Genomic DNA, 46,494 nt, shown 5'->3' with positions numbered 1-46,494 from the left:
GGCGGAGGAGAGGCGGAGCAGGAGCATGGGTGCTCGGGAGGGGCGGAGCGGGGGCGGGAGGGGAGGGGAGGGGACCGGGCTGGGGAGCGCGGAGCGCCGGGGAGCCCGTCGGGCCCGCACGGCGCGGGCGGCGGCGGCGTCCGGACGGCACAACGAACGGCCGGTCGGGACGGCGCTAGACAACCATCGACCACCGACACCGGTTCCGCAATCCGCCGAGGGGATGACTCCCCCGGCCCGCGGCCGCCGGGACGCGCGGAGGACGCGCAGGAGACGTGTCGGCGGCGGCTCCTACACTTCCAGGATGCGCATCGCCACCTGGAACGTGAACTCCATCCGGGCCCGCACCGGCCGCGTCGTCGACTGGCTCGTGCGCGAGGACGTGGACGTCCTCGCCATGCAGGAGCTCAAGTGCAAGCCCGAGCAGTTCCCGCACGAGGCCTTCGCCGACGCCGGCTACCACGTCGAGATGGTCGGGCTCAGCCAGTGGAACGGCGTCGGCATCGCCTCGCGCCTGCCGATGGACGACGTGCAGATCGGCTTCCCGGGCATGCCCGGCTTCGCGAAGGAGGCGGCGGCCGACGGCTCCTTCCCGCTCGAGGCCCGCGCGATCGGCGCCACGGTCGATGGCGTGCGCGTCTGGAGCCTCTACGTCCCGAACGGCCGCGCGGTCGACGACCCGCACTACCTCTACAAGCTCGAGTGGCTCGCGGCCCTCGAGGCGAGCACCCGCGAGTGGCTGGCCGCCGAGCCCGACCTGCCGCTCGCCCTGGTCGGCGACTGGAACGTCGCGCCGCTCGACAGCGACGTGGGCGACCCGAGCCTCGGCCCCGGATCCACGCACGTCTCGATCCCCGAGCGCGCCGCCTTCGCCGCCTTCGAGGACGCGGGCCTGCGCGACGTCGTCCGCCCGCTCGTGCCCGAGGGCTACACCTACTGGGACTACAAGCAGCTCCGCTTCCCGCGCAACGAGGGGCTGCGGATCGACTTCGTGCTCGGCTCCCCCGCGTTCGGCGAGCTCGTCACCGGCGCCTCGATCCACCGCGACGAGCGCAAGGGCGACGCCCCGAGCGACCACGTCCCGGTGGTGGTCGATCTCGACCTGGAGACGACCCTCGACGACGACCGCCCGATGATCTTCTGAGCATGGCCTCGTCGAAGAAGAAGCGCGCGCGGGCCCAGGCCACCTCGGCCGGCGCCTCCCGCCCCGCCGCCCGACCCGCGACGGCACGCCCTGCGACGGCGCGCCCTGCGACCGCCCGTCCCGGAGCCGCGCACGACGAGTTCCGATCCGACGCCTACCGCTCGGTGGGCGAGATCATCGCCGCCGGGAAGCCGCGCCGGCGCCGCTGGGACCTCGTGCTCTCGATCCTCGGCTGCCTCGCCCTCGGCCTGCTCACGATCGTGCTCGGCTACCTCGCCGCGATCCTCTCGGTCTTCCCCGCGCAGTGCGAGGGCCAGAACTTCGCCTGCGACTTCGACCGGATCGACTGGGGCGTCTCGATCGCGCTGATCGGGCCGCCCGCGCTGACGCTGATCGCCGTGGCCGTGACGGTCGTGCGCTACCTCGTGGGCCGCCGCGCGTTCCTCGTGCCGGTCATCGGGTTCGTGCTCTGCATCGCCACCGCGTTCCTCGCCTCCTCGCTCGTGACGAGCTCGATCCCCGGGTCGGCGCTGGTCTAGCACCGACCCGGGGGCGCGTCAGCGGTCGGGCGGGCGGCGCTGGTCCAGCACCGACCCGGGGGCGCGTCAGCGGTCGGCGCGGTCAGCGCTGGTCCAGCACCGACCCGGGGCGCCGACCGCCGGCGAGGTCAGCCGCAGGCGGGCTCGTCGTTCAGCGTGACCGCGGTGGGGTTGATCATCGGGGTCACCCGCACGGTCTGGTCGCCGAAGCCGGAGGCGTCGCCGGCGCTGAACTGCACGTCGAACGTCTCGGACTGGCCGGGCGAGAGCTGCACGGCGACCTTCGAGACGGGACGGCCGAGGTCGTCGAGGCTCTCGGGTCCGTAGCCCGTGCCGTCGGCCCAGGCCGCGCTCGACACCGTGGTCCCGGGAGGGCCGTAGACGTAGATGTTGGTGACGAAGTCGCCCAGGGGGTACGCACCGCGCCCGCCGGCCGCGGCGACGTAGCCGGGCAGCGTCCGAGCGACCGCCTTCGAGATCGTGTTGGTCACGGTGACGGAGGTGGTGAAGACCGCGCCCGAGGCGGCGCACCGGCCCGCGCTCGACTGCGTGACCGCCGTGCTCAGGTAGTAGTCCATCTTCGAGCCGCCCGAGGCGTCCTGGAAGAACACTCCGGTGGTCGTGCCGTCGGTCGTCGTCTGCGGCAGGACCCCCGCGATCGGCGTGGGCGCGAGGAGCGCCTGCTCGTCGGCGTCGGAGCTGTAGGCGAGGATGCGGCTCTCGTCGACCGCCTTCACGATCGCCGGGAGCATCTTCGTCGGCTCCATCTCCCCGCCGAGGATCTTGCCCAGGACCGTCGCGCTCGCCTCCGAGAAGAACTCGTCGGTGCGCTCGGCCACGACCGACTCCGGGTAGCGGAAGTAGACCTCGTTGAGCAGGGTCGAGACGGTGTTCTCGCTCGTGAGGACCGTGCCGTCGGTGAGGGTCACGGGCCCGGTCGAGCCGAGGAGGTAGGAGAGGGCGACGGGGTCGATCGCGAGGACGCCGTCGATCCTCTGCTCGGGGAACTTTTGCGCCCAGAACTGCGAGGCGATCGAGGCGGCCGTCGGGAAGTCGGGGCGGCTGGTCGAGACGTTGAAGGTCGTCGCCATGTTCTCGCCGATGGTGTCGAGCGCGCTCTGGTCGACGGTGACGGGCGCCAGACCGCGGAAGTCGCCGCTGCCCAGCTGACGGCCGATCGATATCGCGCCGCCGTCGACGTCGAGCTGCATCACCGACGACGCGCCGCCGCCCAGAGCCTGCGACTCCGCCAGGTTCTGGAACATCACCAGGTAGTGGCGCGGACCGGACGCTCCGAGGGAGTCGGGGAGGATCGCGGTGAGCGGCTCGACCTGCTCCATCGCCGCGGTCGCGGTCGCCAGCTGCGGAGTGAAGGAGTCGAGGGCCGAGGCGACCTGCGGCACCAGCGGGCCGCGGTCGATGCCCTCGACGCGGGTCTGCGCCGCGTCGACGACCTCCTTGGCGACAGTGATCTTCTGCGACAGCTCGGTGATCGCCGCGAGGTCTACCCTGCCGTCGACGGGCTTGAGGATGTCGAGCGAGGTCGTGGAGAGCGGCGTGACGATCCGGCCGGAGACGTCGTCGGCGATCTCGGTCGCGGCGCGGACCGCGGACAGGTTCGGCCCGAGGACGGGCACCACCTCCATCACCCGCCACACCGGGTCCTCGGTCTCGTCGCGCGCCTCGCCGGTGAGGGTCGCGATCCGGCCCGCGGTCTCCTCCGCCCCGGAGGTGTCGAACGTCGTCAGCCTGTCCGTCACCTGCGACACCAGCGGGATCGCCTCGGTCAGCTTGTCGCGGACGGTCATCGCCTTGTCGTAGGTGCGCACGCCGAGGAGCACCGCGACGACGGCGCCGATCAGCAGGACCAGGAGGACGATCAGCGTGATCCAGAGGCCGCGACGGCGGCGCGGCCTGCCGCGGGCGGAGCGGTCGGCGGACGTGGTGGTGCTCATTCGAGAGAGCCTAAGCGACGGTCGGCGGAGTGCGACCGGGCCCGCGCCACCGGCCCCGTCCCAGGACGAGGGACACGCGACGCGGATGCGCGGGCCGTCCGGCGCCTCCGCCGGGCCCGAGCGGGAGCCGGGGATGCTGCTCCGCTCAGCCCAGCAGGAGGGACACCCCGATGAGCACGGGCACCGCGGCGACCGTGGTCACGAGGGCCGTGTCGCGGGCGACGGCGACGCCCCGGTCGTAGCGCGAGGCGAAGGTGAAGATGTTCTGCGCGGTCGGCAGCGCGGCGGTCACCGTCACCACGAAGAGGTGCTCGGAGTCGAGGTGGAACGCGAAGCGCCCCAGCAGCAGCGCGACCGCCGGCATCACCAGCGACTTGAGCACGGAGGCGACGACCACCTCGACCCGCGCCGGCCCCGCCTCCAGCGGCCGCTGCCCGCGCAGCGACATCCCGAAGGCGATCAGCACCAGCGGGATCGACGCGTTGCCGATGATCGAGAACGGCTGCAGCACGGGCGCGGGCAGCTCGACGCCGGTGAGGGCGACGACGAGGCCGAGGGCGGAGGCGATGATCATCGGATTCCGCAGCGGCTGCGTGAGGATCGCGCCGACCGAGGTCCGCCCGCTCGTCGAGACGTCGAGCAGCGTCAGGATCGTCGGCGCGAGGACGATCAGCTGCAGGAGGAGCGTCGGGGCCACCCACTGCGGATTGCCCAGCACGTAGATGGCGACCGGCAGCCCGATGTTGTTGGCGTTGACGTAGGAGGAGGCCGCGGTCCCGATCACCGTCTCCGGCAGCGGGCGGGGGAAGAGCAGCCGCGAGGCCAGCACGTAGAGCAGGGCGACGGTCAGCACCGTCAGGAGCGAGACGAGCAGGAACGAGGAGAAGAGGACGGAGACGTCGGCCCGCGACAGCACGGTGAACAGCAGCGCCGGCGTCGTGACGAAGAAGGCGATCCGCGACAGGATCAGCCGGCTCTCGGGCGGGACGATCCGGAACCGCGCGATCAGGTAGCCGACCGCGATGACGACCCCGATGATCGAGAAGCCGGTGAGCACGCCCTCCACGCCGCCGCCTCCCCGCCGCGGCCCGTCCGCTGTCGCGCCTCCACCCTAGGCAGTGGCCGGGCGTTGCAGCGCCGGCGGGACGCGCCTACGGTGTGCGGCATGCCGCATCTCGAGGTCCCCGGCGCGAGCCTCTACTGGGAGGCGGACGGCCACGCCTCCGCGCCCGCCCTGCTGCTCGTGCACGCGGGCATCGCCGACCTGCGGATGTGGGACCCGCTCGTCCCCGACCTCTCGCGCGACCGGCTGGTGGTCCGCTACGACGTCCGCGGCGCGGGCGGAACGAGCACGGAGGACGTGGAGTACGACCCGCGCCGGGACGCCCTGGACGTGCTCGACCACCTCGGGGTCGAGCGCGCGGTGGTCGTCGGCTGCTCGCGGGGCGGGACGCTCGCGCTCGACCTGGCGCTCGAGCATCCGGAGCGGGTGACCGGCCTGGTCGTGATCGCGCCGGGCCTGGCGGGCTTCGACTACCCCGCGCTGACGGCGGAGGAGGAGCGGCGCTTCGGGGAGGTCGAGGCGCTGGAGCTCGCGGGCGAGCGGGAGGCCGCGGCGATCGTCGAGGCGGAGCTCTGGGCCGTGGGTCCCGACCGCTCCGCGGACGACGTGGCTCCGGAGTTCCTCGCGCGGGTCCGGGAGCTCGCGCTCACGGGCGTCGGCCACGAGGCGGAGGCCCCCCGCCCGATCGATCCCTCCGGGCCGGCGGGCGAGCGGCTCGGGGAGATCGCCGTGCCGACCCTCGTCGTGGCGGGCGCGCACGACCTCTCCGAGTCGCTGCCGGTCTGCGAGCACCTCGCCGCCGAGGTGGGCGGTGCCGAGCTGCACGTGCTCGAGGACGCGGCGCACCTGCCCGGCCTCGAGCACCCCGAGGAGTTCCTCGCGGTGCTGCGGCCGTGGCTGGAGCGCCACGGGATCTGATCAGGCCACGGCGGCCAGGTCGAACGCCCAGTCCACGTAGAGCTCCGGCGGTTCGCCCTGCTCGACGAGGTCGATCCGGTCGAAGCCGGCCTCGACGCAGGTCGCGCCCGCGTCCAGGTCGCTCTCCGCCACGAAGGCGTGCACGAAGCGGGGCACGGGGAACGCCGCCGCCTCCTCGAGCAGCATCCGCACGGAGGCCGCGGTGATGCCGCGGGCGTGCGGAGCGATGCTCCACGCCGCCTCGTAGGCGACGACGCCGCGCGAGCAGCCGTACCAATAGCCGATGGAGCCGACGGAGAGTCCGTCCAGCTCGACCACGTAGAAGAACGCGTCGCCGTCCGCCCAACCGCGCAGGTAGCGGTCGTGGCGCACGAGGATCTCGCTCTCGCTCTCGAGTCCGCCGCCCGCGTGCGCGAGGGTGTCGCGCAGGACGGAGGCGTCCGCCTGCGGCCAGGGGAGCAGGCGGAGGTTCTCGGGGTGGTGGTCGATGCTGGCTGTTCTCTGGTCGCTTCCGGGTTCGGGTCCCGTCACGCGCTCCGATCCTCTCTCTCAGGATGGCTCGCCGATCGAGCGCGCCGCCAGGGTGTTCGGCGCGCCTGTCCGATCGGATGTCTCCGCACTCGGGATGCGGACACGGTGTCGCCCCATTTTCGACCCGATCAGGGGAGGGAAACGGAAGCGGTGAGGAATCTAGCCCCGGACGGGGGGTGGCACCTGCACAACACCTGGGCAGCCGCTGACCGCGGGGCCTCCGAGGGGCGGCGGAGACGTGCGCCCGCCCCCGCGAGATCGCCGCTTCGCTCCGCTGAGACGCAAGAAAAGCGCGCGCACGAGCCCATACGCTCGGAGTCGGAGCGCGTTCCGCTCCTGCAGCCCCGTATCACCAGCGTGAGGAGGATCACCATGTCGCAAGCCGTGCAGAGCACCGTCGTCGGAGAACCCGAGGTCGTCGAGGACCGCGTGGAGGAGTTCGCCGCCTGGCTCGACCTGAAGGCGGCCGCCGCCGGGCTGCAGCCGCTCCAGTCCCAGGACGGCTCGCTCGCCGATCCCGAGCGGCTCGAGGAGGCGCGCACCCTCGTCGAGCGGATCGTCGCCGGCGTCCGCACCCTCGCCCCCGCGTTCCCGCACGACGCCGCGTACCTCGACGCGCTGGTCGTCGACCTCGAGCGCTGGAGCGCCGGCGGACTCGGCCTGCCCGACTTCCTCGACTCGCTCACCGCGTTCCAGCCGCAGCTCGAGCGCGTCGACGGCCGCCGCCACCTCGTCGTCTTCCCCATGTACACCCAGAACGGCAGCCGCGACCGCCACGTCGAGGCCGTCCTCGTCGAGGTCGTCTGGCCGCGGTTCGTCGCCGAGCTGGAGGCCGGGGACTACTCCAACGCCCTCTTCGTGCCCGTGCGCTTCGTCGACTTCACCGCCGGCTACGACACCGACAGCGCTGTGCTGTTCCCCGAGACGGTCGCGATGCGCTCCGTCCCGTCCTTCACCTGGGGCGCGATCTTCGCCGACCGCGAGGCGGCCCGGTTCCGCCGCGTCGTCACGGAGGCGGCCCGGATCACCCGTCTCGAGCTCCCGGAGGACGCGCAGCGCCTGCTGGCCGACCAGCGCCTGGCGGAGGAGTCCTTCGTGATGTGGGACCTCATCCACGACCGCACCCACATGCGCGGCGACCTGCCGTTCGACCCGTTCATGATCAAGCAGCGGATGCCCTTCTTCCTCTACTCGCTGGAGGAGCTGCGGTGCGACCTCACCGCCTTCCGCGAGGCCGTCGCCATCGAGCGCCGCCTCGGCGCGCTCGACCGCCGCGACGACGAGGAGGAGGCGCTGGCCGAGCGCTCGCGCTTCGTGCAGTACGCGATCCTGTTCGACCGGCTCTTCCGCTTCCCGCTCACCGGGTCGCGGGTGCGCAACTACGACGGCCTCGGCGGCCAGCTGCTCTTCGCCTGGCTGCACCAGCACGGCGTCCTGCACTGGACCGACACCCGGCTGGCGTTCGAGTGGGACGGCGTCGCCGACGTGGTCGTCGCCCTCTCGGACGCGATCGACGAGCTCTACTGGCGATCGATCGACCGGCCGAAGACGGCGCACTGGCTGGCCGCGCACGAGCTGATCGCGGCCACTCTCGCTCCGCACCCCGCCTCCGCCTGGGCCCGCGGGCTCCCGGACGAGGTGCTGCTCGGCGCCCCGCGCGGGCTCACCGACGCGGTGCTGGACGACGAGTTCCCGCTGTCGATGTTCTACGAGGCCCTCGGGAAGAAGATGGGCGACGTCATCGCCTCGACCCGGGGCATCACCGGCCGGGACTGACGTCGCGCCCGGGAGGTGGCGGGGTGCGCTCCTCCGCCTCCCGGGGCCCCGTCCGACCGGCGTCCGTTAGCGTGGGGCGCATGCCCTCAGGTGACGGAGCCGCGGACCCGCTCGACGCGGGCTGGATCCGGCGAGCGCCGAGCCGGGCCGGATACGTGCGCGATGCGGTCACCGCGGGGATCCTGCTGGTGGCGACGATCGTCTCCGTCGCGCTGTACTCCTCGGCGGGCTTCCCGGACGCGGCGCACCCCGTCGTCAGCGCCCACTGGGCCGTCCTGATGACCCTTCCCCTCGCGCTGCGCCGCCGGTTCCCCGCGAGCGTGGCGGCCGGGCTCTCCGTCGTCTACGCGCTCGGGATCGTGCTCCAGGTGCCGGAGTCGCTCTTCGGCCAGATCTGCCTGTTCCTCGCGCTCTACACGGTCGGCGCGTGGGGCCGGAACCGGCGCACGGCGCTCGTCGTCCGAGTGGCGATCGCGGTCGGGATGCTGGGCTGGCTGCTCACCACCCTCGCCACGGGCGAGTACTTCGGCAGCTCCGTGCCGGTCGACGACTCCCCCGGCCTGCTCTCGCCCTACGCGGCGGAGTCGGCCCTCGCGGTCGTGTCGAACCTGCTCTACTTCGGCAGCGCCTACGTCTTCGGCGAGGCGTCGTGGCAGTCGGCCCGCCGGCTGGAGGCGCTCGAGACGCGCACGGCCGAGCTCGACGACGAGCGGGAGCGCTCCTCGCGGCAGGCCGTGTCCTCCGAGCGGCTGCGGATCGCGCGCGAGCTGCACGACGTGGTCGCGCACCACGTCAGCGTGATGGGCGTGCAGGCGGGAGCGGCGCGGCGGGTGCTGGCGCGGGATCCGGAGCGGGCGGCGGCATCGCTCAGCGCCATCGAGGGCGACGCGCGCTCGGCGATCGAGGAGCTGCACCGCATCCTGGTCGCGCTGCGCGCCGAGGACGCGGTCCCGAATCCGCTCACCGACGCCGCGTCCACCCGCGGGGTGGCCCAGCTCGAGGAGCTGGTCGCGGCGTCCAGCGGGTCGGGCCTGCCCACCGTCTTCCTCACCCTCGGCACGCCCCGCGAGATCCCCGCGACGGTGGGGCTCAGCCTCTACCGCATCGCGCAGGAGTCGCTCACGAACGTCCGCAAGCACGCGGGGCGCGGCGCGCACGCCGAGGTGCGCCTCCGCTACGCCCCCGACGCGGTCGAGCTCGAGATCGCCGACGACGGCGGGTCCGGCCCGCACCCGAGCGCTCCCGCCTCCTGCGGACTGGGGCACACCGGCATGAGCGAGCGCGCGGCCGCGGTCGGCGGCTGGATCGAGATGGGGCCGAGGGGCGCGGGCTACCTCGTGCACGCCCGGGTGCCGCTGTCCCCCGTCCGGGCGAGCGTGCCGGACGCCGGCGACCCGGTACCGTCGTCGGAGACGTCGCGGGGGCGTCAGGAGCGAGCGAGCGGGGGCCGCCCATGACCGAGCATGTGCGCGTGCTGCTCGTCGACGACCAGGAGCTCGTCCGCGTGGGCTTCCGCATCATCCTCGAGTCGGAGCCGGGGATCGAGGTGGTCGGCGAGGCCCGCACCGGGCTCGAGGCCCTGCAGCGCGCCTCCGAGCTGCGCCCCGACGTGATCTGCATGGACGTGCAGATGCCCGGCCTCGACGGCCTGGCCGCGACCCGCGAGATCGTGGCCGACCCGCGCCTGTGCTCGCGGGTGCTCATCCTCACCACCTTCGACCGCGACGACTACCTCTTCGAGGCGCTCTCGGCCGGCGCCAGCGGGTTCCTGCTCAAGAACGCGTCGCCGGAGGAGCTGGTCGAGGCCGTGCAGGTGGTCGCCCGCGGCGACGCGATGCTCGCCCCCGACGTCACCCGGCGCGTGATCGAGCGGTTCGCGTCCGTGCCCGAGCGCACGCCGACCGCCGCCGACCACCCCGGAGTGGCCGATCTGACGGACCGCGAGCGGGAGGTGCTCGTGCACCTGGCGCGGGGCTGGTCGAACGCCGAGATCGCGGCCGAGCTGTTCGTGGGCGAGGCGACCGTGAAGACGCACGTCTCGAAGATCCTGATGAAGCTCGGCGTGCGCGACCGGATCCAGGCGGTCGTGTTCGCCTACGAGCACGGGATCGCGGTGCCGGGGCGCCCCTGAGCGGTGGGCACCGTGGTGGACGGCTCGGAGGTGCTCGACGCCGGGGCGGTCAGCGCCGGGGCTGGCTCGAGGCCGGGCGCGGCGGGGTGCGGCGGACGAACTCCATCCGGATCTCCGGCACGATCTTCCGGTCGAGCACGACCGTCATGTAGCGGCCGTCGACGCGGGCGCCGATCGCGACCACGTCCGGATCGGTGTCCACGCGGTAGCCGCGCAGCGCCTCCCCGTCCACGATCACCGGGACGCCCCGCACGACGTCCTCGTCGCGGAGGGCGGCGGCGACCACCGGCATCCCGCCGCGGCGGCTGCGCACGCGGCCCGGGAAGGTGTTGCGGAGCACGTCGCCCATGTGGGCCGCGAGGCGGGACTCCAGGGGCCGGCTGCGCTCGGCGGGGATCGGCACGGAGGTGCGGACCGCCTCCCAGAGCACCGGGTACCGCATCCGCGTCACCTGGTCGACCATCCACGGCGGCAGGTGGTCGTTCTCGGCGCGCTCGATCGCGCGCTTCTGCTCGGGGGTCAGCGGGACGTGGTTGACGGGGTCGGCGCGGTTGCGCGGGTTCTTGTAGAACGAGTACGAGAGCGAGATCTCGACGAAGCGGCCGAGCGCCATCGTCTGCGCCGCGGCGAACTCCTCCAGCCTCGGCTGGGGCGCGAACGCGAGGACGGGATCGCCGAAGCGAGCCGCGATCTCGTCCACCCCGGGAGGGGCGGGCATGTCGCGGACAGCTCCCGTCGTGTCCATGCGCATACGTCAAGAGTGGCCTGCCTCCCAGCCGATACCAACTTCTTGACGGAGATCGGCTTTCGGGTCGTCGTCCGTTCACCTGCCCGAAACATGCGGGAGGCAGGAGGGGTGTCTCGGCGGGCGCCTCCGGGGCTCCTCCGGGCGGCGGGCTGCGAAGATGGAGGGATGAGCGCTCTGCACGATCCCGACGTCCGCGGCTTCGCCTCCGACAACTACTCCGGAGTGCACGACGAGGTCCTCGCCGCGATCGCCGCGGCCAACGGAGCGCACCAGATCGCCTACGGCGAGGACGTCTACACCGAGCGCCTGCAGGAGGCGTTCCGCCGCGAGTTCGGCGAGCAGGCCCAGGCCTTCCCCGTCTTCAACGGCACGGGCGCCAACGTCACCGGCCTGCAGTCGATGCTGCCGCGGTGGGGCGCCGTCGTCTCGGCGGGCACCGCGCACATCACCTCCGACGAGGGCGGAGCGCCGGAGAAGGTCGGCGGGATCAAGATCCTCACGGTCCCCACGCCCGACGGCAAGCTGACCCCGGCGCTGGTCGACCAGGAGGCGTGGGGCTTCGGCGACGAGCACCGCGCCCAGCCGCTCGTGGTCTCGATCACCCAGTCCTCCGAGCTCGGCACCGTCTACACCCCGGAGGAGGTGCGCGCGCTCGCCGACCACGCGCACGGCCTCGGCATGCGGCTGCACATGGACGGGGCGCGCATCGCGAACGCCGCGGCCGCCCTCGGCCTGCCCCTGCGCTCCTTCACGACCGACGCAGGCGTCGACGTGCTCTCGTTCGGCGGCACCAAGAACGGCATCCTGCTCGGCGAGGCGATCGTCGTGCTCGACCCGGCGGCCTCGACCGGGCTGACCTTCCTCCGCAAGACCAACATGCAGCTGTCCTCCAAGATGCGCTTCATCTCGGCGCAGCTGCTCGCCCTGCTCGGCGACGGCGGCGAGGAGGAGCCCCTGTGGCTCCGCTCGGCCCGGCACGCGAACGCCATGGCGGCGCGCCTGCGCTCGGGGCTCGAGGAGGCGATCGCCGCCGGCCGGATCACCGGGCTCGAGTTCACGCAGCAGACCCAGGCCAACGCGGTGTTCGCGACGCTGCCGCCCGGAGTCGCGGACCGGCTCCGCGCCGCCTACCGCTTCTACGACTGGAACCCGGCGACCGGCGAGGTCCGCTGGGTCTGCTCCTTCGACACGACGGAGGACGACATCGACGCGTTCACGGCCGCGATCGAGCGCGAGCTGGCCGCGTGAGGGCCCGCCTCCCGCGCCTGGCGACGGTCGGCGCCGCGCTCGCCGTTCTCGTCGCGCTGACGGGCTGCACGTCGGCCGAACGCTCGGACGTCGCGGCCACCCCGTCGGCGTCCGAGACCGCCGCTCCGACTCCCTCCGCGACTCCGACGCCCTCGCCCACGCCCACGGCCTCGACCCGCCTGGGCTGCGACTCCCTCCTCCCCGCCACGCGGGCGGCCTCGGCACTGGGGGTCTCCCGCAGCGCTCTCGAGGGCAGCCGCGAGGTGACGACGCGCTCCTCGGGCGAGCTGATCCGCGAGGCCGCGGAGGAGAACGGCGGAGTGCTCCGCTGCGCCTGGTACGACGAGGACGCCTCGATCACCGCGGCCGCGGTCGACGACGCCGCCGAGGCCTTCGCCGGCCGTCCGGGCCCGCGCCTCGAGACCGCCGTCGAGGCCTACGGCTCCTGCACCGACGGCAGCTGCGACCTGGACCTGCTCGCCGGCGCCACCTGGGTGACGCTGCAGCTGCGCGGCGCCCCCGCGGCCGTCGACCTCGCCGCGCTGGCGACCGGCACCGCCTCCGCCGCGCTCGGCACCCTCGACGAGCCGGTCACCGCGACGGCGCCCGTCTGCACCGAGGTCCTGACGGCCGAGCAGCTGTCCGGTGCCGCCGGTCTCGCGCAGGCGACCGCGGGGACGGGGACCGGGACGCCGACCACCGCGTCGGCCGCTGCCGCCGCCCGGGCCGGGTACGCCTCCTGCAGCTGGAGCGACGCCTCCAGCGCCGCCTACTCGGGCGTGACGGTCGACGCGCTCCCGAACGGCGACGACGGCTGGCGGAACCTCTCGCTGACCTCGGGCCTGGCGATCCCGCTCGAGCCGCTCGACGGCTTCGGCGAGAAGGCCCTCACCGGCTGCGCGGCGGGCGTCTGCGAGATCGACGCGCTCGCCGACGACGTGTGGTGGCGCGTGACCGTCACCGGCGACGCGGCGAAGGCCGAGGCCGTCGCCCGCGCCGTGCTCGCGAACGCCTGACCCGGGCACCCCGCTCCTCCTCCGCGAGCGGGTCAGCGCCAGTACTCGTACCAGGACGACTCGCGGCAGCCGAGGGACGCGTAGAGGCGGCGGGCGCCGACGTTCTCGGCGAGCACCTGGAGCCAGAAGCGCGCGACGCCCCGGCCGGACGCGTCCTCGAGGAGGGCGCGGATCACGGCGGAGGCGAGCCCGCGGCGCCGGGCGTCCGGCCGGGTCGCCAGCGCGAAGAGGCCGCCCCAGAGCTCGCCGTCCGGCGCCGTGACGAGCGCGAGGCGGCCGGTCGCGGCCGGGCCGTCCCCGTCGACGGCGAGCGCGTAGGAGGAGGGGCAGCCCGCGAGGATGCGCTCGGCGACCGCGCGCTCCTCCGCTCCACCGCGACCGTCCACCGACCACCAGAGGGCGAGCCAGTCCTCGTCGGGAGCCGGGGCGAGGCGGACGCGAGGCTGCGGCGCGGGCCTCGGCGGCACTGGCCTCGACGGCGCGGACCCCGACGTCGTGGACAGGGCGGCGAGCGCCTCCTGCACCGAACCCGTCAGCACGAGCGTCCGGTCGATCGGCGCGGCGCCCCGCTCGGCGAGCAGCCCGGTCAGACCGGCGGGGCTCGGCGGCCCGATCTGCACGAGGGGTGCGATCCCGTGCTCGCGGGCGAACGCCTCCGCCGTGTCGAGGGCCGCCTCCTGGTCGACGACGTCGCCGGACGCGAGCACCGAGTTCGCGCGCTTGGTGACCCCCGAGGAGGCGCGCAGCTCCCATGGGCCGAGGGGGCGCCGCACGAGCGCGGGCCAGGCGTCGGCGGCGAGGCGGTCGAGCAGGCGCGGATCCATCGGGCCACGGTAGCGGGAGCGGCGCCGGAGCCCTGTGGACGCCCCCGGAGACGACTCCGGCCCGCCGGATCCGCCGCGGACGAGCCGAGCGGGATCCTGCGGGCCGGAGGCCGTGGAGGGACGAGCCCTACATGTTGATCATGTGCCCCTTGAGGCCGTGGAAGCCCTCCTGCAGCGCCTCCGACAGCGTCGGGTGGGTGTGCACGTTGCGGGCCAGCTCGGTCGCGGTGAGGTCCCACTTCTGGGCGAGCGTGAGCTCGGGGAGCAGCTCCGAGACGTCCGGGCCGATCATGTGGGCGCCGAGGAGCTCGCCGTACTTCTTGCTCGCGATGAGCTTCACGAAGCCGGTGGGCTCGCCGAGGCCGTGGGCCTTGCCGTTCGCCATGAAGGGGAAGGTCGAGACGGTGATCTCGTGTCCCTCGTCCGTCGCCTGCTTCTCGGTGAGGCCGAAGGAGGCGATCTGCGGCTGGCAGAACGTCGCCCGCGGCATCATCCGGTAGTCGCCCAGGGTCTGGGTCTCGGCACCGGCGAGGGTCTCGGCGGCGACGACGCCCTGCGCCTCCGCGACGTGCGCGAGCTGCAGCTTCGCGGTGACGTCGCCGATGGCGTAGATGTGCGGCACGTTGGTGCGCATGTGGTCGTCGATCGCGATCGCGCCGCGCTCGGTGAGCTCGACGCCCGTCTTCTCGAGGCCGAAGCCCTCGGTGCGGGGGACCCAGCCGATCGACATGAGCACCTTGTCGACCTCGAGGGTCGACTGCGTGCCGTCCTTCGCGGTGTAGGTGACCGTGACGTAGCCGTCCTTGTCGACGACCGACTCGACCTTGGTCGAGGTCAGGATCTCGACGCCGAGCTTCTTGTACTGCTTCTGGATCTCCTTGGAGACGTCCGGGTCCTCGTTGGGGAGGGCGCGGTCCATGAACTCGATGATCGTCACGTCGACGCCGTAGTTCTTGAGGACGTAGGCGAACTCCATGCCGATCGCGCCCGCGCCCACGATGGCCATCGTGTCGGGGAGCTCGCGGGTCATGATCTGGGTCTCGTAGGTGACGACGTTCTCGGAGAGCTCGACGCCGGGGAGGAGGCGGACGCTCGCGCCGGTCGCGATGATCGCGTCGTCGAAGGTCAGCGACTCCGTGCCGCCCTTGCTCAGCTGCACGTCGAGGCCCTGCGGGCCGGTGAAGGAGCCGACGCCGTCGAACTCGGCGATCTTGTTCTTCTTCATCAGGAAGTGGACGCCCTTGGTGCGGCCGTCCGCGACCGAGCGGCTGCGGTCGAACGCCGCGCCGAAGTCGAACGAGACGTCGCCCGAGATGCCGAACTGCTTCGCCTGGGTGTGGAAGAGGTGGGCGAGCTCCGCGTTGCGCAGCAGCGCCTTGGACGGGATGCAGCCGACGTTGAGGCAGACACCGCCCCAGTACTGCTTCTCGACGACGGCGACGGACTTGCCGAGCTGGGCGGCGCGGATCGCGGCCACGTATCCGCCGGGGCCTGCCCCCAGGACGACGACGTCGAAGTGCTGGGCCATGGATGATCCTCCAGAGTCGTGGATGGTGGTGCGCGGGGTGACCACGCCGTCTCCCACCGTACCGTTCCGGGGCTCGGAGGCGGCCCGCTCCTCCGTGGGCGAACGCGCGTGCGGGCGCCTGCCGTGCGCGCGCGGGAATGCCCGCGGTGCGGGGACGGTTGGGCTCCACGGGCGACGGAGCCCCTCCCCCAGTCCCCCGCACGGAAGAAGCCCCGCGATGTCCGCCACCGCCTCCCGCACCGCCAGCACCAGCGCCCCGATCCTCGACGTCCTCGCGGAGCGCTGGAGCCCCCGCTCCTACGACGCGACCGCGACCGTCTCCGACGAGACCCTCGCGTCCCTCCTCGAGGCCGCGCGCTGGTCCCCGTCCGCCAGCAACTCGCAGCCGTGGCGCTTCATCGTCGCCCGCCGCGGAACCGACGGGTTCGACCGCATCGTCTCGACGCTCGCCGGCTTCAACGGCGCCTGGGCCGGCTCCGCCGCCGTCCTGGTCGTCGCGCTGGCCGAGACCGTCGACTCCGAGGGGAAGCCGCGCCCCTGGGCCGTCTACGACCTCGGCCAGTCGATCGCCCACCTCAGCGTCCAGGCGCACCACGAGGGCCTGCACGTGCACCAGATGGCCGGCTTCGACAAGGACGCCGTCCGCGCCGCGTTCGGCGTCGACGAGCGCTTCGACCCGGTGACGATCGCCGCGGTGGGAGTCGCGGCCGACGCCGACGCGCTGGCGAACGAGACCCTCCGCGAGCGCGAGACCGCGCCGCGCACCCGCCTGCCCCTCGAGGAGCTCGTGCTCGTCCAGGCGTAGCCCTCCGGCGGAAGGCCTCCCCCGTCTGCGGACCGGGGAGGCCTTCCGCGTCCCACCCCCTGTGTTACTCCCCGTGTCGGTCCCCGCTGTGCCGCCGGGAGCCTCTCCGTACGATCGGACGATCCGCCCGCCCGTCCCGCTGCCCGGAGAGACATGCCCGCCACCCCCGCCGCCCGCACGAGCCTGGCCTTCGACGCCGAGCTCGGCCAGTCGGCGTTCCCCGTGCGCTTCGAGGGGGTCGGCCGCACCTTCGCGCCCGGGTCCCCCGTGCTGACGGACGTGACGCTCGAGGCCGCCGCGGGCGAGGTCATCGCGATCCTCGGCCCGAGCGGCTGCGGCAAGTCGACGCTGCTGCGCATCGCGGCGGGCCTGGACACCGCCTCTGAGGGGTCCGTCCTCATCGACGGCGCCCCCGTCTCCGGCATCGACCCGCGCTGCGCGGTGGCGTTCCAGGAGCCGCGGCTGCTGCCCTGGCGGAGCATCGCCGACAACGTCGCGCTCGGCCTGCCGCGCGGCACCCCGCGCCCGGCCGCCCGCGCCGCCGTCGACGAGCTGCTCTCGCTGGTCGGCCTCACCGCGCACGCCCGCTCGCGGCCCCGCGAGGTGTCCGGAGGCATGGCCCAGCGCGCTTCCCTCGCCCGCGCCCTCGCCCGGAACCCCGGCGTGCTCCTCCTGGACGAGCCCTTCGGGGCGCTCGACGCGCTGACCCGCCTGCGGATGCAGGACCTGCTGCTCGACGTGCACGCGGCGGCTCCGGCGACGATCCTGCTCGTCACCCACGACGTCGACGAGGCCCTGCAGCTGGCCGACCGCATCGTGCTCCTCGGGCGCGACGAGCCCGGAGGCGTCTCGCGCATCCAGCGGATCGTCACCGTCCCCGGCGCGCGGCCCCGCGACCGCGGCTCGGCGGAGCTCGCCGAGCACCGGGCCGAGCTCCTCGCGGGGCTGGGCATCGAGCGGCACTGACCCCGGGCGGATCGACCCGCATCCCTCCACCCGGGCGGCACGGTCCGGGCGGCACGACCTCCCTCCCCAGCCGCCTCCTCCTCCCGCTCTCCACCGCACGAGCACCTCCCCGCACCGCCCCTCCCCCGCAGCGTCCACACTCGCTGTCACCGCATCCCCGAAGCCGAGGCCCCCATGTCGTTCACCAGCTCCCCGCTCACCCGCCGCACCGCTCTCGCCGGTCTGCTCACCGCCGCCGCCGTCCCGCTCCTCGCGGGCTGCGTGCAGGGCGAGGGCGGAGGAGGAGCGGCGGCCGCGACCGCCGACGCCGCCTCCGGAGGAACTCAGGGCGGCACGCTCACGCTCGACTTCGCGACGTACAACCCGCTGAGCCTGGTCATCAAGGAGAAGGGCTGGCTCGAGGCCGCCCTCGCCGAGCAGCAGGTCACCGTCGCCTGGGTGCAGTCGGCCGGCTCCAACAAGGCCAACGAGGCCCTGCGCGCCGGAGCGATCGACGTCGGCTCCACCGCCGGCTCCGCCGCGCTGCTCGCCCGCTCGAACGGCTCGCCGATCAAGACGATCGACATCTTCTCGCAGCCGGAGTGGTCGGCCCTCGTCGTCCCCGCCGGCTCGGCGATCACGTCGGTCGAGCAGCTCAAGGGCAAGCAGATCGCGGCCACCAAGGGCACCGACCCGTACTTCTTCCTGGTGCAGGCGCTCGAGGCCGCCGGGCTGGGCATCGGCGACGTGACGGTGCAGAACCTGCAGCACGCCGACGGCTGGGCGGCGCTGCAGAACGGCTCCGTCGACGCCTGGGCGGGCCTGGACCCGATCATGGCCGGCGCCGAGGCGGCCGGGGCGACCCTGCTCTACCGCAACGTCGACTTCAACTCCTACGGCCTGCTCAACGCGACCGAGAGCTTCCTCGCCGAGAAGCCGGACCTCGCGCAGACCGTCGTGAACGCGTACGAGCACGCCCGCGCCTGGGCGCTCGAGAACCAGGACGAGACGGCGAGCATCCTCGCCTCCGTCGCCGGCCTCGACGTGGCGGTGGCGACGACGGTCATCACCGAGCGCAGCAACCTCGACGTCGACAACGTCCCCGGCTCCGCGCAGACCGACGTGCTCGCCGTGATCGGCCCGATCTTCGTCGAGAACGGCGACGTCGCCTCGCAGCAGCAGGTCGACGACGCGCTCGAATCGCTGCTCGACGACACCTACGCCTCGGCGGCCGACCCGAGCGCCATCGGCGCCTGAGGGTCCGGCCCTCCGCCCCCGACCCCGTGATCCGAGGAGACCGACGATGACGATCCGCGACGACGACACCGCGACCGACGCCGATGTGCTGCGGCGGAGCGCGCTGTCCGCGCCGATGCCGGGTGAGCCCGGACTCGTGACGGCGGGCCCGTCGGTCGCGGCCTCCCAGCGCCGCCTCCGCGAGGACCGCTCCCACCCGCTCACCACGCGACGGTGGTTCGTGGTCGCGGGAGGCGCGATCCTGCCCGTGCTGCTGCTCGCCGCCTGGCAGATCGCGACGACGACCGGGATGGTCTCGGTGGCGGTCTTCCCCTCGCCCGCGATGGTCTGGGCGGCCGGCGTCGACCTCGCCCAGCGCGGCGACCTCGGCCAGGACGTCGCCATCTCGACGCAGCGGGTGCTCATCGGGTTCGCGCTCGGCTCGGCGCTCGGGCTCGTGGTCGGCGCGCTCTTCGGGCTCTCCCGCGTCTGGGAGGTCGTCCTCGGCCCGACCCTCGGCGCGATCCGGGCGGTCCCGTCGCTGGCCTGGGTCCCGCTGCTGCTGCTCTGGATGGGCATCGGCGAGGAGTCGAAGATCACGCTGATCACGATCGGCGCGTTCTTCCCCGTCTTCACCACGGTGGCCACGGCGCTCGGCCACGTCGACCGGCACCTCGTCGAGGCGGGCCGCGCCTTCGGCCTCTCGGGCGTCCGGCTCTTCACGACGGTGCAGCTGCCCGCGGTGATCCCCTCCGTGATCTCCGGGCTGCGCCTCGCGCTCGCCCAGTCGTGGCTGTTCCTGGTCGCCTCCGAGCTCATCGCCTCCTCGATGGGCCTCGGCTTCCGCCTCATCGACAGCCAGAACAACGGCCGGATCGACCGGGTGTTCCTGGCGATCGTCCTGCTGGCCGTGCTGGGCAAGCTCACCGATGCCGTCGTCGGCGTGTTCCAGCGCTACGCCGTGAGGAAGTGGGCGTGAGCGCCGGGGAGGGAGCTCCGAGCGTGAGCGGGACGATCGCCAACCTGCTCGACGAGCACCGCCGGTTCCCCCCGCCCGCAGCCTTCGCCGCGCAGGCGAACGCGGGCGCGGAGGAGTACTCGCGCGCCGCCGCCGATCCGGTCGCGTTCTGGGAGGAGGCCGCCCGCCGCCTCGAGTGGGCGGAGCCGTGGCACACCGCCCACAGCTGGGAGCCTGCCGCTCCGCTGCCCGACGGCTCGCTCTCGGTGCCGCGCACGACCTGGTTCGAGGGCGGACGGCTGAACGTGGCCGTCAACTGCGTCGACCGCCACGTGGACGCGGGACGCGGCGGGAAGACCGCCCTCCACTTCGAGGGCGAGCGCGGCGACCGGCGGTCGATCACCTACGCCGAGCTCCAGCGCGAGGTCTCCCGCGCCGCGAACGCGCTGACCGCGCTCGGGATCGGGAAGGGCGACCGCGTCGTCGTCTATCTCCCGGTGATCCCCGAGACCGTCGTCATCACGCTCGCGATCGCGCGGATCGGCGCGATCCACTCGCTCGTCTTCGGCGGCTTCTCCGCCGAGGCGGTGCGGTTCCGCGTGGAGGACACCGGCGCGAAGCTCCTGGTCACCACGGACGGGCAGTTCCGGCGCGGAGCGGCGGTGCCGGTCAAGGCGAGCGCCGACCGGGCGGTCGAGGGCGTCGCGTCGATCGAGCACGTCCTCGTCGTCCGCCGCACCGGTGAGACCGACGTCCCGTGGACCCCGGGCCGCGACGTCTGGTGGCACGAGCTGGTCGACGCGCAGAGCGACGTCCACGAGGCCGAGGCCTTCGACTCCGAGACGCCGCTGTTCATCATCTACACCTCCGGCACGACCGGGAAGCCCAAGGGACTGGTGCACACCAGCGGCGGCTACCTCACGCAGGCCTCCTGGACGCACTGGGCGGTGTTCGACGCGAAGCCGGACGACGTGCACTGGTGCACCGCCGACCTCGCCTGGGTCACCGCGCACACCTACGAGATCTACGGACCGCTCTCGAACGGGCTCACCCAGGTGATCTACGAGGGCACCCCGAGCACCCCGCACACCGCCCGGCACTTCGAGATCATCGAGCGGTACGGGGTGACCGTCTACTACACGGCGCCGACGCTGATCCGGACGCTGATGACCTGGTTCCCCGAGGGCGTGCCCGACCGGTACGACCTGTCGAGCCTGCGCCTGCTCGGCACCGTCGGCGAGTCCATCAACCCCGAGGCCTGGGTCTGGTTCCACGAGGCGATCGGCGGCGGACGCTGCCCGATCGTCGACACCTGGTGGCAGTCCGAGACCGGCGCCGCGGTGATGTGCCCGCTGCCGGGCGTCTCGACCCTCAAGCCGGGCTCGTCGCTCGGAGCCCTGCCCGGGCTCGGCGTCCTCGTGGTGGACGAGCACGGCGAGCGGGTGCCGAACGGCTCCGGCGGCTACCTCGTGGTCGACCGGACCGGGCCGGCGCTCGCCCGGACCGTGTGGGGCGACCCGGAGCGGTACCGCGACTCCTACTGGGCCCGCTACGCGTCCCAGGGGTGGTTCTTCTCCGGGGACGGCGCGAAGTACGACGCCGACGGCGACGTCTGGGTGCTCGGCCGCGTCGACGACGTCATCAACGTCTCCGGGCACCGCCTGTCCACGATCGAGATCGAGTCGGCACTCGTCGCCCATCCGGCCGTCGGCGAGGCCGGAGTCGTCGGAGTCGCCGACGCGACGACCGGCCAGGCCATCGCGGCGTTCGTCATCCCCTCCGACGAGGCCGTCGACCGCGCCGAGGAGGACCCGGCCTACTGGGCCGCGCTCGGCACGACGCTCTCGGCGCTCCTGCGCGACCACGTGGCGGTCGCGATCGGTCCGATCGCCAAGCCGCGCGACGTGGTGGTGGTGCCGGATCTGCCCAAGACCCGCTCCGGCAAGATCATGCGGCGGCTGCTCGGCGACATCCGCGACGGCCGCCCGCTCGGAGACGTGACGAGCCTCCAGGACGACACCGTCCCGGCGCGCATCGCCCGCATCGTCGCCGAGCGCGGGTAGGCGCCGCGCCAGTCGGACGCGGCGGGCGGACCCTGTTTCGGGGAGGCGTCGGGAGCCTGCGCGTCCGCGGCGAGGAGGGGCCGCCGGGGAGCATCCGGAGTAGCGTGAAGCCGTGCGCGACGTCCAACAGCAGATCATCTCCGAGCTCCACGTCTCCCCCGCCGTCGATCCGGCCGTCGAGGTCGAACGGCGCAGCGGATTCCTCGCCGACTACCTCCGCAGCACCGGCGCGAAGGGCCTCGTCCTCGGCATCAGCGGCGGCCAGGACTCGAGCCTCGCCGGGCGCCTCTGCCAGCTCGCGGTCGAGCAGGTCCGCGCGAGCGGCGGCGACGCCTCCTTCATCGCGGTCCGCCTGCCGTACAAGGTGCAGGCCGACGAGGAGGACGCCCAGCTCGCCCTCACGTTCATCCGCCCGGACCGCCAGGTCGTCTTCGACATCCACCAGGGCGTCGACGGCGTGGCCGCAGCATTCGGCGACGCGGTCGACGAGCCGATCAGCGACTTCGTGAAGGGCAACGTGAAGGCGCGGATGCGGATGATCGCGCAGTACGCGATCGCCGGCCAGGCCGGGATGCTCGTCGTCGGGACCGACCACGCAGCCGAGGCGGTCACCGGCTTCTTCACGAAGTACGGCGACGGCGGCGCCGACGTCCTCCCGCTCACCGGCCTCACCAAGCGGCAGGGGCGCTCGCTCCTCGAGCACCTGGACGCACCGGCCCGGCTCTACGAGAAGGCGCCGACCGCGGACCTGCTCGACGACAACCCCGGCCAGACCGACGAGACGAACCTCGGGCTCACCTACGCCGACCTCGACACGTACCTCGAGGGCGGCGAGGTCGACCGGGCCGTCGCCGAGGCGATCGAGGCGCGGTACGCCGCGACCGAGCACAAGCGCCAGGTGCCGCTGTCGATGTTCGACGACTGGTGGCGCTGAGCCGCCGCTGACCGCTTCCAGCGGCCGGCAGCTCAGGACCGCACGGGGCCCCGCTGAGGCGGGGCTTCCGTGCGTCCGGCGCGGAACCGATGCGAGGACCGGACCCGCCGCGGTATCAGGAGTCGGCGCGGGCGTTGTAGACGAGCACCTCGCCGGAGTCGACGGAGGCGCGGTAGGCGCGGAACACGTCGAGGGCCTCGTCGCGGAGCACGCCGTCGACGACCTCGATGCCGCGGGCCTCGAACTGCGCGGCCCAGTCCTCGCGCATCGGCCCCTCGTCGAAGGTGCTGATCTCCTCGAGCTCGGGGCCGGAGCCCGCGACGACCAGGCGGCGCACCCCCGACCACATCGTCGCTCCGTAGCACTGCACGCACGGGCGCCAGTTGACGACCAGGTCGTGCGCGGGGAGGCCCTCGCCGCCGAGGTCCCACGTGCCGAGCGCGGTCTGCGCGAGACCGAGCGCCGTCACCTCGGCGTGGCCGGACGAGACCCCGCTGCCGAGCACGACGTTCACTCCGACCGAGACGAGACGACCGGAGTCGCGCTCGACGACGATCGCCGCGAACGGGCCGCCGTTCCCCTCGCGGAAGTTGCGGTCGGCGAGCGCGTGCACGAGGGCCATCCGGTCCTCGAGGCTCGGGAGGACCTCGGGGACGTCGCGGAGGGCGTCACCGATCCAGGCGGGCAGGGCGATCTCGTAGCGGGTGGCGAGGCGGTCGATGTCCATGGGTCCTCCGGGAGACGGGGCGGGGCGGGGCGGCGGGCGGAGAGGGATGCGCGGCAGGCACGGCACAAATGACGCGCGGGCGGCGGCGGCCGTCGCCCCTCAGCCTCGCAGTGCCGAGCGCCGGAGACGGAATCGGCCCGGCGCGTCGACGCGGAGGTCAGGCGAGGAGGGCCTCGCCGAGCGCCGCGGCCTGCGCCGCCCAGAAGCGCTTCGCCACGCCGGTCCGGCGGAACAGGGCGTCGAAGCCGTGGAAGGCGCCCTCCACGATCTCGAGCCCGCACGGCACTCCGGCCGCGCGCAGGCGCTCGGCGTAGCGGACGTCCTCGTCGTGGAAGAGGTCGAGGCCGCCGACGCCGATCCAGGCCGGCGGGAGGCCCGTGAGGTCGTCGCGGCGGGCGGGGGCGGCGTAGGCCGTGACGCCGGGGCCGCCGGGCTCGCCGGCGAGGTAGGCGGTCCAGCCGAAGCGGTTGCTGCCCGGGGTCCAGACGCGGACTCCGCGCGGAGGAGGACCGGGCCGGGTGACGGTGCGGTCGTCGAGCATCGGGTAGACGAGCAGCTGGAACGCGGGCTGCGCTCCTCCGCGGTCGTGGGCGAGGAGGGTCGCACCCGCGGCGATGCCGCCGCCCGCGCTCGCGCCTCCGACGGCGATGCGCGCCGGGTCGACGCCGCGCTCCTGCGCGTGCTCGACGAGCCAGTCGAACGCGGCCAGCACGTCCTCGACGGCAGCCGGGGCCGGATGCGCGGGCGCGAGGCGGTAGTCGACGGAGACGACCGTGATGCCCAGGGTGCGGGCGAAGTCGATGCAGGACGCCTCGTCCTGGAGGTGGCTGCCGAGCACCATGCCGCCGCCGTGCACCCAGAGGAGCGCGGGAGCGGTACCGCGGAGGATGCGCGGCCGATAGCTGCGGGCCCGGACGGGAGCGGCTCCGGCGACGGGGATCTCGACGTCGTCGACCACGATGTCGGGCGGAGCCTCCCCTCCCTCGGCGGCGCGTCGCGTGGCGAGGCGCCGCAGTCGCGGGCCGAGGACGATCGGCGGGAGGAAGCGGCCGAGCGCGAGGTCGGGGTGGAAGAGGGGCGCCGTCGCGGCGGTGCGGGCTGACGCGGTCATGCGCGGGAGGCTACTCCTCACGGCCGTGCCGGCGCCCCTCCGCGGGACTACGGACGCACGAGGGTCTTGATCGCGCGGCGCTCGTCCATGGCGGCGTACGCCTCGGCGATCTCCTCGAGGGGCAGCTCGAGGTCGAAGACCAGACCGGGCTCGATCGCGCCGCTGAGCACGTCGGGCAGTAGCTCGGCCATGTAGCCGCGGACCGGCGCGACTCCGCCGTTGACGCCCACGTTCGAGCCGAACATCTGGCGGACGGGCAGCTCGGGGCCTCCATTGGGGACGCCGACGTAGCCGACCATGCCGCCGGGGCGGGCGGAGTCGAGGGCCTGCTGCATCGACTCCTTGGTGCCGACGCACTCGAGCACGCAGTCGGCGCCGATCCCGCCGGTCAGCTCGCGGACGCGCGCGACGCCCTCGTCGCCGCGGGTCTCGACGATGTGGGTCGCCCCGAAACGGCGGGCGAGGTTCTGCCGCGACTCGTGCCGCGACATCGCGATGATCGTGGTCGCGCCGAGGCGCTTGGCCGCCAGGACGGCGCAGAGGCCGACCGCGCCGTCGCCGACGACCGCGACGGTCGAGCCAGCGGTGACGCCGGCCGAGACCGCGGCGTGGTGGCCGGTCCCCATCACGTCGGCGAGGGTGAGCAGGCTGGGGATGAGCGCCGGGTCCGGATCGATGCCCACGCGGAAGAGTGTGCCGTCGGCGAGGGGCACGCGCACCTTCTCGCCCTGGGCGCCGTCCGCGAAGCCCTCCTCGCGGACCTCGGCGCCCCACCAGCCGCCGGTGAGGCACGAGGTGGAGACGCCGTTGGCGCAGTTCGCGCAGGTGCCGTCGCAGACGTAGAACGGAGCGATCACGAAGTCGCCGACCGCGACGTCGTGCACGTCGTCGCCGATCTCCTCGACGACGCCGACGAACTCGTGGCCGATGCGGTGCGCCTCCTTGGTGGGCGTGACGCCGCGGTAGGGCCACAGGTCCGAGCCGCAGACGCAGGCCGCGGTGACGCGGACGATCGCGTCGCGCCCCGTCGAGAGCTGCGGGTCGGGGACCTCCTCGAGTCGGATGTCGCGCTCGCCGTGGATGAGTGTTGCTCGCATGGGTGCTCCTGGTCGGGAGGGGGATGGGGTCGGCGTCCACGGTACGCCCGCGACCGGCCGCGGGCGCCGGAGAGGCGGGGGCTTGCACGAACGCGCGCCGACGCGGCCCAGGTGGAGAGCCGGGGCGCGGCCGGGGGCGGTCCGGCGCCGGGCGGGAGGCGTCCTGCCGGAACGGAGGGGCCCCGCAGCAGCCCTGCGCCGCGTCACGGCTGCGCCTCCGCCCAGCCGTCGCGCCCGATCACGACGTGCGCGAGGAACCGCAGGCCGCACGCCTCTGCCCCGTCGGCGATCGCCCGCGTCGCCGCACGGTCGGAGGGGAGCACCACGGCCTCGCCCGCGTGGCTGTGCGCCAGGCCGATGCCCGCCGCGCCGCGCGCCAGCACCTCGGCGAGCACGGCGGCGACGGGGATCTCGGCGTGCGCCGGGGCTCCGTCGGCCAGCGTCAGGACGTCGCGGACGGCTCCGGATTCGGCGAGCGCCACCGCCAGCACGGTCTCGACCGGCCGGGCGGCCAGCAGCGGAGCGACGAGCCCGGCCAGGCCGGCGGCGTCTGAGACGCGGGCGGCGCGCGAGGCGCGGTTCATCCTCCGCCGCAGCTCGAAGGAGGCGACCAGGCGGCAGGCGGCGACCTCACCGACTCCGCGGTGCCGCATCAGATCGGCCACCCCGGCCCGGGCGACGGCGTCGATGCCGCCGAAGCGCGCGAGGAGGCGCTGCGCGACGACGGTCGCGTTGGCGCCGCGGACGCCGGCCCCGATGAGCACGGCGAGGGTCTCGGCGTCGGTGAGCGCCTCCGGTCCGTAGGCGCGGAGGCGCTCCCTCGGCCTCTCCTCGGGAGGGAGGTCGGCCATGCGGGGGCCGGGCGTTTCGAAGGACATGCCGCCGACGATACGGAGCCCGCCGGACGCGCCGCCCGCGGATCCCGCCACTGTGGACGAGTACCGCCCGCGAGCGCCCTGTTGAGGGACCTCCCGTCACCGCCGGCGCGCTCCTTCCCGTCCCCCTGCGAGTACGCAGAAGTCGGACTCGCGACAGGGGCCGAGCACCCCGGTCAGTCCGACGCGGGCATCCCGGCCGTCACCGACAGGCTCTCGCCGTCCGGCGCCACGTCCACCAGCACCACGTCCCCGTCGCGCACCGTGCCGCCGAGCAGCGCCGTCGCCAGCTGGTCGTCGATCGCCCGCTGCATCAGCCGGCGCAGCGGCCGCGCGCCGTACTGCGGGTCGTAGCCGCGCTCGGCCAGCCACCCGCGGGCCGCGGGCGTCACCGCCAGGTCGAGCCGTCGCTCCGAGAGCCTCCTCGACAGCCGGTCGACGTACAGCGACACGATCTCGCCGAGCTCGGTGCGGTCGAGCGCGTCGAAGATCACGATGTCGTCGAGCCGGTTCACGAACTCGGGCTTGAAGGCCTGGCGCACCATCTGCTGGACCGCCTCCTCCTTCTGCGGCCGCGACAGCGCCGGGTCCACGAGGAACTGCGACCCCAGGTTGGAGGTGAGGATGAGGATCGTGTTGCGGAAGTCGACCGTCCGCCCCTGGCCGTCGGTGAGCCGGCCGTCGTCGAGCACCTGGAGCAGGACGTCGAACACCTCGGGGTGCGCCTTCTCGATCTCGTCGAGGAGCACCACCGAGTACGGGCGGCGGCGGACCGCCTCCGTGAGCTGGCCGCCCTGCTCGTAGCCGATGTAGCCGGGAGGGGCGCCGACCAGCCGCGAGACGGCGAACTTCTCGCCGTACTCCGACATGTCGATGCGGACCATCGCCTTCTCGTCGTCGAAGAGGTGGTCGGCGAGCGCCTTCGCCAGCTCGGTCTTGCCGACGCCGGTCGGCCCGAGGAAGAGGAAGGAGCCGGTCGGCCGGTCGGGGTCGGAGATGCCCGCGCGGGTGCGGCGCACCGCGTCCGCGACGGCCGACACCGCCTCGTCCTGGCCGATCAGTCGGCGGTGCAGCTCGGTCTCGAGGTGCAGCAGCTTCTCGGTCTCGCCCTGCAGGAGGCGCCCGACGGGGATCCCCGTCCAGGCGGCGATCACCGCGGCGATGTCGTCGGCCGTCACCTGCTCGTTGACCATGCGGCCCTCGGCCGGCTCCTCCTCCGCCTCGGCGGCCGCGAGCTCGCGCTCGATCACCGGGATGTCGCCGTAGAGCAGCTTCGACGCGCGCTCGAGCTTGCCCTCGCGCTGCGCCCGCTCGGCGGCGATCCGCAGGGCGTCGAGCCGGTTCTTGAGCTCGCCGACGCGGTTGAGGGAGGCGCGCTCGCGCTCCCAGCGCTCCTGCAGCTCCTCGAGCTGGGCGCCGCGGCGGGCCAGGTCCTCGCGCAGCTTCTCCAGCCGCGCCTTCGAGGCCTCGTCCTTCTCCTTCTTCAGCGCCAGCTCCTCGAGCCTCAGCCGGTCGACGGAGCGGCGCAGCTCGTCGATCTCGACGGGAGCGGAGTCGATCTCCATGCGCAGCCGCGACGCGGCCTCGTCGATCAGGTCGATCGCCTTGTCCGGCAGCTGGCGGGAGGTGATGTAGCGGTTCGAGAGCGACGCGGCGGCGACCAGGGCGGAATCGGCGATCGCCACCTTGTGGTGCGCCTCGTAGCGCTCCTTCAGCCCGCGGAGGATCGCCACGGTGTCCTCGACGGTCGGCTCGCCGACGAAGACCTGCTGGAAGCGGCGCTCGAGAGCGGCGTCCTTCTCGATGTACTGGCGGTACTCGTCGAGCGTCGTCGCGCCGATCATCCGCAGCTCGCCGCGCGCCAGCATGGGCTTGAGCATGTTCGCGGCCGCCACCGACCCCTCGCCGCCGCCCGCGCCCATCAGCGTGTGCAGCTCGTCGATGAAGGTGATGATCCGGCCGTCGGACTCCTCGATCTCCTGGAGCACGGCCTTCAGCCGCTCCTCGAACTCGCCGCGGTACTTCGCTCCGGCGATCAGGGCCGAGAGGTCGAGGCTGACGAGCTGCTTGCCCTTGAGGCTCTCGGCGACGTCGCCCGCGACGATCCGCTGGGCGAGCCCCTCGACGACGGCGGTCTTGCCGACGCCGGGCTCGCCGATGAGGACGGGGTTGTTCTTGGTGCGGCGCGTGAGCACCTGGCTGACGCGCCGGATCTCGGCGTCCCTCCCGATCACCGGGTCGAGCTTGCCGCTCGCCGCGATGGCGGTCAGGTTGACGCCGTACTGCTCGAGTGCGGACTTCTCGTCCTGCTGGGGCATCCGACCGGCCTGCATGATGGTGGTCTCCTCCGTGGCTCGAAAGTTGAGTTCGACGGACTCAACTTTACTCCCACGACGGCTCCGGCGGTCAGGCCGTCAGAAGATCGCTGTCGCGGCCCTGGAGCGTCTCGAGCGCGTTCCGGAGGATCGAGCGCAGCCGGAACTCGTCGATCCCGGTCAGCGCCGAGATCTCGGCCTGCGAGAAGCCGCCGGCCGCAGCCAGCAGCAGGAGCTCGCGGTCCGGGCAGTCGAGGGCGAGCAGGCCGCTGCCGAGCGGACGCCGGGCGAGCTCGTGCGCGGTGCCGAGGGTCTCGCAGAGGACCTCGAGCACCCACAGCACGGGCTCCGGCGAGCGGGCGCCCTCGCGGGAGCGGCGCCAGACGGCGGTGAAGACGTCGGTGCAGAGCCGGTCGCGGCCGGCCGGGTCGGCCTGGACCGTGCCGACGCACGCCGAGACGAGGCCGCCGAAGCGGTCGACGAGCTCTCCCAGAGCGGAGGCGTCCCCCGTGGCGGAGCGGGCCAGCAGACGGGCGGCGTCCTGCGTCAGCGGCGGACGCACCCGTCCTCCGGTCGCGTCCTCGCCTCCAGCACTCACAGGCCTCAGCGTGTCACCGACTCCGGGACGGCGGGACCAGTTGCGCGGAAGGGGGGTGACATGTAAGGAGCGGATCCGCTATCCGGCATCAGAGGCGCGGCCAGCGCGCGCGGGCGAAGCAGAAGAGCCCGTAGGCGATGAGCCCGACGGCGACGAAGCCGAGGAGGAGCACACCTGCCGGCAGCTCCACGAGCGACTTCAGCGCCTCGTCGAGCCCGCCCGCCTGCTCCGGATCATGGGTGACGGCGGCGACGATCAGCAGCACGCCGAGAGCGCCGAGGACCACGCCCTTGGCGACGTAGCCGGCGACGCCGAGCACGGTGACGACGGTGCCCGCCGTACCGCCCGGCTCCGCGACGTTCTCGAGGAACTTCCTGCTCGCTCCGCGGTACACGAAGACGCCGCCGACCGCGAGGACGGCCAGTCCCGCGATCACGAGCAGCACGACTCCGCCCGGCGCCGAGAGCACCTGCGCGCTCGCGCTCTCGGACGACTCGGACGAGCTCGACCCGCCGCCCGTCGCGAACTTCAGCGCCGTCACGCCGAGGGCGCCGTAGACGACGGCCTTGCCCGCCTCCTTCAGCCGGCTGCCCCAGGTCTTCAGGGCGCTCTCGCGCGGGCGGACGAGGAACGCCTCGAGCAGCCCCCAGAGCGCCAGGCCGAAGAGGCCGACCGTGCAGATCCAGAGGATCACCAGACCGCCGGGCTGCGCCGCGAGGGCGCCGAGAGCACCGCTCTGGTCGGCCTCGCCTCCGCCGCCGCGGGCCACGCCGAGCGCGATCACTCCGATCAGGAGGTGGACGAGGCCGTTCGCCGCGAAGCCGCCGCGGGCGAGGGTCCGCACCGCCCGCGAGTCCTGGATGTCGTCGGCGGTGCGCTGGGCGTCGGCGGTGCTCGGAGTGTTCACAGGGTGGACGCTACGCGTTTCCACACCCCCGCGCCCGGCGCTCCGCCGTTCGGAGGTGCTCCCGGAGCCGGTTCTCCACACCTTTCCACAGGGTTGTCCACAGCTGTGGAATCGCTGGAAGGACGAGCGGATCACACGTCGACGGCGCGGACGAGTCCGTCCTGCACGCCGCCCAGCCAGTCGTAGACGCTGCGGATCGCGGCCGCGCTCCCCTCCTCCGGGACGACGTCGTCGGTGTCGTCGATCCCCAGCCGCACGGCCAGAGCGAGCCGCATGTCGGTCAGTGCGCGGAGCCAGGCGATCGCCTGCGGCTCCTCGAGACGGACCGCGACCTCGCCCAGCCCCTCGAAGATCCGGCCGTGACTCGTGCCGTCGCCGGCGTCGAGGGCCGCCGTGACGGCGCGGGCGTCGTCCATCTTGCGGGCGGCGAGGTCCGGAGCGGTGAAGCGGCGGAACTCGTCGGCCGCCTCGGCGTCGTCGCGGTAGGCGTCGGGCAGGAGGCGCGCGAGCGCCGGATCGGAGCGGGCCTCCTCCGAGGACGCCCCGCGGTCGAGCAGCTCGAGCATCTCGCCGGCCAGGTGGCGGAGGATCCCGGCCTCCTCGCGGTCGAAGCGGGCGACGGCCGCTCCGGAGGAGTCGCGGCGGAACGCGCGCATCAGCCGAGTCCTCGGATGCCGCGAGCGGGGTGCTCTCCGGTCTCCGCGGCGGCCGGGAGCAGCGGGGCGCTCACGCGTCGGCCTTCTGCAGCGTCGCCCACAGGCCGTAGCCGTGCATCGCCTCCACGTGCCGCTCCATCTCCTCGCGGTTGCCGGTCGCGACGACCGCGCGCCCCTCGGTGTGCACCTGCAGCATCAGCCGCTCCGCCTCGGCCCGGCCGAAGCCGAAGTAGCTGCGGAAGACGTACGAGACGTACGACATCAGGTTGACCGGATCGTCCCAGACCAGCACGATCCACGGGACCTCGGCCGCCGAGCGGGTCGCCAGGCGCTCGTCCGCGCGCTCGATCGTGTCCGCCATCCCTCCAGCGTAGGCCGCAGCGCGGACGGACGCCCGGGCGCGCGGGCCGGAGCGTGCTGCCCGCAGCCCGCGAGTGCCCAGGAGTCGTCGCACTCGGCGCGAAGCCGCGAGGACGAGACCGCGAGAAGCCAGGAGTCGTCGCAGTCGAGCGCGAGTGCGACGACTCCTGGACGGTCGACGTAGAGTCGGCAGCAGCGGCGCCCGCCCTACGCCGACAGGCGCGGCAGGACCTCCCGGGCGAAGAAGTCGAGGTGGTCGAGGTCCTGCAGGTCCATGAACTGCAGGTAGACGCGCTCGCAGCCGGCCTCGCGGAGGGACTCGAGGCGGTCGACCGCCTCGTCGACGCCGCCGGCCACTCCGTGCTCGCGCAGCTCGGCGGGCTCGCGGCCGATCGCCGCGGCACGGCGCGTGAACTCCGCCTCGTCGCCTCCGCCGACCGCGATCAGCGCGACCGAGTGCACGAGCGACGAGGGCTCGCGCCCGATCGCCCGGCACGCCTCGTCGACGCGCTCGAAGGCCCCCGGGATCGCGTCGAACTCGGGGAAGGGCAGATTGAACTCGCTCGCGAACCGCGCCGCGAGCGCCGGGGTCCGCTTGGGGCCGCCGCCGCCGACGATGACCGGCAGCGGCAGGCGGGCGGGCTTGGGCAGGGCCGGGGAGTCGGTCAGCGTGTAGTGCTCGCCGGCGAAGGAGTAGCGCTCGCCGACCGGCGTCGACCACAGGCCGGTCACGATCTCGAGCTGCTCCTCGAGGAGGTCGAAGCGGCGCGGAGGGAAGGGGATGCCGTACGCGGCGTGCTCCTCCTCGAACCAGCCGGTGCCGAGGCCGAGCTCGGCACGGCCCCCGGACATCGCGTCGACCTGGGCGACCTGGATCGCGAGGATCCCCGGCGGCCGGTAGGTGACGGAGGAGACGAGGGTGCCGAGCGCGATCCGCTCGGTCTCGCGGGCGAGGCCGGCGAGTGTCGTCCACGCGTCGGACGGGCCCACGCCGGGGTCGCCGTCCCCCATCCGGAGGTAGTGGTCGGAGCGGAAGAAGCCGTCGTAGCCGAGGCTCTCGGCGGCCTGCGCGACGGCGAGGAGGTCCTCGTAGCTCGCGCCCTGCTGGGGTTCGGTGAACACTCTGAACTGCACGGGTCCAGCCTCCCGCACCGGGGCCGGGTCATGCCAGCCCGGCTCCCCCGGCCGGGGCCGCCGACGGGCCCCCGTGTACCGTGGACGGTTGCCGCCGACGAGAGGACCCCATGTCCGAGCACCCGTCCTCCCCGGACACCGCCCCCGCCACCGCGGGCACGACCGCCCCTCCGCACCGCCTCGCGCGGTGGGTCTTCTGGCCCGCCGCCGTCCTCACGCTGTCGATCGCGGCCTTCGCGATCCTCGCGCCCGACGCCGCGACCTCCGTGTTCTCGACGCTGCAGACCACCGTCGTCAACACGTTCAGCTGGTACTACGTTCTGATCGCCGCGGTCTTCGTGGCCTTCGCCATCTGGATGGGCGTGAGCCGCTTCGGCGACATCAAGCTCGGCGCCGACGACGACGAGCCCGAGTTCTCGATGCTCGCCTGGATCTCGCTCCTCTTCGCCGCCGGCATGGGCATCGGCCTCGTCTTCTACGGCGTCGCGGAGCCGCTCACCCACTTCGCCACTCCGCGCCCGGGCGTCACCGGCACCGAGACGCAGCTCGCGCAGAGCGCGATCTCGCAGACCTACCTGCACTGGGGCGTCCACGCCTGGTCCATCTACGTGGTGGTCGGCCTCGCCCTCGCGTACGCGATCCACCGCCGCAAGCGGCCGGTGTCGATCCGCTGGGCGCTGGAGCCGCTGCTGGGCCGCCGGGTCCGCGGCGGCTGGGGCAACGCGATCGACGTGGTCGCCCTGGTCGGCACCATGTTCGGAGTCGCGACCTCGCTCGGCCTGGGCGTCACCCAGATCTCGGCGGGCCTGGAGGCGAGCGGCATCGTGGAGTCGTCGCTCACCGTGCAGATCGTGGTCATCGCCGTGGTCACGGGCCTGACCGTCTTCTCGCTGATCTCGGGCGTGGGCAAGGGCATGAAGTGGCTCTCGACCGGCAACCTGCTGCTCGCCGCCGCGCTCCTCGTCTTCGTGCTCGTCGCCGGCCCGACCCAGTTCCTCCTCCGCGAGTTCGTGCAGTCGCTCGGCAACTACCTGCAGAACTTCATCGGCCTGACCTTCACGGTCAGCGCCTACGCCGGCCGCGAGGGCGAGCAGTGGCAGGCCTCGTGGACCACGTTCTACTGGGGCTGGTGGATGTCGTGGGCGCCGTTCGTCGGCATCTTCATCGCCCGCGTCTCGAAGGGCCGGACGGTCCGCGAGTTCGTCGGCGGCGTGCTGCTCGTGCCGACGATCATGACCTTCCTCTGGTTCAGCGTCCTCGGCGGCACGGCCATCTACCGGGAGCTCTACGGCGACGGCGGCCTCGTCGGCGCCGACGGCTCGGTCGACACCAACCTGGCGCTCTTCTCGATGCTGCAGGGACTGCCCGCGGGCTCGGTGCTGACGATCGGCGCGATCCTCCTGATCGGCGTCTTCTTCGTGACCTCCGCTGACTCCGGAGCGCTGGTGATGTCGATGATCGCGACCGGCGGCGAGCCGGAGCCGCGCAACCGCATCCGCGTGTTCTTCGCCGTCGCGACCGCGCTGCTCGCCCTGTCGCTCCTGGTCGCCGGCGGCCTCGACGCCCTGCAGACCGCCGCGATCCTCTCGGCCCTGCCGTTCAGCGTCGTGATGATCCTGATGTGCGTCGCGACGGTGATCGCCTTCCGCCGCGAGATCCGCGCGTACGACAAGGCCCGCCGCAAGGCGTTCGTCGGCGACATCGGCACGTTCTACGGCCTCGAGGTCGAGGATCCGGCGGAGCGCGAGCCCGCCCACCCGATCAAGCGCCTCGCGCACCGCCTGAAGCCGGGGTCGAAGGAGTAGTCGGCTCGGAGGAGCAGCCAGGTCGGACAAGGCCGGGCGCCGCTGGGGCGCCCGGCCGGCCGATCAGCTGGGCGACGGGATGAAGGGGTGCTCCGGCGGGTCCTGGTCGTCGCCGAGGCGGGCGTCGGCGCCCTGGTCGAGCGCCTCGTCGATCGACTCGGGGTCGTCGATCTCGGCCGGGTCCTCCGGCGGGACCGGCAGGGAGTCGCCGTCGGGGCGGGTGGTGTCGGTGACGTCCTCGGGGGCGTCGAAGCCGAAGCTGCTCATGGTTCCCTCTCCGCGGTGCGCCCGGGAGGCGGCGCCGCTGCGGGCAGCCTAGGTCGCGCCCCCGGAGGCGGTCACGGACTTGACGGGGCACCCGAGGGGCCCCGCGGGATCGGCCTGCTCCGGTGGAGCCTCCGTCCCGGCAGCCGTCAGTGCACGTACTCGAGCAGGTCGGCCCCGAGGGTGCGCATGCCCTCCAGCACCGCGAGGCGGTAGTGCAGGGTCGTGTCGTCGAACTGGGTGGCGACCGCGTAGGCGACTCCGGCGCGCGGGCCGCGGAGGACTCCGGCCTCGGCGCGGACGCCGACGTCGGTGCCGGTCGCGTTGACGAGCAGGACGCCGTGGTCGGGGTGGCGGTGGGCGAGCGGGTCGAGCCCGAACGAGGCGGCGACCATCGAGAGGTCGGTGCCGAGCGAGAGCCAGCCGATCACCCGCGAGCTCACGGCGGCGTCGACGATCTCGCCGTTCGCGAGCGTGGCGAGCAGCCAGGTCAGCTCGCGGGCGGAGCCGATCGAGAGCTGCGGCGCGTCGTCCGGGCCGCGCTCGTCGCGCACGACGTCGAGCAGGGCGGTGCGGGAGAGGCCGAGCGCCTCCGCCCGCTCGCGCACGGCGTCGAGGCCGACGCGACGCAGCAGGACGTTGGTCGCGAGGTTGTCGCTCGAGGCCCCGACGAGGGCGGCGAGGTCGGCGATCGGCATCGACGGCACCTGGAGGTGCTGCCAGAGCCCGGAGCCCGAGACCGCGTCCGCCGCGGTCCGGTCGACCAGGCGCAGGTTCTCCTGCGGCTCGTCCTCCAGCCGGGCGGCGACCTCGATCAGCAGCACGACGGTGCCGAGGGAGGCGGTGGGCATCGAGACGGAGTCGTCGACCGCGAACAGGGTGCGGCCGGTCGCCAGGTCGACGGCGCGCGCCGAGACGACGACCCCGTCGATCGCGAGACGGCCGAGGGCGTCGAAGCCGCGCTGGAAGTTCTCGCGGTCGCCGCCGCCCTTGTGGCGCCCCCGGCGGTTGCGTCGGCTCTCACGGCGGGTCTCGCTGGTGGGGATCACCACGGGTACGGCCCCTCTACGGGTCGGGAGTGCGGTCGTGCGGAGGGGGGACCTGAGTCCTCACGCGCCGGCAGGACGCGCGATCGGCGGACGACCCCGCTGCATCGGTCGGCTCTCGATGCCCGGGGCTCCTCGTCCGTGGTGCGGAGGTGGTCGGCGGCGACTACCAGATGGTGACGCGCTCGCTCGGGGAGAGCCAGAGGGCGTCGCCTTCGGAGACGTCAAAAGTAGCGTAGAACTCGTCGATGTTCCGGACGATCTGGTTGCAGCGGAACTCGGCCGGAGCGTGCGGATCGATGGCGAGGAGGCGGATCGTCTCCTCGTCGCGCGACTTCTGCTGCCAGGCCTGCGCCCAGGAGAGGAAGAAGCGCTCGGCGCCGGTCAGGCCGTCCACGACGGGCGGCTCGTCGCCGTCCAGCGAGAGCAGGTACGCCTTCCAGGCGATGCCGAGACCGCCGAGGTCGCCGATGTTCTCGCCGATGGTCAGGGCGCCGTTCACGTGGTGCCCGGGCGTGGTCGCGGGAGCGAGCGCGTCGTACTGCGCGATGAGCGCCTTCGTCCGCTCCTCGAACGCGGCCCGGTCCTCCTCGGTCCACCAGTCGGTGAGGCGGCCGTCGCCGTCGAAGCGCGAGCCCTGGTCGTCGAAGCCGTGGCCGATCTCGTGACCGATGACGGCGCCGATCGCTCCGTAGTTCGCGGCGGGGTCGCGGGCCTCGTCGAAGAAGGGGAACTGCAGGATCGCGGCCGGGAAGACGATCTCGTTGAAGCCCGGGTTGTAGTACGCGTTGATCGTCTGCGGGGTCATGAACCACTCGTCGCGGTCGAGCGGGCGGCCGATCTTGCCGAGCTCGCGGGCGAACTCGAACTCGGCCACGCGGCGGGCGTTGCCGAGCAGGTCGGCCGGGTCGATCGAGAGGGCGGAGTAGTCGCGCCAGCGCACCGGGTAGCCGATCTTGGGCGTGAACTTCGCGAGCTTCTCGAGCGCGCGCTCGCGGGTGGCGGGGCTCATCCACTCCAGGTCGACGATGGAGCGGCGGTACGCCTCGATGAGGTTCGCGACCAGCACGTCCATCGCGGCCTTCGCCGTCTCGGGGAAGTGGCGAGCGACGTAGGTGCGGCCGACCGCCTCGCCGAGCGACCCCTCGACGAGCGAGACGGCGCGCTTCCAGCGCTCCCGCTTCTGCGGGGTGCCGGTGAGGGTGCGGCCGTAGAAGTCGAAGTTGGCGTCGACGAAGCCGCTGGACAGGTAGGCCGCGGCTCCGCGGATCACCTGCCAGGACAGCCAGTCGCGCCAGGCCGGGAGCCGGTCCTCGGTGAGCAGGCCCGCGAGGCCCTGGAGGAAGCTCGGCTGGCGGACGACCACCTCGGCGAGCGCCCCCTCCGGAGCGCCCATCGCGGTGAGCCAGACGCCGAGGTCGACGCCCGCGGCGAGCTCCTCGACCTCGGACCAGGAGCGGAGGTTGTAGGTCGCCTGGCTGTCGCGGCTGCGGACCTTGTCCCAGTGCGCGGCGGCCAGGTCGGTCTCGAGGGCGACGATGCGCTCGGCGCGGGCCTCGGCGGCGTCGATGCCGGCCAGCGCCAGCATCCGCGCGACGAACGGCGTGTAGGCCTCGCGGACGGAGGCGAACTCCTCCTCGCGGTAGTAGCTCTCGTCCGGCAGGCCGAGGCCGCCCTGGTTGACGAAGACGAGGTAGCGCTCGGGGCTGCCCGGGTCGTTGTCGACGAAGAGGCCGAAGAGCCCGGGGACGCCGGTGCGCTCGAAGGCGCCGACCGCGCGGAGCAGGCCGGGGATCGAGTCGACCCGCTGCACGGCGGCGAGGTCGTCGGCGATCGGGGCGGCGCCGAGCTCCTCGGCCCGCTCCTCGTCCATGAAGGAGGCGTAGAGGTCGCCGAACAGGCGCTCCTCGGTGCCGTGCTGCGCGGTCTGCGCCTCGACGATGATGTCGCGCACGGCCTTCTCCGCCTCCTCCTGGAGGAGGTGGAAGGAGCCGTAGCGCGCCTTGTCGGCGGGGATCTCGGTGCGGTCGATCCAGAGCCCGTTGACGTGCCGGTAGAGGTCGTCCTGCGGGCGCGTCGCGGGGTCGAGTTCGGAGCGGTCGATACCGGAGCGAGGCGTCGTCGAGGTCATGGCGGACAGCCTACGTCGGGGCGCCGACACCGTGGCGCGAGGTGCGGCGGGTCGGGCGCGGAGCCGCAAAGGGCGGGTGCGGAGTCGCGGAAGGGAGTGACCGGCGCGGCGCCGCGGGAGGCCGGGCGCGCCACCGTCCGGCTCGCGGGAGCGGGGTGCTCCTGCGAGCCGGACCCGGCCGACGGGGACGCCGGAGCGTCAGCGCACGAGCTGCTCCTCGACGTACGCGCGGATCGGCGTGGTCGGCCGCCCGATCAGGCGGGCGAGCGAGCCGTCGGTCCCGCCGAGGAGGCCGTCGGCGATGTTCGCGTCGAGGCCGACGACGAAGCCGACTCCGCCCTCGGGGACGCCGGCGCCGGTGAGGACGCGGGCGTGCTCGTCGGAGGAGACGTGGCTGATCGCGGCGTCGCGTCCGGCGACCTCGGCGACGATCGCGGCCAGCTCGTCGAAGCTCCAGGCGGTGTCGCCGGAGAGCTCGTGCACGGTGCCGACCAGGGACGGGTCGGTCAGGGCGACCGCTGCGGCCTCGGCGTAGTCGGTGCGCGCGGCGCTGGCGACGCGGCCCTCGCCGGCGCTCGAGAGGGTGCTGCCGGTGGAGGCGAGCTCGGCGACGGTCTGCTCGTAGTTCTCGTTGTACCAGCCGTTGCGGAGGACGACGGCGGGGACTCCGCTGGCGGCGATCGCCTCCTCCGTGGCCTTGTGCTCGGGGGCGAGGATGAGCGCGCTCGTGGTCGCCTTCGGGGCGCTCGTGTAGACCAGGCGCGCGCCGGCGCGGACGGCGGCGTCGATCGCGGCGGTGTGCTGCGCGACGCGCCTGCCGACCTCGGAGCCCGAGACGAGGAGGACGGCCTCGGCGCCGGAGAAGGCGTCGTCGAGCGAGGCGGGGTCGTCGAAGTCCGCGACGGCGGTGCGGACGCCGAGGTCGGCGGCGAGCGCCTCGAGCTTCGCGGCGTCGCGGCCGGTGGCGACGATGTCGGAGGCGGCGGTGCCGCGGGCGAGCAGGTGCTCGACGGCGAGACGGCCGAGGTGGCCGGTGGCTCCGGTGACGACGAGGGTCATGAGGGGTCCTTCCTGACGGGTGGGGCGGGCGGGGTCCGCCGCCAGGAGGGTGCAACCGGCGCATCCTCCTCCTGCTTCCCGGAATGCAGTACCCACTATTTCGTTAGTACTGTCATCACCCCTGTCCCGAGGAGCACCCATGACGATCGCCGACTCCCCCCTGCTCGCCGGGGACGTCTACTCCGCCGACTGCCCGAGCCGCGAGGTCTTCGGCCACGTCACCAGCAAGTGGGGCGTCCTGGTGCTCGCGGCGCTCGCTCCGGGCACGCTGCGCTGGGGCGCTCTGCGGCGCCGGATCGGCGGGATCAGCGAGAAGATGCTCGCCCAGACGCTGCGGATCCTGGAGGAGGACGGCTTCGTGCACCGCGAGGCGCGGCCGGTCGTCCCGCCGCACGTCGAGTACCGGCTGACGCCGCTGGGAGCGGAGCTGGCGGATCGGCTGCTGCCGGTCGTCGAGTGGATCGCGGGGAACGTCGGGGCGGTCCTGGAGGCGCGCTCGGAGGGCCGCCGGGAGGGAAGGTGAGCCTCACCTTCTTGTGAGAACGTTCACAATCCGTTCAGGGAGGAGCCTCCACCCGGCGGCATCGGCGCCCCCTCCCCCTGCTTGCCTCGATCGCGTCTCCTGCTCGTGATCGAAGGACCTCCATGTCAGACACCGCCCGCCGCCCGCTCCTCCTCCCGATGGCCGGCCACGTGCGCGGCAAGCGCAGCCCCGTCACCTGCGCGCTGAAGTGCGCCAACGCCTGCTCCACCGCGACCTGCAACACGTCGCACAACAGCTACTTCCGCGACATCGTCTCGTCGCAGCTCTCCCGCCGCAGCGCCCTCGGCCTCGGCCTGGCCGGCGCGGTCACCGTCGCCGTCGCCTCCGCCGGAGGAGCGCCCGCCGCCGAGGCGGCCGTGGCGACCTCGGCCGACGGCTCGCCGCTCGCCTTCACTCCGATCGCTCCGGTGCCGTACACGGTCGACCGGTTCACCGTCCCCGAGGGCTTCGCCTGGCAGCCGATCATCCGCTGGGGCGACCCGCTCTTCGCCGACAGCCCCGCCTTCGACATCGCCGACCAGACGGAGGCCGCCCAGGCCGCGCAGTTCGGCTACAACAACGACTACACCGACATCGTCGAGATCCCGGGCTCGAAGCGCCTCCGCGCCCTGCTCGTCGTGAACCACGAGTACACGAACGAGAGCATCATGTTCCCGGCCGCGCAGCTCGAGGCGGAGCCGGAGCGCGTGCGCGCCGTCGGCCGCGCCGCCCACGGCCTCAGCGTCGTCGAGCTGGTCCGCACCGCGGTCGACCGCCCGTGGGCCTACGTCCGCGGGGGCGAGCGCAACCGCCGCTACCTGCTCGACACCCCCTACGAGGTGACCGGCGCCGCCGCCGGCACCGACCTGCTGAAGACGGTCGCCGACCCCGAGGGCCGCACCGTGCTCGGCACGCTCGGCAACTGCTCCGGGGGCACGACGCCGTGGGGCACGATCCTCTCGGGCGAGGAGAACTTCAACGGCTACTTCCGCGCCGTCGGCACGAGCGACGCCGAGAAGCGCTACGGCCTCGCCGACTCCGAGACCTCGCGCCTCTGGGAGCTCGACGACCCCCGCTTCGACGCCCGCACCCCGGGCTACGAGAACGAGCCGAACCGCTTCGGCTGGATCGTGGAGTTCGACCCCTTCGACCCCGACTCCACGCCGAAGAAGCACACGGCGCTCGGCCGGCTCAAGCACGAGGGCGCGAACGTCATCATCGCCCCGGACGGCCGCGTGGTCGCGTACCAGGGGGACGACGAGCGCTTCGACTACCTCTACAAGTTCGTCTCGACGAAGCGCTACATCGAGGGCGACCGCGCCCACAACAAGACCCTGCTGGAGGAGGGCGACCTCTACGTCGCCCGCTTCACCGGCGACTCCCCCGTGGCCGAGATCACCGGCACCGGGGCGGTCCCCTCGGACGGCGGCTTCGACGGGATCGGCGAGTGGCTGCCCTTGGTGCTGAACGGCGCCTCGACGATCGCCGGGATGAGCGTCGCCGAGGTGCTCGTCCACACCCGCCAGGCGGCGGACGCCGCGGGCGCGACCAAGATGGACCGCTGCGAGGACGTGCAGCCCAGCCTGGTCAGCGGCCGGATCTACGTGGCCTGCACCAACAACTCCGCCCGCGGCACCGAGGGCGGCAAGGAGGGCGCGACCGAGGTCAACCCGCGCACCGAGAACCGCGACGGCCACATCGTCGAGATCATCGAGGACGGCGGCGACCAGACCGGCCGCACCTTCACCTGGAACCTGCTGATGCTCTGCGGCGACCAGGCGCAGGGCGACGTCGTCTACTTCTCCGGCTTCCCGGCGGACCAGGTCTCGCCGATCTCGTGCCCGGACAACCTGGCCTTCGACTCGGTCGGGAACCTCTGGATCTCGACCGACGGCGCCCCGAGCGGCATCGGCTACAACGACGGGCTCTTCAAGGTCGCGCTCGAGGGCGCGACGCGCGGCAGGGTGGAGCAGTTCCTCTCGGTGCCCCGCGACGCCGAGACCTGCGGACCGATCGTCCACGACCTCGACCAGCACGTGTTCGTGGCGGTGCAGCACCCGGGCGAGGAGGGCACCTTCGAGGCGCCGACCTCGTTCTTCCCGGACTACGGATCCACGGCTGCGGGAGCGGTGGCGGCACCGCGTCCGACCATCGTGCAGATCCTGCCGGCGTCGCAGGTGGTGGCGCCGACTCCGACGCCGACCGCCGGGCCGACCACGGCACCGACGACCCCGCCGACCACCGCGCCCACGGCGACTCCCACCACGGCGCCGACCGCCGGGCCGACCGCGGCGCCCACCGCGGCTCCGTCCCCGGTGCCCACGACCGCGCCGACCGGCACGCCAACCCCGCTGCCCGTCGGCGGCTCGGGCGGCGGGCTGGCCTCGACCGGAGTCGAGAGCGTCGGCCTGATCGCGGGCGCCACCGCACTCCTGGCCGCGGGCGCCACCGCGCTCGGACTCGGAGCGCGCCGCCGCGCGGCCGCCGAGGGCGAGGACGACCCGCAGGCGTGAGGCCGGACAGGGCCCGGGACCGATCACAGGATCGGGGCCCGGGCCCTGTCGCGCTCGGGGACCCGCCGCTCAGGCCCCCGGGACCGGCGGGCCGGTGCGCCAGCGGAGGATCGCCGCGGCGTCGGCGTCGTGCGGCAGCGTCACCACGTCGGCCCCCTCCGGAGCGGTGCGGGAGTCGGTGACGAGCACGCGCGCGTCCGTGAGCACGGCGGCGCGGGCCAGCGCGAGGGCGGCGTCGACGGAGTCGATCACCTCGGCGCCCAGCGCCTCCTCCGGGGCCGACGCGACCCACGGCTCCGCCGCGAGCGCCAGCAGAGCGCGCTCGCGCAGCCGGCCGGGGTCGAGCACCAGCGTCTCGACCTGTGCTGAGGCCAGCGCGGTGACGATCGCGCCGAGCGAGTACTCGACGGTGCGGCGCGGCTCCCCGGTGCGCAGGGCGTCGAGCACGTCCTCCTTCTCGCGCAGCAGGATCCGGTCGAGCTGCTCGTCGACGAACCGCTCCAGCGCCCCCTCCTCGCTGCCGGCGGCCCGCGTGTTCACGGGCTCGACGGCCAGGATCGCGGCGCTGCTCGGCGAGAGCTGCTGCGCGAGCAGCTGCCGGGCGTGGATGTCCCCCGCGACGACCAGCAGGCACGGCCGGTGCACGCGCACGAGCTCGTCCACCGCGGCGGCGAGCTCGGCCTGCGTGCGCCGCCAGATCTCCTCCGCGTGGTGGTGGAACCGGTCGTGCCGCCAGCCGCCGGCCTGCGCCTTGTGGAGGGTGTCGGTGCGGCCCTGCACGGCCTGCTCGGCCTCGGGACGCTGCGCGCCCAGGCGGTGCAGGCGGATCTCGCCGCCGTCCCGCGAGGTCTCGACGACGAGGACGCGCAGGTCGGTCCGGTGCTGCAGCAGCGGCACGATGTCCGGGAGCGGGCTGTAGGAGACGCCCTCGGGCGCGACCGGCCGACCCGGCAGCACCTCGTTCAGCACGACCCTCCCGTCCACGGCGACCGCGAAGAGGCAGCAGCCGCCCTGGGGGCGCCCGGCCCCCTCGAGCAGAGCGGTGAGGGCCCGGATGTCGGCCTGGGGCGCACCCTGGCGGGCGAGCTCGTCTCCGAGGGACGTGGCGCGCTCGAGCGAGATGTCCGGCGGATCCCCGGAGTCGATCGCGAGGTCGACGTAGAGCTGCGACACGGGCCGGGAGTCGCGGAGGAGCTCGGCCAGGGTCGGGAGAGCGGGGGTGGTGGTCACCATCGGGTCGTCCTTTCCTGTCGTGTCCCGACAGTGTCGGACGGCAGGAGCGGGAGGAGGGACGGGGTTGACTGCTCGCGCGCGCCTCAGAGCAGGCGGCGGGCGGAGGCCCAGGCGGTGAGCTCGTAGCGGGAGGAGAGCTGCAGCTTGCGGAGGACGGCGGAGACGTGGGACTCGACCGTCTTGACCGAGATGAAGAGCTCGGCCGCCGCCTCCTTGTAGGCGTAGCCGCGGGCGATCAGGCGCATCACCTCGCGCTCGCGAGCCGAGAGCCGGTCGAGCTCGTCCACCGACTCCGCCTGCTCGCCCGCCAGCGCCCCGAAGGCGTCGAGCACGAAGCCGGCCAGGCGCGGCGAGAACACGGCGTCCCCGCCCGCCACCGCGAGCACGGCCCGGCTCACCTCGGCTCCGGAGCTGGCCTTGGTGATGTAGCCGCGGGCGCCGGCGCGGATCACGCCGACCACGTCCTCCGCGGCGTCCGAGACGCTCAGCGCCAGGAAGCGCGACGACGACCCGGCGCTGCGCCGCAGCACCTCGGCCCCGCCTCCGCCCGCACCGCCCGGCAGGTGCACGTCGAGCAGCACCACCTCGGGCGCGAGCGAGGCGACCAGGCCGACGGCGGAGTCGACGTCGGCCGCCTCCCCGACGACCTCGAGCTCGGGGGCGAGGTCGGCCCGCAGGCCGGAGCGGAAGATGGAGTGGTCGTCGACCAGCAGCACGCGGGTCACCGCTCGACCTCCGCGGGGAGCCGCAGATGCACCTCGGTGCCTGTGCCGCCGACTCCGGGGCGCACGGTCGCGCTGCCGCCCGCGCGCGCCATCCGGCCGATGATCGACTCGCGGATGCCGAGGCGGTCGCCGGGCACCTCGTCGAGGACGACGCCGGGGCCGCGGTCGCGCACGAACACGTCGACGCCCTGCACGGAGGACTCGAGGTACACCGAGACGTCGCCGCCCGCGTGCCGGGCCGCGTTGAGCACGGCCTCGCGGGTCGCGGCGAGGAGCGCGGCGGCGCCGGGGACGGACGCTCCGACGGCCACCACCTCGAGGTGCACGGGGTAGTCGAGCTCGACGGCGGCGGCGATCGCCCGGACCTCGGCGGCCAGGTCGTTGGCGACCGGGACGTCGCGCTCGAACAGCCAGTCGCGCAGCTCCCGCTCCTGGGCGCGGGCGATGCGGGCGACCTCGCTCGAGGCTCCGGCGCGGTTCTGGATGAGCGCGAGGGTCTGCAGCACGGAGTCGTGCAGGTGCGCGGCGATCTCTGCCCGCTGCTCCTCGCGCACGCGGGCGGCCCGCTCGCCCATCAGCTCGGACCAGAGGGTCACCACCCGGGGCGCGGCCAGCACGCCGGCGGCGATCAGCAGCACACCCACGGCGAGCACCGCGTTGAGGGCGCTCGGGCGGCCGGTGAGCACGGCCGCTCCGGCGAGCACCAGCAGCGCGCAGGAGGCGAGGCGCACCGCGGAGCCGTACCGGGCGGGGCGGACGGCGTCGCCGCGGTCGAGCCCGAGGCTCCAGCCGACGGCTCCTCCCGCGAGCAGGCCGACGGCGACGAGCGCGCGGGTGATGTCGGCGTCGTCGCCGCTGTCGACGGTGATCAGCACGGCGAGCGCCGCGACGGCGGCGGCGAGGGTCAGCAGGCCGGCCACGGGAGCGGAGCGGCGGACGGCCGGATCCGCGTCGCGCGAGTCGAGCGGCGCGAGGGGCACCAGCGCCCAGAGCCAGAGGTAGAGGAGCGCGCCGCCCCCGCCGAGCGCGGTCGTGAGGACGGCCAGGAGGCGGGTCCTCCGCACGCTCCAGCCGAGGTGGTCGGCGACCGCGGTGCACACTCCGCCGAGCAGCATCGTCCGCGGCCGCTGCAGCGGGGGGCGGACGGCGGTGCCGGGGACTGTGCTCACCCCTGCATCCAAACAGGTCGGCCGCACGATCGGGGGTGCTCTCGGGGTCGGATCAGGGGTTCCCCCGATGGTCCGGGCCGTGGGGCGCACGGGAGACTCGCAGCATGACAGGACAGAGCACGACCCCGCCGGGCTCCGCGGAGCCGGACGGCACGGATGCGGCGAGCACAGCGACGACGCCGATCGGGACGGATCCCGGAGCGGCCGGCCCGGCCAGCACCGGCCCCGAGAGCCCCGACCCGGGAGCCTCCGGCCCCGCCGATCCGCCCCCTGCGCCCGAGAACCGCTTCGTGCTCTGGCTGCGCGGCCTCGACCTGCCTCGCCGCCCCGGCTGGATCGGCGGCGTCTGCGCGGGGATCGCCGACCGGCTCGGCATCGACCCGCTGATCGTGCGCGGGATCGTGCTCGTCGTCGCGGTGCTGGGCGGGCCCGCGCTCCTCCTCTACGCCGCGGCCTGGCTGCTGCTGCCCGACCAGGACGGCGCCCTGCCGGTGGAGCGGCTGCTCCGCGGCTCGCTCGACCGGGTGCACGCCGGGATCGGCGTCCTCGTGCTCGCCTCGATGCTGCCGGTGGCGCAGGGCTTCTGGTCGCTCGGCGGCGCGTACACCGGGGCGATGCCCTGGGCACCCGCGACCGGGCGGACGCTGTGGTCGCTCGTGGTGCTCGGGCTGATCGTGGCCTTCGTGGTCTGGATCGTGCGGCGGAGCCGGCGGTCGGACGACGCGGCCGCCCACCCGGCCCCGGCATCCCCGTCCGCACACCCCTCCGCGACGCTCCCCTACCCCGCGCCCTCCGCTCCGGCCTACCCCGCACCCGACCCCGGCCTGCAGGACGAGCGCCCCTCGTCCCCCGAGGCCGTCGCCGAGTGGCGCGAGCGCCAGGAGGCCTGGCGGGCCGAGCGGGAGGCGTTCCGCGCCCAGCAGAGCGCGTCGGCCCGCGAGACGGCCCGCGCCCGGGCGGAGGAGGCGCGAGTCGCCGCCGCCGCCGTCACCGCCGCGCGCCTGGAGCGCCAGCGCCTCCGACGCGCCGCGAACCCCCGGCTGCGGGCGAGCCTCACGCTGCTCGCCCTGGGCGCCGCCGCACTGACCGGCGCACTGGTCTCGCTCACCGCCTCCGGGCCGACGGCCCTCGTCGTCGGAGCCGCCTCGGCCGCGCTCGTGCTCGCCGTGGTGATCGTGCTCGCCGGCCTGTTCCGGAGGCGCGCGATCGCGCTGGTCGCCCTCGCGACGGTCGCGCTGGTCACGGCCGCCTGCGCCGCCGTGCTGCCGACCGACCGCGAGCTGCTCCCCGTGCTCGGCACCTACGGCTTCTCGAGCGCCGCTCCCGGCCGCTACGCGACGCTCGCGGCGAGCGACCTGCGCGTCACGGTCGCACCCGGCTACGAGACCTCCGGCGAGCCGCTGGACCTGTGGATCGGCTACGGGCACGTGTCCGTCGCCACGATGGCGGGAACGGCGGTCCGCCTCGAGGCGACCACGGAGGACACCGAGCTCCTCGTGCTGGACGCCGACGGAGGCGCGATCGACGCGCCCCGCGAGGTCCGCACCGCCGACGGCCGTCAGCTGTGGACGCAGACCTTCGGCGATCCCGAGGCCGAGCCGTTCGTGGTCCGCATCGCCCAGGAGGGCGGGTCGATCCGAGTTCAGGACTCCACACCGGGCGCCGACTCCGGCACCACTGCGCCGGACGCCGACGCCACCCCGACACCCTCCACAAGGCGCAGGCCGGCGGCTGGCGGCACGACCGGTTCCACCACCACGCGGAGGAGATCTGGCGGCGCACGCAGGCCGAGCTCGCCGCCGTCCCGCGAGGTCTCGACGACGAGGACGCGCAGGTCGGTCCGGTGCTGCAGCAGCGGCACGATGTCCGGGAGCGGGCTGTAGG

40 protein-coding genes and 1 pseudogene are annotated in these 46,494 nt (G+C 73.8%); 18 read left to right on the top strand and 23 right to left on the bottom strand.

Going from position 1 to position 46,494, the window contains the following annotated elements:
- Nucleotides 1-304 precede the first annotated feature (304 nt).
- Both C5C50_RS12280 and C5C50_RS12275 read left to right on the top strand, forming a co-directional pair.
- Complete coding sequence (locus tag C5C50_RS12280; RefSeq protein WP_104225726.1) at nucleotides 305-1,144, top strand: exodeoxyribonuclease III; 840 nt, start codon at nucleotides 305-307, stop codon at nucleotides 1,142-1,144.
- Nucleotides 1,145-1,146: 2 nt separating this feature from the next.
- Nucleotides 1,147-1,683: a hypothetical protein gene (locus C5C50_RS12275; protein ID WP_104273545.1), complete on the top strand. Its 537-nt coding sequence runs from the start codon at nucleotides 1,147-1,149 to the stop codon at nucleotides 1,681-1,683.
- Between the two features lie 128 nt (nucleotides 1,684-1,811).
- Here the strand turns inward: C5C50_RS12275 and C5C50_RS12270 are convergent, their stop codons facing one another.
- Nucleotides 1,812-3,638, bottom strand: coding sequence for a DUF4012 domain-containing protein (locus tag C5C50_RS12270; RefSeq protein ID WP_104222808.1), 1,827 nt, complete (start codon nucleotides 3,636-3,638; stop codon nucleotides 1,812-1,814).
- A 145-nt stretch (nucleotides 3,639-3,783) separates the two neighbouring features.
- A complete protein-coding gene (locus tag C5C50_RS12265; RefSeq protein WP_104273544.1) occupies nucleotides 3,784-4,704 on the bottom strand; it encodes an AEC family transporter in 921 nt (306 codons plus the stop codon).
- A 99-nt stretch (nucleotides 4,705-4,803) separates the two neighbouring features.
- Here C5C50_RS12265 and C5C50_RS12260 point away from each other — a divergent pair, with 99 nt between their 5' ends.
- Nucleotides 4,804-5,619 (top strand): alpha/beta fold hydrolase, encoded by an 816-nt coding sequence (locus C5C50_RS12260; RefSeq protein WP_104273543.1) that lies wholly within the window; start codon nucleotides 4,804-4,806, stop codon nucleotides 5,617-5,619.
- Here C5C50_RS12260 and C5C50_RS12255 read toward each other — a convergent pair whose 3' ends face one another.
- Nucleotides 5,620-6,150 carry a hypothetical protein gene (locus C5C50_RS12255; RefSeq protein WP_104222811.1) on the bottom strand — a complete coding sequence of 177 codons (531 nt, stop codon included), beginning with the start codon at nucleotides 6,148-6,150 and terminating at the stop codon, nucleotides 5,620-5,622. It abuts the gene before it with no gap.
- Nucleotides 6,151-6,522: 372 nt separating this feature from the next.
- Between C5C50_RS12255 and C5C50_RS12250 the strand changes: the two genes are divergently transcribed.
- The 3 genes from C5C50_RS12250 to C5C50_RS12240 all read left to right on the top strand — a co-directional run bounded on the left by C5C50_RS12250 (nucleotide 6,523) and on the right by C5C50_RS12240 (nucleotide 10,057).
- Nucleotides 6,523-7,926, top strand: coding sequence for a DUF6421 family protein (locus C5C50_RS12250; protein WP_104273542.1), 1,404 nt, complete (start codon nucleotides 6,523-6,525; stop codon nucleotides 7,924-7,926).
- Nucleotides 7,927-8,006: 80 nt separating this feature from the next.
- A complete protein-coding gene (locus tag C5C50_RS12245; RefSeq protein ID WP_104247975.1) occupies nucleotides 8,007-9,383 on the top strand; it encodes a sensor histidine kinase in 1,377 nt (458 codons plus the stop codon).
- Entirely contained in the window at nucleotides 9,380-10,057 is a 678-nt protein-coding gene (locus C5C50_RS12240; RefSeq protein ID WP_104247976.1) for a response regulator transcription factor, read from the top strand. The genes C5C50_RS12245 and C5C50_RS12240 overlap by 4 nt, the downstream gene beginning before the upstream one ends.
- A gap of 49 nt (nucleotides 10,058-10,106) precedes the next feature.
- Here C5C50_RS12240 and C5C50_RS17030 read toward each other — a convergent pair whose 3' ends face one another.
- Complete coding sequence (locus C5C50_RS17030) at nucleotides 10,107-10,802, bottom strand: hypothetical protein (protein ID WP_104239200.1); 696 nt, start codon at nucleotides 10,800-10,802, stop codon at nucleotides 10,107-10,109.
- Nucleotides 10,803-10,970: 168 nt separating this feature from the next.
- Here C5C50_RS17030 and C5C50_RS12230 point away from each other — a divergent pair, with 168 nt between their 5' ends.
- Nucleotides 10,971-12,053, top strand: a complete 1,083-nt coding sequence (locus tag C5C50_RS12230) for a low specificity L-threonine aldolase (RefSeq protein WP_104222816.1) — start codon at nucleotides 10,971-10,973, stop codon at nucleotides 12,051-12,053.
- Nucleotides 12,050-13,069 carry a hypothetical protein gene (locus C5C50_RS17025; protein WP_181027246.1) on the top strand — a complete coding sequence of 340 codons (1,020 nt, stop codon included), beginning with the start codon at nucleotides 12,050-12,052 and terminating at the stop codon, nucleotides 13,067-13,069. Before C5C50_RS12230 ends, C5C50_RS17025 begins: the two co-directional genes overlap by 4 nt.
- Nucleotides 13,070-13,101: 32 nt before the next feature.
- Here the strand turns inward: C5C50_RS17025 and C5C50_RS12220 are convergent, their stop codons facing one another.
- Both C5C50_RS12220 and lpdA read right to left on the bottom strand, forming a co-directional pair.
- Entirely contained in the window at nucleotides 13,102-13,893 is a 792-nt protein-coding gene (locus tag C5C50_RS12220; protein WP_104269039.1) for a GNAT family N-acetyltransferase, read from the bottom strand.
- 127 nt (nucleotides 13,894-14,020) lie between these two features.
- Nucleotides 14,021-15,421: a dihydrolipoyl dehydrogenase gene (gene lpdA / locus C5C50_RS12215; RefSeq protein WP_104222818.1), complete on the bottom strand. Its 1,401-nt coding sequence runs from the start codon at nucleotides 15,419-15,421 to the stop codon at nucleotides 14,021-14,023.
- A gap of 217 nt (nucleotides 15,422-15,638) precedes the next feature.
- Between lpdA and C5C50_RS12210 the strand changes: the two genes are divergently transcribed.
- The 6 genes from C5C50_RS12210 to nadE all read left to right on the top strand — a co-directional run bounded on the left by C5C50_RS12210 (nucleotide 15,639) and on the right by nadE (nucleotide 22,362).
- Nucleotides 15,639-16,226 carry a nitroreductase family protein gene (locus tag C5C50_RS12210; protein ID WP_104247978.1) on the top strand — a complete coding sequence of 196 codons (588 nt, stop codon included), beginning with the start codon at nucleotides 15,639-15,641 and terminating at the stop codon, nucleotides 16,224-16,226.
- A gap of 153 nt (nucleotides 16,227-16,379) precedes the next feature.
- A complete protein-coding gene (locus tag C5C50_RS12205; RefSeq protein ID WP_104222820.1) occupies nucleotides 16,380-17,192 on the top strand; it encodes an ABC transporter ATP-binding protein in 813 nt (270 codons plus the stop codon).
- Between the two features lie 174 nt (nucleotides 17,193-17,366).
- Nucleotides 17,367-18,428, top strand: coding sequence for an aliphatic sulfonate ABC transporter substrate-binding protein (locus tag C5C50_RS12200; protein WP_104247980.1), 1,062 nt, complete (start codon nucleotides 17,367-17,369; stop codon nucleotides 18,426-18,428).
- 46 nt (nucleotides 18,429-18,474) lie between these two features.
- Nucleotides 18,475-19,386, top strand: a complete 912-nt coding sequence (locus tag C5C50_RS12195; RefSeq protein WP_244229541.1) for an ABC transporter permease — start codon at nucleotides 18,475-18,477, stop codon at nucleotides 19,384-19,386.
- 23 nt (nucleotides 19,387-19,409) lie between these two features.
- A complete protein-coding gene (acs, locus tag C5C50_RS12190; protein WP_104273546.1) occupies nucleotides 19,410-21,428 on the top strand; it encodes an acetate--CoA ligase in 2,019 nt (672 codons plus the stop codon).
- Between the two features lie 112 nt (nucleotides 21,429-21,540).
- Complete coding sequence (gene nadE / locus C5C50_RS12185) at nucleotides 21,541-22,362, top strand: ammonia-dependent NAD(+) synthetase (protein ID WP_104222821.1); 822 nt, start codon at nucleotides 21,541-21,543, stop codon at nucleotides 22,360-22,362.
- Nucleotides 22,363-22,477: 115 nt separating this feature from the next.
- Here the strand turns inward: nadE and C5C50_RS12180 are convergent, their stop codons facing one another.
- The 10 genes from C5C50_RS12180 to C5C50_RS12130 form a co-directional block, all read right to left on the bottom strand.
- Nucleotides 22,478-23,089, bottom strand: coding sequence for a nucleoside deaminase (locus C5C50_RS12180; RefSeq protein ID WP_181027247.1), 612 nt, complete (start codon nucleotides 23,087-23,089; stop codon nucleotides 22,478-22,480).
- 157 nt (nucleotides 23,090-23,246) lie between these two features.
- Complete coding sequence (locus C5C50_RS12175) at nucleotides 23,247-24,200, bottom strand: alpha/beta hydrolase (protein ID WP_104262607.1); 954 nt, start codon at nucleotides 24,198-24,200, stop codon at nucleotides 23,247-23,249.
- A 47-nt stretch (nucleotides 24,201-24,247) separates the two neighbouring features.
- Entirely contained in the window at nucleotides 24,248-25,297 is a 1,050-nt protein-coding gene (locus C5C50_RS12170; protein WP_104222823.1) for a zinc-dependent alcohol dehydrogenase family protein, read from the bottom strand.
- A gap of 203 nt (nucleotides 25,298-25,500) precedes the next feature.
- On the bottom strand, nucleotides 25,501-26,175 hold the full coding sequence (locus C5C50_RS12165; RefSeq protein WP_146085515.1) for a RadC family protein: 675 nt from the start codon (nucleotides 26,173-26,175) through the stop codon (nucleotides 25,501-25,503).
- Nucleotides 26,176-26,348: 173 nt separating this feature from the next.
- Nucleotides 26,349-28,490 carry an ATP-dependent Clp protease ATP-binding subunit gene (locus tag C5C50_RS12155; protein WP_374952925.1) on the bottom strand — a complete coding sequence of 714 codons (2,142 nt, stop codon included), beginning with the start codon at nucleotides 28,488-28,490 and terminating at the stop codon, nucleotides 26,349-26,351.
- 88 nt (nucleotides 28,491-28,578) lie between these two features.
- The gene (locus tag C5C50_RS12150; protein WP_146079687.1) at nucleotides 28,579-29,085 is read right to left on the bottom strand and encodes an RNA polymerase sigma factor; all 507 of its coding nucleotides are present in this window, start codon (nucleotides 29,083-29,085) and stop codon (nucleotides 28,579-28,581) included.
- Between the two features lie 88 nt (nucleotides 29,086-29,173).
- On the bottom strand, nucleotides 29,174-29,992 hold the full coding sequence (locus C5C50_RS12145; RefSeq protein WP_104225741.1) for a DUF1206 domain-containing protein: 819 nt from the start codon (nucleotides 29,990-29,992) through the stop codon (nucleotides 29,174-29,176).
- A 131-nt stretch (nucleotides 29,993-30,123) separates the two neighbouring features.
- Nucleotides 30,124-30,648, bottom strand: coding sequence for a DUF2017 domain-containing protein (locus tag C5C50_RS12140; protein WP_104225742.1), 525 nt, complete (start codon nucleotides 30,646-30,648; stop codon nucleotides 30,124-30,126).
- Between the two features lie 70 nt (nucleotides 30,649-30,718).
- Nucleotides 30,719-31,009 carry an ATP-dependent Clp protease adapter ClpS gene (clpS, locus tag C5C50_RS12135; RefSeq protein ID WP_104222829.1) on the bottom strand — a complete coding sequence of 97 codons (291 nt, stop codon included), beginning with the start codon at nucleotides 31,007-31,009 and terminating at the stop codon, nucleotides 30,719-30,721.
- A gap of 206 nt (nucleotides 31,010-31,215) precedes the next feature.
- Nucleotides 31,216-32,142, bottom strand: a complete 927-nt coding sequence (locus tag C5C50_RS12130; protein WP_104234367.1) for an LLM class F420-dependent oxidoreductase — start codon at nucleotides 32,140-32,142, stop codon at nucleotides 31,216-31,218.
- A gap of 110 nt (nucleotides 32,143-32,252) precedes the next feature.
- On the opposite strand from C5C50_RS12130, the gene C5C50_RS12125 reads away from it, so the two are divergent.
- Nucleotides 32,253-33,947, top strand: coding sequence for a BCCT family transporter (locus C5C50_RS12125; RefSeq protein ID WP_104239473.1), 1,695 nt, complete (start codon nucleotides 32,253-32,255; stop codon nucleotides 33,945-33,947).
- A 63-nt stretch (nucleotides 33,948-34,010) separates the two neighbouring features.
- Here the strand turns inward: C5C50_RS12125 and C5C50_RS12120 are convergent, their stop codons facing one another.
- The 4 genes from C5C50_RS12120 to C5C50_RS12105 all read right to left on the bottom strand — a co-directional run bounded on the left by C5C50_RS12120 (nucleotide 34,011) and on the right by C5C50_RS12105 (nucleotide 38,447).
- Nucleotides 34,011-34,214, bottom strand: a complete 204-nt coding sequence (locus C5C50_RS12120; RefSeq protein WP_104222832.1) for a hypothetical protein — start codon at nucleotides 34,212-34,214, stop codon at nucleotides 34,011-34,013.
- A 146-nt stretch (nucleotides 34,215-34,360) separates the two neighbouring features.
- Nucleotides 34,361-35,263, bottom strand: coding sequence for a serine hydrolase (locus C5C50_RS12115; protein ID WP_104273539.1), 903 nt, complete (start codon nucleotides 35,261-35,263; stop codon nucleotides 34,361-34,363).
- A gap of 160 nt (nucleotides 35,264-35,423) precedes the next feature.
- The gene (locus C5C50_RS12110) at nucleotides 35,424-37,388 is read right to left on the bottom strand and encodes a M13 family metallopeptidase (RefSeq protein WP_104273538.1); all 1,965 of its coding nucleotides are present in this window, start codon (nucleotides 37,386-37,388) and stop codon (nucleotides 35,424-35,426) included.
- Between the two features lie 198 nt (nucleotides 37,389-37,586).
- Nucleotides 37,587-38,447, bottom strand: coding sequence for an NmrA family NAD(P)-binding protein (locus C5C50_RS12105; protein ID WP_104273537.1), 861 nt, complete (start codon nucleotides 38,445-38,447; stop codon nucleotides 37,587-37,589).
- A gap of 139 nt (nucleotides 38,448-38,586) precedes the next feature.
- Here C5C50_RS12105 and C5C50_RS12100 point away from each other — a divergent pair, with 139 nt between their 5' ends.
- Nucleotides 38,587-38,970, top strand: coding sequence for a helix-turn-helix domain-containing protein (locus tag C5C50_RS12100; protein ID WP_160033071.1), 384 nt, complete (start codon nucleotides 38,587-38,589; stop codon nucleotides 38,968-38,970).
- 122 nt (nucleotides 38,971-39,092) lie between these two features.
- Nucleotides 39,093-41,132 (top strand): annotated as a pseudogene (locus C5C50_RS12095) (PhoX family phosphatase); the annotation flags it as partial.
- A gap of 420 nt (nucleotides 41,133-41,552) precedes the next feature.
- On the opposite strand, the gene C5C50_RS12090 reads toward C5C50_RS12095, so the two are convergent.
- The 3 genes from C5C50_RS12090 to C5C50_RS12080 form a co-directional block, all read right to left on the bottom strand.
- Entirely contained in the window at nucleotides 41,553-42,716 is a 1,164-nt protein-coding gene (locus tag C5C50_RS12090; protein ID WP_104273535.1) for a Vms1/Ankzf1 family peptidyl-tRNA hydrolase, read from the bottom strand.
- Nucleotides 42,717-42,799: 83 nt separating this feature from the next.
- A complete protein-coding gene (locus C5C50_RS12085) occupies nucleotides 42,800-43,441 on the bottom strand; it encodes a response regulator transcription factor (protein WP_104225749.1) in 642 nt (213 codons plus the stop codon).
- Nucleotides 43,438-44,610, bottom strand: a complete 1,173-nt coding sequence (locus tag C5C50_RS12080; protein ID WP_104222840.1) for a sensor histidine kinase — start codon at nucleotides 44,608-44,610, stop codon at nucleotides 43,438-43,440. Before C5C50_RS12080 ends, C5C50_RS12085 begins: the two co-directional genes overlap by 4 nt.
- Before the next feature lie 104 nt (nucleotides 44,611-44,714).
- Here C5C50_RS12080 and C5C50_RS12075 point away from each other — a divergent pair, with 104 nt between their 5' ends.
- Nucleotides 44,715-46,493 (top strand): PspC domain-containing protein, encoded by a 1,779-nt coding sequence (locus C5C50_RS12075; RefSeq protein WP_104273534.1) that lies wholly within the window; start codon nucleotides 44,715-44,717, stop codon nucleotides 46,491-46,493.
- Nucleotide 46,494 lies beyond the last annotated feature (1 nt).

The organism is Rathayibacter sp. AY1D9 (assembly GCF_002932395.1).
In the GTDB taxonomy this organism is placed as follows: Bacteria; Actinomycetota; Actinomycetes; order Actinomycetales; family Microbacteriaceae; genus Rathayibacter.
Note: the sequence above shows the minus strand (reverse complement) of the source record. Positions and strands in the feature narration are given on the sequence as shown.

Bases quoted from the DNA above. Each gene is read 5' to 3' on its own strand.
- C5C50_RS12280 (WP_104225726.1), top strand. From the start codon at position 305: ATGCGCATCGCCACCTGGAACGTGAACTCCATCCGGGCCCGCACCGGC.
- C5C50_RS12275 (WP_104273545.1), top strand. From the start codon at position 1,147: ATGGCCTCGTCGAAGAAGAAGCGCGCGCGGGCCCAGGCCACCTCGGCC.
- C5C50_RS12270 (WP_104222808.1), bottom strand. From the start codon at position 3,638: ATGAGCACCACCACGTCCGCCGACCGCTCCGCCCGCGGCAGGCCGCGC.
- C5C50_RS12260 (WP_104273543.1), top strand. From the start codon at position 4,804: ATGCCGCATCTCGAGGTCCCCGGCGCGAGCCTCTACTGGGAGGCGGAC.
- C5C50_RS12250 (WP_104273542.1), top strand. From the start codon at position 6,523: ATGTCGCAAGCCGTGCAGAGCACCGTCGTCGGAGAACCCGAGGTCGTC.
- C5C50_RS12245 (WP_104247975.1), top strand. From the start codon at position 8,007: ATGCCCTCAGGTGACGGAGCCGCGGACCCGCTCGACGCGGGCTGGATC.
- C5C50_RS12240 (WP_104247976.1), top strand. From the start codon at position 9,380: ATGACCGAGCATGTGCGCGTGCTGCTCGTCGACGACCAGGAGCTCGTC.
- C5C50_RS17030 (WP_104239200.1), bottom strand. From the start codon at position 10,802: ATGGACACGACGGGAGCTGTCCGCGACATGCCCGCCCCTCCCGGGGTG.
- C5C50_RS12230 (WP_104222816.1), top strand. From the start codon at position 10,971: ATGAGCGCTCTGCACGATCCCGACGTCCGCGGCTTCGCCTCCGACAAC.
- C5C50_RS12220 (WP_104269039.1), bottom strand. From the start codon at position 13,893: ATGGATCCGCGCCTGCTCGACCGCCTCGCCGCCGACGCCTGGCCCGCG.
- lpdA (WP_104222818.1), bottom strand. From the start codon at position 15,421: ATGGCCCAGCACTTCGACGTCGTCGTCCTGGGGGCAGGCCCCGGCGGA.
- C5C50_RS12210 (WP_104247978.1), top strand. From the start codon at position 15,639: ATGTCCGCCACCGCCTCCCGCACCGCCAGCACCAGCGCCCCGATCCTC.
- C5C50_RS12205 (WP_104222820.1), top strand. From the start codon at position 16,380: ATGCCCGCCACCCCCGCCGCCCGCACGAGCCTGGCCTTCGACGCCGAG.
- C5C50_RS12200 (WP_104247980.1), top strand. From the start codon at position 17,367: ATGTCGTTCACCAGCTCCCCGCTCACCCGCCGCACCGCTCTCGCCGGT.
- C5C50_RS12195 (WP_244229541.1), top strand. From the start codon at position 18,475: ATGACGATCCGCGACGACGACACCGCGACCGACGCCGATGTGCTGCGG.
- C5C50_RS12180 (WP_181027247.1), bottom strand. From the start codon at position 23,089: ATGGACATCGACCGCCTCGCCACCCGCTACGAGATCGCCCTGCCCGCC.
- C5C50_RS12175 (WP_104262607.1), bottom strand. From the start codon at position 24,200: ATGACCGCGTCAGCCCGCACCGCCGCGACGGCGCCCCTCTTCCACCCC.
- C5C50_RS12170 (WP_104222823.1), bottom strand. From the start codon at position 25,297: ATGCGAGCAACACTCATCCACGGCGAGCGCGACATCCGACTCGAGGAG.
- C5C50_RS12165 (WP_146085515.1), bottom strand. From the start codon at position 26,175: ATGTCCTTCGAAACGCCCGGCCCCCGCATGGCCGACCTCCCTCCCGAG.
- C5C50_RS12155 (WP_374952925.1), bottom strand. From the start codon at position 28,490: ATGCCCCAGCAGGACGAGAAGTCCGCACTCGAGCAGTACGGCGTCAAC.
- C5C50_RS12140 (WP_104225742.1), bottom strand. From the start codon at position 30,648: ATGCGCGCGTTCCGCCGCGACTCCTCCGGAGCGGCCGTCGCCCGCTTC.
- clpS (WP_104222829.1), bottom strand. From the start codon at position 31,009: ATGGCGGACACGATCGAGCGCGCGGACGAGCGCCTGGCGACCCGCTCG.
- C5C50_RS12125 (WP_104239473.1), top strand. From the start codon at position 32,253: ATGTCCGAGCACCCGTCCTCCCCGGACACCGCCCCCGCCACCGCGGGC.
- C5C50_RS12120 (WP_104222832.1), bottom strand. From the start codon at position 34,214: ATGAGCAGCTTCGGCTTCGACGCCCCCGAGGACGTCACCGACACCACC.
- C5C50_RS12110 (WP_104273538.1), bottom strand. From the start codon at position 37,388: ATGACCTCGACGACGCCTCGCTCCGGTATCGACCGCTCCGAACTCGAC.
- C5C50_RS12105 (WP_104273537.1), bottom strand. From the start codon at position 38,447: ATGACCCTCGTCGTCACCGGAGCCACCGGCCACCTCGGCCGTCTCGCC.
- C5C50_RS12100 (WP_160033071.1), top strand. From the start codon at position 38,587: ATGACGATCGCCGACTCCCCCCTGCTCGCCGGGGACGTCTACTCCGCC.
- C5C50_RS12090 (WP_104273535.1), bottom strand. From the start codon at position 42,716: ATGGTGACCACCACCCCCGCTCTCCCGACCCTGGCCGAGCTCCTCCGC.
- C5C50_RS12075 (WP_104273534.1), top strand. From the start codon at position 44,715: ATGACAGGACAGAGCACGACCCCGCCGGGCTCCGCGGAGCCGGACGGC.